This window comes from Gammaproteobacteria bacterium (assembly GCA_016200485.1).
Lineage (GTDB): Bacteria > Pseudomonadota > Gammaproteobacteria > Tenderiales > Tenderiaceae > JACQEP01.
The window spans coordinates 57,107-99,381 of sequence record JACQEP010000005.1; the positions used below are offsets into that span (position 1 = coordinate 57,107).

Genomic DNA, 42,275 nt, shown 5'->3' on the forward strand with positions numbered 1-42,275 from the left:
CAGCTGGCGCGCGAGACTGATGTGGAAACGGATGGAGCCTCAGGTGCTGCTTGAGTTGCAAATGGATGCAAACGATTGGGTCGATTTACGAGAAGCGGCGAGTGAATTGTCAGGCATGATGTAAATGCCCCTATGTTCAAGACAATAAAAAAGGCGGGGATACCGCCTTTTTGGTTACGCGTTGTCGCTTTTATCGCTGCGATAGATCTGAACGACCAGAACAACCATCAGCGTCAACGCTACAGCGGCGACACCGATCACCATGTTGGTGATGAAATCGATAGTAATCATGAGTACGGTTCTCCCAAAACAAACGCTCGGCTCACTTTATTTGAAATCGACATATTTGACAATGGCGCCGGGTTAATTAATTGTAAATTAATAGCGATGAGATACCGTAACATTTACAAGGAAATCAGGCGTGGTGTCGGAGAACAGATTTTCACCAACGCCGAGATCGAGCGAGGTGGATCGGCCAGTATAGATCGTCCCTCCCACCGTGAGCTGTAGGGAACTGGCGCTGAGTTGTGCGAGTTCGCTTTTGTAGAAAGGGGTGTGGCCGTCAAGTTGTGCCTTGAGGTCGATGGAGGCCAGTGCATGCCAATTGAGGCCAAGGCCGCCAAAAGCCACCCAATGGCGTTGTTGCGTGGGCAGGATGTCGCTGTCACTGAGTGCTAACAGGCCGAGCTGGCCATAGGTCGTGATGCGTTGGGCACTGAGGTTGCGATCGATGCCATTCACGCTGAGGGCAATATCAGTGCTGCCGCTGCCCATTAGTCGTTGGCTGTTCCCCGTTGGAAGTTTCAGGCTACCACGGAGGGTGACTTCACGGCGCTGGTCAGAGGCTTGATAGAGTCCGCTGGCCGCAAAGAGGCGAATATCGCCGAGCCCTTCACGATTGGTGCGGATAGCGACCAACTCCTGGCCCTGTCGGCGGTAACTGTAGTCCAGGACATTGCTCGGTGTTTTGTTGCGCTCGGTGTTACTGAGACCGAAGGTGCGATGCCAACCTTCGATGAAATTATCGAGCATGCCATTGTGGTGGGCAACGATCGGGACTTCGATGCCGATTTCTCGCTGATCGCCGAGCCCGCGACGAAATGTCAAGCCCAGACGATAGGATTCGCCATCGAGCGAAATTGATTCATTGGCGCTGTCGTTCAGTATTGAATTATTGGCAAGGTCGAAGATCAGCTGGGTATGAAGGTGCTGCGATGGTGTAATTGTGGCCGGTTCCATTGGCGGCAGGCCGTAAATTTGAATAAATGGATTTTGGTTGCGAATGGCAAAGGGCGTGGGTTGATCAGTGAGGAGATTGCCGTAAGCAGTATTCAAGATACCCGTCAGGCAAAACAGGATCAGGGCACGGACCATTATGGCTCCTTTACCATTGGAGTAATCCCACGACTCCTATATTATTGTGTATCGACTTATCGGCGACACCTCTCTCGGGGCTCACGGTCGGAAAGACATCCAGACTCGACTGCTTACCAAAGGTGCGTAAGACGCTTTTATTAACGGCGCCCAAAGGGTCGATCAGGAATAAGGCTACACTGTCAGTCCACGTTTTTTCGCCGGTGGCGTCGATTTTGTTTAGGATTTTTTGCCGGCCAATCATGAAGTATTCGCCCAGCACGGCGCCGCCGACAGGGGTAAATATCAAATCTTGAACCGAGGCGGGTTCGAAGATGGCTTCGATACCATATTCGTAGAGCGTGGACATGGCGGTGGCGTAACCCAACGACTGTTCGCGGCTAAAACCGCGATTACGGGCACGAGTATAGTAAACGGCGCCAAAGTAAGGGTGACCGATGTAGTTGACTTCCCAGCGATCATGGTCGCGGCGAAGACTATTGACATTATCATTCCATTTGCGAAATGGGTTGCCATTCTTCTGCTGGGTACTCCATTTGGAAACGCTCTCGGGGCTAAAATAAAGAACGGTCACCACACCCACTTGGTAGAGCAGGAATAATTTTGTGTCCAGCCAGAGGCCAGCTGAGTCGCTTTGTTCGGGAATCGACAGGACCATGCCGTTGGAGAGAATGCGGTTATTGTCAGGCAATGACTTAAGGCCAGTGACTTTGGGGGTGCCAGGCGGGAGCTCGGCGGATGCTGCGGTATCATCATTCAGGGCGACGGCTGTTTCGAGCGGCATTGAATGCGCGGCCCAGTCATAGTCCAGGCAAGAAGCAGGCAGTGGGGCTAGGCAGAGTGCCAACCCTAGGAATATCCATCTATTCATCGAAAAATTATTTTAAGTGGTCATGGCGATAGGGTATTAGGATACCTGATTCGACAGATGAAGTCGCCGCCCCAGTAGGGGCACGGCGCGCCGTGCCCCAAATTCCCCGCACAGGTGCCCGTGCATACCCGCGGTGGGGTGGAGCCACTCGAGCAAAAGGCGGCTGCCACCCACTGGCTGCAGCTACTTCGATTTCTTGTTGCCGATCACATCGAAGAACAGACCCCAGATGGCGTTGAAGCGGGCGACGCCAAAGATCAGCTGGCTGACGGGCATGGGTTTTACCGGGCGTACCTCTTTGAGGCGTGGCAGGAAGATGATGGCGATCAGCAAACGGCAGCTGGAGGAAATCAGAAATACGCCATAGAAGGCGCTGATCCAGGTGACGTGGTGGCCGGCGATTTCAAAATCCGTAGGCAATTGGGTGGCGAGGTAGCCGCCGAGCAGGGCGCCGAGAAAGATGCCGATATTGGCCAGGGTATTGTGCAAGGCCATCAAGGTGACCCGTTTCTGTGCGGGCAAGGCGTCATAGATGAAATTGCTGGCGCTGAGACTGAAGCCGGCCCAAACCAAACCGCCCATTGCCTGTAGCAGCATCATGTACCAGTGTTCGGTGGAAAGGGTCCACAGCGCGGGGAAAAATGGAATCAAGGCACCGGTGCTGACCAGGATCAGGCGATTACCCAGCGCGTCGGCAATCCGGCCCCACCAATTCAGAGTCAGGAATTGCGCCAGTACCACCATCGCAGCATTCATAGTGAATTGAAAATAGCTGAATTGCAGATCACGCAACATATACACCGTGAAAAACGGCGAGGCGATGGCCGTGGAAAATTGCATCAGCGCATAAAAGAGTGAGAATACAGCAAACGGTGAGTTTACGAATTGCCGGCCCCAGATGCGCCAGCTCGGAATCTCCAATGCTGCCACATGGCCCGGTGGATCGTATAATTGCTTGAGGTGGTACACCGAGACAAAGCGCGCGCACATCGCAATTAAAAATACGGTGACAAAACCCACGAGCGCCAGACCGTAGTGATCGAAAAAGTGGAGGATCAGACCGGCACACACCAGCGCGATGAAGGAGGTGATGCTGGCCAGGCGGGTGCGATAACCAAAATAGCGCCCTCTGCGGCGTCGATGCACAAGTTCTCCCATCAGGCTGCTCCATTGTGGCGTCGCCAGATTGAGGCCGAAATAGTAAATCACGACGCAAGCGATCATCAGTGGTATGGCATAGTCGGGAAAGACGATGGGGAGCAGAATCAGCGGTAACCAACTATAGGCCTGAAGGCTGGCGCCAAACAGGATAATGCGCAGTCGCTGACCGAATTTATGTCCCAGGCTGGCCGAAACCAATTGCGCGATGGAGGCCGTCAGATGTGGCAACGCAGCAAGCAAGCCGATTTGCCCAGGCGTGGCTTTTAACAGTAGGGCAAAGGCAGACAAATAGGCTTCGCCCGCGCCCGACATTACCGAATACGCCACCCCATCCTTAATGGAATGGCGTAGCGAACGATCGATCTCGGGGCGCCGCGAATACGGGCGCGATCGGGCGCGTTTTGTGAAAAACCACTGCACGGGCGCCGGGCTCCGGTTATATGTTGCGATGAGGTGTCATATAGTAGGATCGGCGCAGGATTTTACTCCATTAGCTAGAGGAGAGGGCATTGGGCCGATATTTTTTTGGTGAACCCCGTGGTTAAGATCACGCATGGCTATTAATGTCCCTTTTCTTGTATTGGTAATTGTGTTCCTGTTAATTGCTGCCCGGCGTATCGGTCAGTTACACGTGCCGATGTGGCTGGCGATGACCCTGGGTGCGGTAACTATGCTGGTGACTGGCAGCATCGGACCTCGTGCTGCACTGGCAGCGATCGATCTCGATGTCATGGTGTTTCTGTGCGGGATGTTTGTGGTCGGCGAGGCAATGGTGGGCAGCGGTTATCTCTACGTCCTGGCAGATCGCTGGCTATGCCGGGTGCAACGGGTTGATACGTTAATACTGACACTGTTGTTCGGCGTGGGCTTAATGTCGGCGATTTTAATGAATGATACGCTGGCCATCATTGGCACCCCGCTGGCGATCAAATTGGCGCGGGAACATCGGCTCGATCCCAAATTGTTACTGTTGACGCTTGCATTTGCGGTGACCATCGGTAGCGTCATGAGCCCGATCGGTAATCCGCAGAATCTGTTGATTGCGATACAAGGCGGAATGCCGGAGCCATTTACCCGATTCCTCGGCGCGTTGGCGATCCCGACACTGATCAACCTGCTGTTGTGTTATGCCGTGCTACGTTGGCGCTGGCGCGAGCAATTCCGGCCGCATCCGCTGGTTCACGCCGAGGCGACGTTGATCGATCCCGCACTGGCGCGTTGGGTCAGACTGTCGCTGTGGATTATCATGATATTAATTGTGATCAAGATTAGTCTGGTGATGGCCGGGAGTGAAGGATTCCGCCTGAGCTGGATTGCCATTGGCGGCGCCCTGCCGTTGTTGATGCTGAGTTCACGGCGAGGTGAGTTGTTACGTAAGACGGATTGGCGAACCCTGATTTTCTTTGCCGCAATGTTTGTCTTAATGAACGCCGTCTGGCAAACAGGTTTCTTCCAGCAATTTATCTCAGCTCAGAACACGGATCTCACGGCAATTCCGGCGGTGCTGGGGTTCAGCATGATCGGCAGCCAACTGATCTCGAACGTCCCTTGGGTAGCGTTGTATTTGCCGCTGTTGCATGAATTGGGAGCTAATGAAGCAGCGCTGATGGCGCTGGCCGCAGGCAGTACGATCGCCGGCAATCTCTTGATCCTGGGGGCTGCCAGTAATGTCATCATGGTCCAGCATGCGGAGCGGCAGGGAGTGAGTGTCTCGTTCCTTGATTTTGCGCGTCTTGGCGTGATTTTGGCGCCGTCGAATGCCCTGGTTTATTGGGTCTATCTGGAATGGTGGTATTAAGGCCAAAGGCTCATTTGTATGAAGACGGCTAGATTCTGGTAAAATCGCCCCCAATAACCGGCCTGGGTGGTTCCATGGCCGGTATTAATCGCGGGATAGTGAGATAAATAAATGAAAAGAGTCGAGAGAGGTCTGGAAATTTTTATTTTTGGCAGCCGCTGGTTATTGGCACCATTCTATATCGGCATGGTGATTTCCATCGCCTTGTTGCTGGTGTTATTTGTGGAAGAGATGATTCATCTGTTCCCGATAGTTTTTACAGGTGGCGTGCCGAGTGGCGTCATCGTCGCTATCCTCTCCTTGATTGACATTGTTTTTGTCGCCAATTTGCTGATCATCATTATTTTCGCGGGCTATGAAAATTTTGTTTCCAAAATTCATACAGGAGATCATGAGGATCGTCCCGACTGGATGGGGCATGTCGATTTCTCCGATCTAAAGCTTAAACTCATTGGCTCAATTGTTGCGATTTCCGGGATCGAGCTGCTCAAGACGTTTATGAACATTCGTGATTTCACTAACGAACAGATGGCCTGGAAAGTGGGTATCCATTTGGTGTTTGTGTTCTCGGGGGTGATGTTTGCCTTGACAGATCGACTGACCGGCAAGCATGGTCCAAAAGCGAAGGATAATGAAGAGAAGAATGACGATCACCACTGATCTCGGAAACGTACGGTGACACAAAAAAGCCAACCTTAAGGTTGGCTTTTTTATTGCCGTTAAATTAAAGAACCACTGGAACGCGATATTTTAATATAACCTTTTATTCTGTGCATGATATGGTAGATTTACATTTAAAGGTGTTTATTACAGGAGCAATGTGGAATGAGTAAACAATCCAGTCAGGAAGGAATCGCTTTGCGTTATACGCAGGCTTTTCACTGCATTGGTCCTGAGTGTCCGGATACTTGTTGCAAGAGTTGGAAAATACCGCTCGAAAAAGAAGCACTCAAAAAGTGGCAAAAAATTCTGTCCGAAGACGAGTTGGCGCAAACGGTGGAGAAATATAGTGACAATAAGAACCCCGCCTTTGTGGCTAAAATCAAGCTTAGCGCAGATGGAAACTGTCAGCTTTTGAATAATAGGGGTCTCTGTTCAATTCATGAGAAGTATGGGGAGGAGTACTTGCCTCATATATGCAAAACCTATCCAAGGGCATTACGGAGTGTCCGGGGGCATTATGAATTATCGATGTCTATGGCGTGTCCTGAAGTCGCCAGGCTTGGATTGTTGAATTCTACGGCCACAGATTTGGTAAGTTTTGACGCTGGTGATTTGATTAAGCATGGTTTTGCATCCTCGCAAAGAAGCACAAAAGAGGCGCCAATATATTTTAAGAGTTTAGATTCAGTGCGGGATATCATGCTGTATATTTTCAGTATGAGGGAGATTACAGTTCAGCAAAGATTATTTGTCGCGGCCTGGTTCTCACAAAAAATATCGGTCTTTATCAATATAAATTCCAAGAAGTTTAACGAAGAAGAATTGTTGCATCAGCTGGAAGAGCTTTCTAGTCCGGGAGTTTTGCCTGAGCTGTGTGCCCAGTTTCAGGGCTTTCCGGAGTCATGTGAATTTGCATTGCCAATCGTTCGCGGCATATTGTTTCAGCGGTTGCATACAAAAGATACTATTGGGGCTCTAATGGGTGAGGTAATGGGGACCTATGGGTTCGAATATTCTCGTTATGATGAAGATGGCCGGCATTATATTGAGATGAAGTCGACGCAAGGTTCTGCAGAGGAGCGGTTTGCGGAGATTGTGCCAGTATATTTATCGCGAAGGAACCGAGTGCAGCAGAAATATGGGCAGAAAATTGATATCTATCTTGAAAATTATTGTCGCCAATATCTGGTTCTCAATTTGTTTGTTGATTTTGAATCTCCATATGCGCAAATGAAGGATTTGGTGGTTCGTTTGGCAGTCATAAGGTTTTTATTTTATAGCCACCCTGGCCTTGACAGGTTATTAGATAATGAGAATGTTCAACCTGGGGATTTCGAGATTCTTGACAAGGTTATCGTCGATGTTGTTTACAAGTTTTCCCGTGGTATCGAGCATGCTTATGGATTCCTGCAAAAAATTTATGATGAATTAGAACAGCTGGAAATGAATGAATTACATCATTATGTATTGTTAATGAAAATGTAATTAAATTCGTTGTTGTGCGATGCGCTATAAATCGCCGCCGCCTTTTTTCATCGCCTTGCCGTCGGCAGCACGTTTGCGGCGAACTTCTTTGGGGTCGGCGATCAGATGGCGATAGATCTCAATGCGGTCCCCGTCGTGCAGTCCACTATCAAGTTTGCTCAGCTTGCCGAAGACTCCTACCTTGTGAGTATCAAGATCAATCTCCGGAAATTTCTCCAGCACCCCGGAGGCGCGGATGGCGTGCTCGATCGTCGAGGAAGGGTCGACATGCAATGGAATAATGACCTGTGTGTCCGGGCGGGCGTAAGCGATTTCGATTTTGATGCGGTTAGCGTTTTCCATAAACATCCACAGCGCGTTTGCAAAAGGCATCGACCAAAGAATTGGCGATCTGATTAAAGACCGGGCCAAAGGTCAGGCCCAGCAGTTTACTTGAGAATTCAAATTCCAGCACCAATGAAACCTTGCAGGCGCCATCGCCCAGGGGATCGAATTTCCAGAAGCCCTCCAGATGATGGAAGGGACCCTTCTCCAGCCGCATCTCAATCATCTTGTTATGCTGGAGACGGTTGAGGGTGGTAAAAGCCTTCTGAATCCCGCCCTTGGCCAGCTCAAGCGACCCGCGCACTTCATCGTCATTACGGCTCAACACCGTGCTCGACTTACACCAGGGCAAAAAATCCTGATAGGCCGCGATATCGTCGACCAAGGCATACATTTCGGCGGCGGAGTAGGGAACCAGGGCGCTACGATTGATGGTGGGCATATCCAGACCTGTCATGATGCTTGGCCCGCTATTGTCCGCAATGATGGGGGCGATCTCAACTGTATTTAGACCTGACAATGTCGGAACACCCCCCTATAATTGGCCGCTATGGCCAAGAACTCGAAAAAAGACGGAAAAGACAGCAGCGGCACCATCGCCCTCAATAAAAAGGCCCGCCACGACTACTTTATCGAAGACACCTACGAGGCCGGCATGTCGCTGGAGGGGTGGGAGATCAAGTCGATCCGGGCTGGGCGTGTCCAGTTGAGCGATAGCTATGTGCTGATCAAAAACGCCGAGGCGTTCCTCCTGGGTTCTTTGATCACGCCCTTGCAAACGGCCTCCACCCACATCCACCCCGATCCGACCCGGACCCGCAAGCTGCTGCTCAACCGGCGCGAGATCGCCCATCTGATCGGCGCCGCCGACCGCGAGGGTTACACCATTGTCCCGCTGGCCATGTACTGGAAACACAATCGGGTCAAGCTCGAAATCGGTCTCGCCAAGGGTAAGCAAAGTCACGATAAACGTGCCACTGAGCGTGATCGTGACTGGAAACGCGAGAAAGGCCGGATTTTGAAACACGGCTGATTCTGTGCTGGCCGGGAACTTCCCCATGGCTTAGAATGTCTATTGTAGTAACACCAAGGGGGCGACATGGCTTCGACGTGGATCGCGAAACCTAAGGTGCATGCCGAGGTGCAGGTTACCTCGTAAAACCATCTGCAAACTTATAGTTGCCAACGAAGACAACTACGCACTCGCTGCTTAAAACCCAGTAGGGTGCCCTCGGCCTAAGTCTGTGCTTGTGCACTTAGCAACCGGGGTCGACTCACACAAGATCGCGATGAGGCATGTTCGGGGCCGATTCGTTAAAACCTAAACTGGACTCGCTGTCGGTTTTCCCTGCCCGTTGGGTAGCCGCCAGTTAAATTAATTAACGTGGATAAGCATGTAGAGCCGAGGGCGGAGGATTTGCGGACGCGGGTTCGATTCCCGCCGCCTCCACCAATACCAAGCCGCTGATCGTAAGGTCAGCGGCTTTTTTATTGGAGGTGCTCGCCGATTCAGGGCAGGAGCAGATGTTAAATAATAGACGCCGGGATCGCCTGTATATTATCCTTCACGGGAATAACATCGCCTGACATGCAGATCAGAGCCCCTGTCCCTATGTTTTTTTTCAAATGATCCAGCACACTGAAATGACGCACGGCATCCTTCGACGGGATAGAGGTTTTTTTGATTTCGACCGGATGTATTGTCTGATCGACAATAACCAGTAGATCAATCTCTTTCTTGTCCTTGTCGCGATAATAATGGAGAGGAGCCTGTTTGCCATTGTGCCACCAGGACTTCAGGATTTCCGCGACAACATAAGTTTCAAAGATCGCCCCCGACATGGCGCCGGCTTCGAGCGTCTCCGGACTTGACCATGCGGTAAGATAGCTGCACAGCCCGGTGTCGAGAAAATATAGCTTGGGGGTTTTGATCAGTCTTTTGGTTAGGTTGGAGTGATAGGGTTCGAGCAGATAAACGATACCCGATGCCTGAAGGATTGAAAGCCAGCTTTTTGCTGTCGGCGGCGATACGTCGCAATCCCTCGCCATTTCAGACAGATTGAGTAGCTGTCCAGTCCGTGCGGCTGCGGCCCGTAGAAATTTGAGGAAGGCCAACCCATCGCCCACCTGCGCCAGATCGCGCTGCAAATACGTTTGCACATAGGAGCTGTAAAACAAATCGCGGTCCATCTTTTTATCCAGGGCGATTGCGGGAAACGAACCCCGCCAGATGGCGCGGTAGATATCTCTGAGATCAAGAACCGTCGCTTTTTTTAGCCGTTTCTCACTCTCCTCTCGTGTCGGAACAAATGGCGTGGCCACCTTGGCCAGATTCTGCCGCTCAAGCTGCGAAAGGCCCAGCAGATTGAGTATCCCGACCCTGCCGGCAAGGGATTCTGAAACACCACGCATCAGATGAAATTGCTGTGAACCGGTCAACCAATACTTTCCCGGCTGCTTGTCATGATCCACATCCATCTTGATATAGGGCAGCAGTTGCGGCGCATATTGGATCTCATCGATCAACACAGGTGGCTTGAATCGCTCGAGAAAAAGCCTGGGTTCTTCACGCGCCAACGCGGCCGATACTGGGTCATCCAGGGTGACGTAGGTACGGCCCTTGCCGGCAAGATGGCGCAAGAGGCTGGTTTTGCCGACCTGCCGCGGTCCCGTTATCAGTCGCACCGGAAACTGACGACTGGCGCCGGCAATGTATCCTTCGAGAGTACGTTTTATATACATGATATCGTCCAATTAAAAGTTCCAATTTACATTGGACGATATTTATCGATAAGTCAAGGGTACAGAGGAGCGCGGAGATATCGTAATAACAGCTACCAGGGTCTTGCATCACAGCAAGATCAGCCCGCATCACCTCATAATCTCATAAGCGCTGCTGTGTCTACCCTTGAATACTGCCGTTTCCACCAACTCGACCAGCAGGAAGCTTGCGCGCTTCTTGGAAGTGCGCCGTTGCTACTTCTTCGGCTTCCATTCTCTCGCCAGTTTCTGCGCTTCGGCGACTTGTGTCGGCGTCATTTTTTCCGCCAGATGATCGCGATTTTTGGCGGCGAAATTGATGCCGTTGGCGGAGGCGATGTTGAACCACATGTGCGCACGGATCACATCTAGAGGAACGCCTTGGCCCTGGTTGTACATGGTGGCCAGGTTGTATTGGGCTCTTACATAGCCTTGTTCAGCGGCTTTGAGATACCATTTGGCGGCTTCAGAATAGTCTTGTAAGACGCCTTGGCCGTTGTAATACATCATGGCGAGATTGTATTGCGAGATCGGGTTATTGCCTTGTTCCCCGGCCTTGCGATACCACTTGGCGGCTTCGGCGTAATCCTGCGCAACGCCTTGACCATTTTGGTACAACACGCCCAAATTGTGCTGTGAAGTGGCGTTGCCTTGTTCGGCGGCTTTGCGATACCACTTGGCGGCTTCGGCGTAATCTTGTGTGACGCCTTTGCCAAGGTCATACATCATGGCAAGGTTAAATTGTGCCGCGAGATTGCCTTGTTCGGCGGCTTTGCGATGCCATTTTGCCGCTTCAGCAGCATCCTGTGGTACACCGCGCCCGAGGTCGTACATGAGGGCTAAGCTATTTTGAGCTTTATCGAAGCCCTGGTCAGCAGATTTACGAAACCATTTAATGGCTTCGGCATCGTTTTGGGCGTTAGCCTGGCTATTAAAATACAGCTGGGCCAGATTGTATTGCGCGATGGCGTGGCCTTGCTCGGCGGCCTTGCGATACCACTTGGCGGCCTCGGCGTAGCTTTGAGTCATGCCTAAGCCAAGTTCATTCATCATCCCAAGTTCGAATTGTGCGAGATCGTAGTCTTGATCTGCGGCTTTGCTGTACCACTTTATAGCTTCGGTATAATTCTGAGGTACGCCCCGACCATGGCTCAGTAGTAATCCTAACTGATACTGAGCCATGACATTGCCTTGCTCGGCGGCTTTGCCATACCACTTGGCGGCTTCAGCGAAATCCTGGGTGATGCCTTGGCCATTGGCATAGCTCAAGGCTAAATTGAGCTGGGCCATGACATGGCCTTGTTCAGCGGCCTTGCGCTGCCATTTTGCCGCTTCGGAAAAATCCTGTTTGACGCCCTGGCCGTTACCGTAGAGAAATGCCAAGCTGTGTTGTGCGGCGGCATTGCCTTGCTCGGCGGCTTTGCGATACCACTTGGCGGCTTCTGTGTAGTCCTGGGCAACGCCTTGTCCCAGGTTGTGCATGACGGCGAGATTGAATTGGGCCAGCGGATTGCCTTGCTCGGCGGCTTTGCGATACCACTTGGCGGCTTCAGCATAGCTTTGCGCGACGCCTTGCCCCTGGTTGTACATGACGGCCAGGTTGTATTGGGCAAAGGGGCTGCCTTGTTCGGCGGCTTTACGATGCCATTTAGCGGCCATGTCGTAGTCCTTGTCTACGCCTTTACCAAAGAGATACAAGTTTCCGAGGACGACCTGGCAGCCGATGTGGCCTTTCTCTGCTGCGGCCTGGCAGATGTTGAATGCCGATGTGTAATCTTTATTGTTGTAGGCGGTGATGGCTTTGGGGAATAAATCGTCTGCGGCATAGGCGTGGCTTATACCGAGGCTGAGACAAATGATGACTGCAAGTCTGCGCATTCGATGTTTCCTAATCACCAGGAAATTCCTTGTAAAGTATAACATCCTAATCCGTATGTAAAACGGAGGGCAAATCACATATCCCTATATCGGCAGCCAAAGGGTGCTGAATGAGCGCTGCTGAGTTTAAGACACGATCCATGTCGATGACAGAGGCTAGGTAGCGGGTCCGGTGTCGATGCGACTGAGCTGGTCATTATCAAAGTAAAGAATCAGGTGTTTTCGGTCAGCGGGCGTCTCGGCATTATTGAGGGTGAAGATGTAATCCCACCGATTCGGATGAAAAGGATCGGTCAGCAGTGGGGAACCCATGATAAAGCGCACCTGGCGGCTGGTCATGCCGATTTTCAGCTGCGCCAACATTTCGGGTTTGACAACATTCCCTTGTTGGATTTCTGGTTTATGGATAGCGCATCCCATGGCCAGGGTTGCGCAAACCACAAGAATAATGAGAAGCTTTTGCATTACCGATCCGATCAACTTTAATTCTGGTAGCCGAAGATGTTACAGAATTCCGGCGGACATGTCAGCGGGCGGGCAGAAAGGACTGAGGCAAAACGTGCAAACAAGCGATTTAAAAAAACTGGGGCTGAAGGCGACGGTACCACGGCTCAAGATCCTGGAGATTCTTGAGACCAACAAAGAAGCGCACATGAGCGCCGAGGATGTTTATAAGGCATTGCTCGATAGCAATGAAGACATTGGATTGGCGACAGTATACCGGGTATTGACCCAATTCGAGACCGCGGGGTTAGTGTCGCGGCATCATTTTGAAGGCGGCCATTCAGTTTTTGAATTGAATCATGGAGATCACCACGACCACATCATGTGTGTTGCCTGTGGCCGGGTGGATGAGTTTGTCGATGAGGCGATCGAACAGCGGCAAAAGGCGATCGCCACCAAGGCCGGCTACAAGATTACCGACCACTGCCTCTATCTTTATGGCATTTGCGCCGAGTGTCAGAAACAACCGAAGTAGGGGCGATTCATGAATCGCCCGTATATGTTTCATTGCGTCAGGCTGTGAGTGATTAACCCGATCATGGCGCAGCCCACGATGACTTCAATGACGCCACGTTTGTAGCGGAACAAGGCCACGAATGCCGCCAGGGCGATTAATGCCGCACTCCACTCGAAATGGCCGTCAAATCCCGTTGGCCACAATACGTGATAGCCGAAAAACAGTGCGAGATTCAGGATTACGCCGACCACCGCGGCGGTGATCGCGGTCAGCGGCGCCGTGAATCCGAGTTGGTTGTGCGTGGATTCCACCAACGGTCCACCCGCGAGGATGAACAGGAACGAGGGCAGAAAGGTAAACCAAGTGACTACGGTCGCGGCCACCGCCCCCGCGATAAACAGGTTCTCCGCACCAAATAAGGCTTGGCCGTAGCCGCCCACAAAGCCGACGAAGGCGACCACCATGATCAGCGGGCCGGGCGTGGTTTCACCCAGCGCCAGGCCGTCAATCATTTGTGTGGGCGTCAACCAGCCATAGTGACCGACCGCGCCCTGATAGACGTAGGGCAGCACCGCATAGGCGCCGCCGAAAGTTACCAGCGCTGCCGTGGTGAAAAACCAGCCCATTTGGGTGAGCGTGCCGTGCCAGCCGTAAAGCATGTTTAGCAACAACATTGGCGCGAGCCATAGCAGTGCCCCAGCGGCGATCACCCCCGCTAACCGGGACCAGGCAAAGCGAGTGTGTTCCGGTGCGGGCGTGTCGTCGTCGATCAGCGCAGGGCCAAAGGATTTTTTCGCCTGACCATGACCACCGCCGGTCTTGAATATGTGCGGCGCCATCCGACCACCGGCATATCCGATCAAGCCGGCACCGAGCACGATCGCGGGGAAGGGGACATTGAGCGCAAAGATGGCGACGAAGGCCGCTGCGGCGATACCCCACAGCACATTGTTCTTCAAGGCGCGCGTGCCGATGCGGTGTGCCGCTTGCACAACGATGGCGGTGACGGCAGGCTTGATGCCATAGAACAATCCAGCCACCAGCGGCGTATTGCCGAATGCGACATAGATCCACGATAAAGCGATCAGGATGAACAGCGAGGGCAGAACGAACAATGTTCCAGCGACAATGCCGCCCCAGGTGCGGTGCAGCAGCCAGCCAATGTAGATCGCGAGCTGCTGCGCCTCCGGTCCGGGCAGCAACATGCAGTAATTGAGGGCATGAAGAAAACGCCGTTCCGAAATCCAGCGCCGCCGCTCGACGAGTTCCTGGTGCATGATGGCGATTTGCCCGGCCGGGCCGCCGAAGCTGATGAAGCCGAGTTTGAGCCAGAAGCGAAAGGCTTGCCAGAAGCTGACCGTCAACGGCGGTTGTGGTTTATCGTCTGGCATGGACGGAGTGGTGTGAGTCATGCCAGCGCCGTCGCGCGGCTGATCATCTCTTCTGCATGTGCACGGCTTTGAGTCGTGATTTCCTGTCCACCCAGCATACGGGCGATTTCTTCCTGGCGCTGTTTTGGCGTTAACACCGTAATCTGGGTGGCGGTCGAATCTTTACCGATCTTTTTGCTGACCTGCAAATGGTGATGACCGAGCGCGGCGACTTGCGGCAGATGTGTCACACACAGTACTTGATGGCGTTGCCCCAAGGTACGCAACTGACGGCCCACCGTTTCTGCCACGCCACCACCGATACCGGTATCTACTTCATCGAAAATCAGTGTCGGGATGTGTTGGCCTTCGGTGAGCAACACTTGAATCGCCAGCGCGATGCGCGAGAGTTCGCCGCCGGAGGCTACTTTGGCCAAGGGTCGTGGCGGCTGGCCGGGATTGGCGCTGACTTCAAAGGCGATCTGCTCCTGACCCTGCGGATGCGGTGTATTTTCGGTGCGTGCTGTGAGCGCGATCTGAAAATTACTGGCCGGCATGCCGAGTTGCCGAATCATGTCCGTGACGGCCTTGCTGAGTTCTTTGGCCGCTTTGTTGCGCTGCTGCGTAAGTTTTTTGGCAGCCGCCAGATATTCGGCGGCGAGGGCTTGCAGTTCTTTGTCCAGCGCTTCAAGCCGAATTTCAGCTTGGTCGAGTTCGCTAAGTTCAGTCTGATATTGAGTGAGCAATGCCGGTAAGCGTGCCGGTTCGATCCTGTGTTTGCGGGCAAGATCATGAATCACGCCCAGGCGTTGTTCTATCCATGTCAGTCGCGAGGGATCGAGTTCAATGCGATCAAGATAACTGCGCAGCTCACTGCTGCTTTCCTGAATCTGGATGCTGGCGTCATCAAGCATCTGACAGACTGCGCCAAGCTTGGGGTCCAGTACGCGTAACGGCTCCAGTTCGTTGAGGGCGCGATTAATCAGCGTGAGCAGGTTCTGGTCATCGCTTTCGCTGAGTAATTCGATGGCGCGTGAACAGCGTTCAAGTATAGCGCCGCCATTGGCCAACCGCTTGTGTTCGGCATCGAGTTCAGTGAGTTCATTTTCTGCCAGATTTAATGTTTCCAGTTCGTTGACATGGAAACGCAGCAGTTCAAGCCGGGCATCACGATCACGGGCCGCCTGACGTAGCTGTTCCAGTTGTTTTGCCGTGTTTTTCCAGCGTTGAGCAATGTTAGAGATGGTGCTGAGTAAGGTTTGATTCTTGGCGTAATCATCGAGTAATTGCCGTTGCACATCGGTGCGCAATAACGATTGATGTTGATGCTGGCCGTGAATATCCACCAGCATTTCGCCTGCTTCTTGCAGCAGTTGCGCGGGCGCCGGACGGCCATTGATAAATCCCTTGGAGCGGCCTTCGGCGGTGATTACGCGCCGCAATACACACTCACCATCGGCATCCAGTTCATGTTCGTTTAGCCATTCCTGAACCTGCGGTAAATGCTGCACATCAAATACGGCGCTGATTTCAGCCTTTTCCTGGCCATGACGGACCGCAGCGCTGTCGGCGCGGTCACCGAGCACCAGGCTTAGCGCATCGACGAGTATCGATTTGCCGGCACCGGTTTCACCGGTGAGCACGGTCATGCCGTTGCTCAAGTCAAGTTCGAGCGTATCAATAATGGCGTAATTGCGGATTTGAATCTGAGACAGCATGGCTAAACTCTCAACCCCAACGTAATTTGGCGCGTAGAATTTGAAAATGATCGTGGCCTTCCGGGTGAATCAAGCGCACCGGTTTGTCTTTCTTTTTGATCTTGATGCGGTCGCCGTCTTGCAAACCGAAATTCAGTTGGCCATCGAGCGTGACGCGGACGTGATTTTGATGACCTTGTTTGACGGCCACTTCAATCAAACTATCGCTGGAGATCACCAGCGGGCGATTGCTCAAGGTGTGCGGGCACACCGGCACCAGGACGATGGCATCCAGTGACGGATACAGGATCGGTCCACCGCTGGAGAGGGCGTAGGCGGTGGAGCCGGTGGGCGTCGACACGATCAGGCCGTCAGAGCGCTGGCTGTGGACCAACTGATCGTTGACGTACGTTTCGAATTCGATCATCCGCACCGAATTCCATTTGTGGACCACAACATCGTTGAAGGCATTGCCTTCGTTGACTACAGCGTCGTTGCGCACGACTTGTGATTCGAGCAGAAAGCGCGTGTCTTCGTCAAAATGTCCGGCCAGGATTTCGTCCATCCGGGCCAGCATTTCGTCTGGTGAAATATCCACCAGGAAACCCAGGCGGCCCAGATTGATGCCCACCAGCGGAATGCCATGATCGGCCAAAGCGCGTGCAGCATGGAGCAGGGTGCCATCGCCACCGACCACAATGGCCAGATCGCAGTGCTGGCCTAACGTGGCCAACTCTACGGTTTGTGGCGCAGGCGTGATGTGCAAAGAATCGGCGATGGTTTTCTCAAGCAATATCTTTTTTTGCCTGGAACCCAGAAATTGCACGAGCGTGGTGATAGTCTGACTGACGCTCGGATCAGAGAATTTGCCGACGATACCAATAGTATTAAACATGACCAATCACTTCACTACAGTTGTGGTGGTGGCGAATCGCCATCATTGTGCCATTTTGTCCCCCGGCTGTCTTGACAGTTTGGGGGGGAGGTTGATAGTTTAACTTAGCACTCTTATGTATTGAGTGCTAAGTATTTTTCAAAGGTTCCAGGGGTGGAGAGCGAAATGGGTATTGAACTCGGTGAGCGTTCGCAACGTCTGCTCAGAATCTTGATCGAGAGTTATATTCGTGAAGGGCAGCCCGTAGGTTCCCGTACCCTGGCGCGCGATTCGCGGCTGGACGTCAGTCCGGCCACCGTGCGCAATATCATGGCTGACCTTGAAGACATGGGCTTGATCGTCTCGCCTCATACTTCGGCCGGTCGCATGCCTACCGCCAAAGGCTACCGCTTGTTTGTCGACAGCCTGCTGACGGTGCAGCCGCTGAGCCAGAATGAGGTCAAGCGTCTGCAATATCAGCTCGGCAACATCGGCGATATCGACAATCTGGTCAGCAAGGCCTCGGAGTTGTTGTCGGAAGTGACGCACATGGCGGGGGTGGTGATGGTGCCCAGCCCCGCGGCCTTGTCGCTGACCCACATTGAATTCATGTCGCTTTCCAATCGGCGGGTACTGGCGATTCTGGTGTTGAATAATGCCGAGGTGCGCAATGTCATCATTGATACCCAGCGCGAACATACCAAATCAGAGCTGGAACAGGCGAGTAATTATCTAAATGCTGCTTTTGCCGGGCGTGGTCTGGCCAAGGTGCGCGAAAAATTGCTGGGTGAGATGCGCCAAACCAAGACCGATATGGATAGCATCATGCAGGCCGCGATTGAGATGGCGGATAAAGTTTTTCTTGCCGATGAATCGCCCAAGGCCGATTACGTGGTGGCTGGACAGACCAATTTGATGGGATTCCAGGACTGGTCGCAGGTTGAACGCCTGCGGCACCTGTTTGACGCCTTTAATGAGAAGCGCGACATCCTTTATTTGCTGGATGGCTGTCTGGGTACCGATGGGGTCAAGATCTTTATCGGTGAGGAATCGGGGTACAAGATTCTGGATGAATGCAGCGTCGTGACGGCGCCCTACGAAGTGGAGGGGCAACGGGTCGGGGTGTTGGGCGTGATCGGCCCGACGCGAATGGCCTATGAGCGGGTGATCCCGATTGTGGACGCGACCGCGAAATTATTGGGTCATGCCTTGAATCGGGGTTAGTTAGCCCTATATTCCTAATATCCAGCACAAAGGCGCTATAAATCCAAAATCCAGCGCGGAGGCGCAGAGACGCGGAGAAAAGCTAAAAATTCCGTTCGGGGAAGAAGTTGTTGGTACGGCGTAGATAACTGATAAAGCGCCCGTTTTCAATGTTACCTCTGCGTCTCCGCGTTGGATTTTTCGGGTCTTAGGTGAATAGTTACGTGGCGGAAATGGTTTGTTATCATGGCGCCCTTAACCTCCGTCAGTGTTTACTTTTTACTGTAACAAGGCGATACAAATGACTGATTATCAAAAGGAAACAAAAGAAGTGCAGGCCGAAGATGCTATTCTAGACGATGCCGAAGTCAATGCCGGGGGAGATGAAGCCAAGCCCACTTATGAGCAATTGTTGCTGACATTACAGGATGCCCAGGCCAAGGCGGATGAGCACTGGAACCAATTGCTGTTTACCAAGGCAGAGATGGAGAACACTCGCCGCCGCATCGAGCGCGAAGCGGACAATGCCCGAAAATATGCCCTTGAAAAGTTCGTCAATGAACTGTTGCCGGTCAAGGACGGTCTGGATCTAGGTTTTGCCGCGGCGGGTGAGCCAGGCGCCGATCTGGCCCAAGTCCGCGAAGGTTTGGCGCTGACCATGAACATGATGGGGATCGCGCTGGAAAAATTCGGTGTCAAAGAAATCAATCCCCAGGGGGAAAAGTTTAATCCAGAGCGGCATCAGGCGATGTCGATGCAGATCGTGCCCAATGCGGCCCCCAACACGGTGGTGGCGGTATACCAGAAGGGTTACACCCTCAACGATCGCTTGGTACGGCCAGCGATGGTGGTCGTGGCAGGCCCCGGATCGGGTGTGCAGGCGGGAACAGAACCGCCGGCCACATCCCCGTTCGATGAAATGGCTTGAAACGGCAAAAATTGCCCCCATCTGTACGAACAGGTACTTACACATTTTCTTAAAGAATTAGTTACGGAGACTGAATCATGGCGAAGATTATCGGGATCGACCTGGGAACCACCAACTCCTGTGTCGCAATCATGGAAGGCGGCAAGCCCCGGGTCATTGAAAACGCGGAAGGTGATCGTACTACGCCCTCGATCGTGGCCTACGCCGATGACGGTGAGGTGCTGGTTGGACAATCGGCCAAGCGCCAGGCCGTCACCAATCCTAAAAACACCTTATACGCGATTAAGCGTCTGATTGGCCGCCGCTTCACCGACGCTGAAGTGCAGAAGGACATCAAGATGGTGCCTTACGCTATCGTCAAGGCCGACAACGGCGATGCCTGGGTGGATGTAAACGGCCGCAAGATGGCGCCGCCGGAAATTTCTGCCCGTGTGCTGATGAAAATGAAAAAGACCGCTGAGGATTATCTCGGTGAGCCGGTGACCGAGGCAGTCATCACCGTGCCTGCCTATTTCAATGATTCACAGCGTCAAGCGACCAAAGATGCCGGCCGCATTGCCGGTCTGGAAGTGAAGCGTATTATCAATGAACCCACCGCTGCCGCGCTGGCATTTGGTATGGACAAGAGCGGTGGCGATCGCAAGATTGCTGTTTATGACTTGGGTGGTGGTACTTTTGATATTTCGATCATCGAAATCGCCGATGTGGGAGGCGAACAACAGTTCGAAGTATTGTCCACCAACGGTGACACTTTCCTCGGCGGCGAAGATTTCGACATGCGCCTGATCGATTATCTGGCGGATGAATTCAAGAAAGAGCAGGGCATCGATCTGCGCGGCGATCCGCTGGCGATGCAGCGTCTGAAAGAAGCAGCGGAAAAGTCCAAGATCGAATTGTCATCCAGTCAGCAGACGGATGTGAATCTGCCATATATCACGGCCGATCAGAAAGGTCCGAAGCATTTGAATATCAAGATCACCCGCGCCAAGCTGGAATCGCTGGTGTCTGAGTTGATTGAGAAAACGATTTTACCCTGCAAGCAGGCGTTGCAAGATGCCGGTTTGTCGGTGACCCAGATCGACGACGTGATTCTGGTCGGTGGTCAAACCCGCATGCCGAAGGTGCAGGAGGCAGTGAAGAACTTCTTCGGTAAAGAACCGCGCAAGGATGTGAATCCTGATGAAGCCGTCGCTGTCGGTGCGGCAATTCAAGGCGGTGTCTTGGGCGGTCAGGTCAAAGACGTGTTGTTGCTTGACGTCACGCCGCTGTCGCTGGGGATTGAAACCATGGGCGGTGTCATGACCAAGCTCATTGAGCGCAATACCACGATCCCGACCAAGGCCGCGCAGGTGTTTTCGACGGCTGAAGATCGGCAGACGGCAGTCACCGTGCATGTATTGCAGGGCGAACGTGAGCGTGCAATGAATAACAAATCGCTGGGTCGTTTCGATCTGAGCGATATTCCGCCCGCGCCGCGCGGTGTACCGCAGATTGAAGTCAGTTTTGACATCGATGCCAACGGTATCTTGCACGTCTCGGCCAAAGACAAAGCCACCGGCAAGCAGCAGTCGATCCAGATCAAGGCCTCTTCCGGTCTGAACGATACCGAGATCGAACGCATGGTGCGTGATGCCGAGGCGCACAAGGAAGAAGATCGCAAGTTCCATGAATTGGTGCAGACCCGCAATCAGGCCGACAACCTGATTCATGCGACCACCAAATCGTTGACCGATTTGGGCGATCAGGTGCAGGCAGATGAAAAGAAGCAGATCGAAGAGGCTATCGAGGCGCTCAAGCAAGTGCTGAAGGACGAAAACAAGGACGAGATCGAAGCCAAGATCGCTGCTCTGGGTGCGGTTTCTGACAAGCTGGCTGAGCGCGTATATGCTCAACAAGCAGCTGCCGGTCAGGCGCAAGCCGGCCATGCTGCGCAAGGCGAAGCACAACCCAAGGCCAAAGAAGGCGTGGTTGATGCCGAGTTTGAAGAAGTGAAGGATGACAAGCGGGCTTAACGCTTGGTGTTTGAACGTTTGAATTACAAAGACGGGCAGTGGCCCGTCTTTGTTTTGTTGGCAGGTGATTGAAAACTCCCTCTCCCTCTGGGAGAGGTATCTGCATATCTTGCTATGCTGTAGAACGAAGTGTTCCTTCTCCCTCAGGGAGAAGGATAGGATGAGGGGGGGTATAATGTAGGGGCGATTCATGAATCGCCCCTACGAACCCCTCACCCCAACCCTCTCCCTGAGGGAGAGGGGGTAGACATTTTTCAATGTATTGTTGGGGATTTGTGGTTGCTACTGGTGATTGAATAACATGGCCAAACGAGATTTTTACGAAATTCTGGGTGTTGCACGTAATGCCAGTGAAGCCGACATTAAAAAGGCTTACCGGCGCGCGGCGCAAAAACATCATCCTGACCGTAATCCTGACGACAAAACGGCAGAAGAAAAATTCAAAGAGGCCAAGGAAGCTTACGAAGTGCTTTCCGATGCCCGCAAGCGCGCAGCCTATGATCAATTCGGTCATGCCGGTATCGATCCTTCTGCAGCGGCGGGTGGCGCAGGTGCTGGTTTCGGCGGCGGGGCCAACTTCAGTGACATCTTTGGCGATGTCTTCGGCGATATTTTTGGTGGTGCACGCAACGGCGGTGGCGGTAATCGCGTGTTTCGCGGCGCTGACCTGCGTTATAACCTGGAATTGAGTCTTGAAGATGCGGTGCGCGGCACAACTGTAAAGGTGCGTGTGCCGACGCAAGTCAAATGCCGCGCCTGTGAAGGCAGCGGTGCCAAGAAGGGAAGCAGTCCCGTTTCGTGTACCACGTGCGGCGGCCGTGGTCAGGTGCGGATTCAGCAGGGTTTCTTCTCGTTGCAGCAGGCTTGCCCGCAATGTCATGGTTCCGGGTCAATCATCAAGGACCCGTGTGCAACTTGTCATGGCGAAGGCCGGGTTCATGAGCAAAAAACACTGTCGGTGAAGATCCCGGCCGGGGTTGATAATGGCGATCGTATCCGCTTGAGTGGTGAAGGCGAAGCCGGTGAAAACGGTGGTCCGCCGGGCGATCTCTATGTTCAGATCAAGGTCAAACCACATCCAATCTTTACCCGTGAGGATGCCGATTTGCACTGTGAAGTACCTATTGGCTTCACTACTGCCGCTTTGGGTGGGGAATTGGAAGTGCCGACGCTGGTTGGGCGTGTGAGTCTAAAAATCCCGGCGGAGACGCAAACCGGGCAAACGTTCCGCTTACGCGGCAAAGGCGTGAAATCAGTGCACAGTGATATGACTGGCGATATGCTGTGCAAAGTCGTGGTCGAAACGCCGGTCAGTCTCAATCGCCGTCAGAAAGAATTGCTGGAAGAATTTCAGAAGGCGATGTCGGAAAACGATGGCAAACACAGCCCGCGCACCCGCACTTGGTTCGATGGTGTGAAAAAGTTTTTTGACGAAATGAAGCCTTGATTTCTGATTTTTATCCCCTCCTCCTGTTAGGAGGAGGGGTGGCGCGTAGCGACGGGGTGGTGGTTTATGAAAGGTGCAATGGTGTGTGATTTCTCAAGCACACCACCCCGCCCTTTGGGCACCCCTCCTCATTTTCATGAGGAGGGGAACGTAATTGTAGCTACCGAATATATTTCGCGTTTATTTGCGGATAAATGCTGTTTAGAGAACGGAGAAAAAATCCATGACCAGAATTGCAATTGCCGGTGCCGCTGGCCGCATGGGGCGGAGCCTGATCGCGGCCTGTCACGAATACCCCGGTCTTAAAGTAACCGTTGCCACCGAACGTGATGGCAGTAGTGTCGTCGGTACTGATGCTGGCGAGCTGGCCGGGATTGGTAGATTGGGGGTAACGGTGACCTCCGATCTGGTCGCGGCCAAAGGTCAATTTGACGTACTGATCGACTTCACCGCGCCACAAGTGACCATGGCGCATATAGACCTCTGCCGTTCGGCGCATAAGGCAATCGTCATCGGCACCACAGGGCTCAACGACGAACAAAAATCGCGGCTGACAGCGGCGGGCAAGGAAATGCCGATTGTCTTCGCGCCGAACATGAGCGTGGGCGTGAATCTAAGCCTGAAGTTACTCGATCTGGCGGCCCGCGTCCTCGGTGACGAGGTCGATATCGAAATCGTCGAAGCGCACCATCGCCACAAGGTCGATGCCCCCTCCGGCACCGCCTTGCGGATGGGTGAAGTCGTGGCCCAGGCCCTGGGGCGCGACCTCAAGCAATGTGCTGTTTATGGCCGCGAGGGCCATACTGGCGAACGTGATCGTAAGACCATCGGTTTCGCCACAGTGCGGGCGGGGGATATTGTGGGCGAGCATACGGTGATGTTCGTCGGCATGGGTGAGCGGATCGAAATTACCCATAAAGCCAGTAGCCGCATGACTTTTGCCAACGGCGCTGCCCGGGCAGCGGCCTGGCTGGCCAGTCAAAAAGCCGGGGTCTATGATATGCAGGATGTGCTGGGTCTTAAGACAACAGGGTAAAGGGCAAAGATAAAAGGGAATGTGCCGGCCATTGGCCGGCGCCGGATTTTTGGAGCAAACTTTAATGTGCGTTGTTGTGGACGGGACGGCGCCTTCTCATCGTCTTTTATCTTGTATCTTTCCCCTTTCCCCTGCTTTTCATAGACATCGCGGCGCCGGTCGAGTAAAATTTCGCGGATTCAGATTAAGGTCTTGGATCGATTGCAGCGGGATGGTTCTCAGGAGCTTATCCCGCTTTTTGCACGCGCGTAGGAGGTAGATTTTGAAGCATACAGCCCTACTGGTCTTGGAAGACGGCACCGCTTTTTATGGCGACTCCATCGGTGCAACGGGGCAAACCGTGGGCGAGGTCGTGTTCAACACCTCGATCACCGGTTATCAGGAAATTTTGACTGACCCCTCGTATTGCCGCCAGATCGTCACCCTGACCTATCCCCATATCGGCAATACCGGCGCCAACGAAGAAGATGAAGAGGCTTCGAGCGTGGCCGCCAGCGGTTTGGTGATCCGCGATTTGCCGTTGCGTCCCTCCAGCTGGCGCAGCCGGGAATCTCTGGACGCCTATTTGCGTCGCCGCAACGTGGTGGGCATCGCCGGGATAGACACCCGCAAGCTGACCCGTATCCTGCGGGAGAAGGGCGCCCAAAACGGTTGCATCGTCGCCGGTGACAAACTCGACGCAGACGCCGCGCTGCAGACTGCCCGTGCCTTTCCCGGTTTGAAGGGCATGGATCTGGCCAAGGTTGTCACCACGAGTCGTCCTTACGACTGGGCGCAAGGCAGTTGGACGCTGGAAGGTGGCCTGCCGCCTGCAGTGAAAAATTCGGCTTATCACGTGGTCGCCTATGATTATGGCGTCAAGCGCAATATATTGCGGATGCTGGTGGATCGCGGCTGCCGCCTGACGGTGGTTCCAGCGCAGACCAGCGCCGACGAAGTATTGAAGCTCAAGCCGGACGGTGTGTTTCTCTCCAATGGTCCGGGTGATCCGGAACCTTGTGATTATGCGATCACGGCGATTCAGCAGTTTTTGAAAACCGGCATTCCGGTATTCGGCATCTGTCTCGGTCATCAATTGCTGGGGCTGGCGAGCGGTGCCAAGACGGTGAAGATGAAATTTGGTCATCACGGCGGCAATCACCCGGTGATCGATATCGACAGCAAACAGGTGATGATCACCAGTCAGAATCACGGCTTCGCGGTTGAAGAGTCGACATTGCCGAAGACGCTGCGTGCCACTCATCGTTCCTTGTTTGATGGTTCTCTCCAGGGACTTGAGCGTACCGATGTTCCGGCCTTCAGCTTTCAGGGGCATCCCGAAGCGAGCCCTGGTCCACACGATGCAGCAGGATTATTCGATCATTTTATTGAACTGATGCAGTCCGCGAATGAACGCAAATAAACGCTAATAAAAACGAATAGATTTGTATGCGGCTTACGGCGCTTTCAGAACAGGTTATAGGTTGTGCGTTTGAAGTGAGTAATAGGCTGGGTGCGGGATTTCTTGAGGCGGTTTACGAAAATGCCTTGTGCCATGAATTGACATATAAGGGTGTTCCCTTTGTACGGCAAAAGCCATTGGAAGTCAGATATCGCGGTAAGATAGTAGGCAATTACGTCGCCGATATTGTCGTTGGAAACAGATTATTGTTGGAGCTGAAGGCGCTTTCGAAATTGTCGCCTGAGCATGATGCCCAAGTGATGAACTATCTGAATGCATCTGGGTTGAAAGTGGGGCTGTTATTGAACTTTGGTACGCCAAAGCTGGGTATCCGCCGTATCGTATGGGAATACAATGAGTGTGAACGAATATGATTTTATTCGCGTCCATTCGCGTTCATTTGCGGACTGATTGAGTTAGAAAATGCCAAAACGTACAGACATCGAAAGTATCCTGATTATCGGCGCCGGCCCGATCGTGATTGGCCAGGCCTGTGAATTCGATTATTCCGGCGCTCAAGCGTGTAAAGCGCTGCGTGAAGAGGGTTATCGCATTATCCTGGTGAACTCCAATCCGGCCACCATCATGACCGATCCGAACATGGCCGATGCGACGTACATCGAGCCGATCAACTGGCAGACGGTCGCCAAGATCATCGACAAAGAACGCCCCGATGCACTGCTGCCCACCATGGGCGGGCAGACGGCGTTGAACTGCGCTCTGGATCTGGCGCGTGAAGGCGTGCTGGAGAAATTCGGCGTTGAACTGATTGGCGCCAGCCGCGACGCGATTGATAAGGCCGAAGACCGTGATCGTTTCCGCAAGGCAATGCATAAAATAGGCTTGAGCACGCCGCGTTCGGCGATTGCGCATAGTCTGGAAGAGGCCGTGCAAGTGCAGGCTCAGATCGGTTTCCCGACCATCATCCGTCCTTCGTTTACCATGGGTGGCAGCGGCGGCGGGATTGCCTACAACAAAGAAGAATTTCTTGAGATTTGCGAGCGTGGTCTTGATCTATCGCCGACCAAAGAGTTGTTGATCGAAGAATCCGTGCTCGGTTGGAAAGAATATGAGATGGAAGTCGTGCGTGACCGCAACGACAACTGCATCATCGTCTGTTCCATCGAGAATCTCGATCCCATGGGCGTGCACACCGGCGACTCGATCACTGTTGCGCCCGCACAGACGCTCACCGACAAGGAATATCAGATCATGCGTAACGCCTCGCTGGCGGTGTTGCGTGAAATTGGTGTTGAAACCGGTGGTTCCAATGTGCAGTTCGCCATCAATCCCGAAGATGGCCGCATGATCGTGATTGAAATGAATCCGCGTGTGTCGCGTTCATCGGCGCTGGCCTCCAAAGCCACTGGTTTCCCAATCGCCAAAGTCGCTGCCAAGCTGGCAGTGGGCTACACGCTGGACGAACTGAAGAACGAAATCACGGGCGGTGCGACACCGGCATCGTTCGAGCCAAGTATCGATTATGTCGTCACCAAGGTGCCGCGTTTTACCTTTGAAAAATTCCCGCAGGCCAAACCGGTACTCGGCACGCAGATGAAATCGGTGGGTGAGGTGATGGCCATCGGCAGCACCTTCCAGGAATCGCTGCAAAAGGCATTGCGCGGTCTGGAAACGGGCGTTGATGGTCTGGATGAAAAAATCGTTGATGGCAGCGCAGAAGAAATTACTGCCAAGTTGCGCCAGGAATTACGCACGCCAGGTCCGGATCGGATTTGGTATGTCGCTGATGCCTTCCGCCATGGTTGGACAGTTGAGCAGGTGTTCGAGAGCAGCTGGATCGATATCTGGTTCCTGGATCAGATCGAAGAATTGATCAAGCTTGAATCTGAAGTTCGCACCCAGGGTAAGGCGGCGCTGGATAAGGATCGGTTGCGTTATCTGAAGCGCAAAGGATTCGCTGATCGTCGGCTGGCGAAGTTGCTGGGCGTGAAAGAGCAGGACGTTCGCCAACTGCGCCATTCATTGAATGTGCGCCCCGTATACAAGCGTGTTGATTCTTGTGCCGGTGAATTTTCAACCGCGACTGCGTATATGTATTCCACGTATGCCGATGAGTGTGAAGCGGCGCCGAGCAAGCGTGAGAAGATCATCGTCCTCGGTGGCGGCCCCAACCGTATCGGCCAAGGGATTGAATTCGATTATTGTTGCGTGCATGCCGCGCTGGCGCTGCGTGAGGATGGTTATGAAACCATCATGGTTAACTGTAATCCGGAAACCGTATCCACCGATTACGACACCTCCGATCGTCTTTATTTCGAGCCGTTGACCTTGGAAGATGTGCTCGAAATCATTCAGCTTGAACAGCCGAAGGGTGTGATCGTGCAATATGGCGGTCAGACGCCGCTCAAGTTGGCGCGTGCCCTGGAAGCCGCAGGTGCCCCGATCATCGGTACGACACCAGATTCCATCGATTTGGCTGAAGACCGCGAACGTTTCCAAAAAATGCTGCATAAGCTTGGTTTGTTGCAACCACCGAATTGTACTGCTCGTAATGTTGAGCAAGCGCTAGAGGCCGCGCGTGAACTTGGATTCCCACTGGTGGTGCGCCCGTCTTACGTTCTGGGTGGCCGGGCGATGGAAATCGTCTACAGTGAGGAAGGTCTGCTCAATTACGTGCGTAATGCGGTGCAGGTTTCCAATGAATCACCGATACTGCTGGATCGTTTTCTGGATGATGCCATCGAGCTTGATATTGATGCTATTTGTGACGGCAAAGATGTCGTGATCGGCGGCGTGATGGAGCATATCGAGCAGGCCGGCGTCCACTCCGGAGATTCGGCATGTTCACTGCCGCCGTACAGCATCTCTGCCGATCTTCTGGATCAGGTACGCGAGCAAGTGAAACTGATGGCTCGCGAATTGAAAGTTATCGGTTTGATGAACACACAGCTTGCAATTCAGGGCGGCAAGATCTATGTCATTGAAGTGAATCCGCGCGCCTCGCGTACCGTGCCGTTTGTGTCCAAGGCTATCGGCCGGCCGCTGGCCAAGATTGCAGCGCGCTGCATGGCGGGGCAGTTGCTCTCGGCGCAGGGTATTACTGAGGAACTGGTGCCGAAATATTTCAGCGTCAAGGAATCGGTATTCCCCTTTGCCAAATTCCCGGGCGTGGACCCGATTCTCGGTCCTGAGATGAAGTCGACCGGTGAGGTGATGGGGATCGGCCGCAATTTTGCCGAGGCCTTTGCTAAATCGCAATTCGCCGCCGGAGTGACATTGCCGATCAGTGGTAAGGCCTTTGTCAGTGTGCGTGATGCCGACAAGCCAAAAATCGCCGCTGTGGTGCGTGATCTGGTTGAGCTTGGCTTTGAGATATTGACCACGGGTGGTACCGGGCAGGTGCTGGATGCCGCCGGCATTGCTTGTCAGCGTGTATACAAGTTTGGTGAAGGACGGCCCAACATCGTTGACATGATCAAGAACGACGAAATCAATTTTATTGTGAATACCACGGAAGGACGTCAGGCGATTGCGGATTCCTACACCATTCGCCGCGAAGCATTGCAACGCAAGGTTGCGTATAGCACCACAGTAGCCGGTGCTCGGGCAACGTGTATGGCGATGAAGCAAAAAGTGGAATATGGCGTCAATCGTCTGCAAGATTTGCATAAGGAGTTATCAGCATGAGCACGATCCCTATGACTTCGCATGGCGCGGAGCGTCTGCGCCAGGAATTACAGCGGCTGAAGAGTGAAGATCGGCCACGGATTATCCAGGCGATTGCTGAGGCGCGAGCGCACGGTGATCTGAAAGAAAACGCCGAATATCATGCCGCCAAGGAGCAGCAAGGCTTTGTCGAGGGGCGCATTTCGGATCTGGAATCACAGCTTTCTATGGCCCAGGTGATCGATGTCAGCAAGCTTAAGGTTCAGGATAGGGTGGTGTTCGGCGCCACGGTCGATCTTGAGGATGTTGGATCTGCACAAAAGGTCACTTACCAAATCGTGGGTGATCTCGAAGCGGATATTCAGCAGCATCGTATCTCGGTCAGCTCGCCGATTTCACGCGCGTTGATTGGCAAGGAAGTGGGTGATGTGGTCACTGTGCGCGCACCGGGCGGTGATCGCGAATACGAAATCCTCGCCGTTCGTTACGAATAACAACTCCGATGTCCGATAAGCTATTCCAAAGCGTCGACCGACTGCTGATCACCGCCTGGGTTGGCGGTTTGTGGGCGGTTGGTTATCTGGCCGCCCCCGTGTTGTTTCATGCCTTGGATGACCGGCATCTGGCCGGTGAGTTGGCTGGACACATGTTCTTTATCATGAACATTGTTGGTTTTGTGTGTGCGCCGATTCTGGCGGCGATCACGATCCGGGAAGCAGGCAGCACATGGCGCAGCGCTCGCCGTTTATGGGTGTTGGTGGGGATGCTGATGATCGTTGCAATCAGTGCCTTTGTTTTGCAACCCATGATGCAGGAACTCAAAGCAATCGGCATTGTGCCAGGCACCGATACCGCTGCCCAGTTTGGCCGTTTGCACGGAGTTTCTTCAATCCTGTATTTAGTGCTTAGTTTGGCGGGTGCGTATTTGGTGATTTCGGCTGCGCAAAAAGCATCGGACGCAAGTAAGCAGGCTTGATGGGATCGCGGGCGTCCCGCCCGCCTTGTGTTCTTGATCGGCGGTTTTTGCGGGCAAGATGCCCGCGATCCTGGGTTTTACCGCCCCAGCATGATTTTTTGTTTCTGCGGATTGCGGCGGAAGATGGTTGCAATATGGCCAATGCGTTGCACCAGCTCGCATTTAGTGCGCTCGCAAAATTCAGCGATCATGGCATCACGACGGTCACGGTCGACAGCACTGACCCTAACCTTGATCAGTTCATGAAAGGTCAGCGCGGCATTGATTTCTTCACAGACGTTATCAGTCAGGCCGTTGGTCCCAATCATGACCACGGGTTTAAGAGTATGGCTGAGGGCGCGTAACTGGCGTTTTTGGGTATCGGAAAGCGGCATAGGTTTAGTATCTTGAGTTGGATGAGTCAGAAAAATCGAAAACAGCCAGCAAGTTTATCACGGCGGGGCCGTGGTTTCACTGTTACCGCGAGCCCCTTTAATGGCGTCAAGCTGGACTTGGCCATCGTGATGGTGATTGGCGGCTTGGTATGGCTGATCCATGATCGACTGGTCAGTGCCCCTTTGGGGCAATTGGTGTTATTGGCCAGCTATGGCCTAGGAGCAATGTGCTGGATTATTTACAAAACGCGGCGCGTGATGCGATCACTGCCGGTGGCTGGGCGACAAGACAATGGCGCGTAGTAAAAGCAGTCATCGCTGGTTGAAAGAACATGAGGACGACGTCTATGTCCGACGTGCCAGGCAGGAAGGCTATCGCTCGCGGGCGGTTTATAAGCTGCTTGAGATCAATGAAAAGGACAAGCTGATACGTCCTGGAATGGTGATTGTCGACCTGGGGGCCGCCCCCGGCGGCTGGTCGCAGGTGGCGGCGCGGCTGGTGGGCGAGCGCGGCAAGGTGATCGCGCTTGATATTTTGCCAATGGAGCCGTTAGCCAATTTAGAGTTCATCGAAGGCGATTTTCGCGAGCAAGAGGTCTTGGACCGCCTGCTGGCGCTCATCGGTGACCGGCGGGTGGACCTTGTAATCTCGGATATGGCCCCCAATATCACTGGTATGGGGGAAGTCGATCAACCTCGGACGATGTATCTGGCTGAATTGGCATTGGAATTTGCACAACAGGTATTGCGGCCAGGGGGTGATTTTCTGACCAAGTTGTTTCAGGGCGAGGGGTTTGATGATTACGTGCGGGCATTACGCCAGCATTTCACCACAGTGATCACCCGCAAACCCAAGGCGTCACGTCCCCGCAGCCGAGAGGTGTATCTGCTGGCGAGAAAGTTTAAGATGTAGTAAGTTCATGATATTGCGGCAACCTAATAGAGTCCGGCTGATTTTCCAGCGGCTTTAATAAGGAAATAGTAGAGATTAGAGGGTACTTACCTTGAATCGACATCGGCGACCATGTCGTATTCTGATTTTATCGCTCGTGTCAAACAGGGCGAAGTATCGAAGGTCATGATCGAAGGCCGGAACGTTCAGGGAGTGATGAGCTCCGGTGAACGTTTCACGACTTATAGCCCCGGTGATAACGGTCTGATCGGGGACCTGCTCAATAACGGTGTGCAGATCAATGCACGGCCACAGGAACAACAGAGCGTGATGATGCAAATCTTCATCTCCTGGTTCCCGATGTTGTTGCTGATCGGTGTCTGGATCTTCTTTATGCGCCAGATGCAAGGCGGTGGCGGTGGCCGCGGTGCGATGTCGTTCGGTAAGAGTCGAGCCAAGTTGCTGAGCGAAGATCAAGTCAAAGTCACTTTCGCCGATGTTGCCGGTGTTGAAGAAGCCAAGGAAGAAGTCAGCGAGCTGGTTGAATTTCTGCGCGATCCGGGCAAATTCCAGAAGCTGGGTGGCAAAATCCCGCGCGGCGTATTGATGGTCGGTTCACCCGGTACTGGTAAAACATTGCTCGCTAAAGCGATCGCCGGTGAAGCCAAAGTGCCGTTTTTCTCGATCTCCGGTTCGGATTTCGTGGAGATGTTTGTCGGTGTTGGTGCTTCGCGCGTGCGCGACATGTTCGAGCAGGCGAAGAAGCATGCACCGTGCATTATTTTCATCGATGAAATCGATGCGGTGGGTCGTCATCGTGGCGCCGGTTTGGGCGGTGGTCATGACGAACGCGAACAGACCTTGAATCAATTGTTGGTGGAAATGGATGGTTTCGAAGGTAATGAAGGTGTGATTGTCATTGCCGCCACTAACCGTCCGGATGTGCTTGATCCCGCCTTGTTGCGCCCAGGCCGTTTCGACCGTCAAGTGGTCGTGCCGTTGCCGGATGTGCGTGGCCGGGAACAAATCCTGCGTGTACACATGCGCAAGGTGCCGCTGGGTGACGATGTCAAACCAAGTTTGATCGCCCGTGGCACGCCCGGATTCTCCGGCGCCGATCTGGCCAACCTGGTCAACGAAGCCGCGTTGTTCGCAGCGCGGGCCAACAAGCGTTTGGTCAGCATGGAAGAGTTCGAAAAGGCCAAGGACAAGATCATGATGGGCGCCGAGCGCAAGTCCATGGTCATGAACGAAGAGGAAAAGCGTTTGACCGCTTATCATGAAGCAGGGCATGCGATTGTCGGCCGCATGGTGCCCTCGCACGATCCGGTCTACAAAGTCAGCATCATTCCGCGCGGCCGCGCCCTCGGCGTGACCATGTTCCTGCCTGAAGAGGATCGTTACAGTTACAGTAAAGAGCGGCTCGAAAGTCAGATCAGCAGCCTGTTCGGTGGTCGTCTGGCCGAAGAACTGATCTTCGGTTTCGACAAGGTGACTACTGGCGCTTCCAACGATATTCAGCGCGTCACCGAGATCGCTCGCAACATGGTCACCAAATGGGGCCTGTCAGAGCGTCTGGGACCGTTGACGTATAGCGAAGATGAAGGCGAAGTGTTTCTCGGTCGTTCGGTAACCCAACACAAAGCCGTATCCGATGAAACGTCGCATGTGATTGATGAAGAAGTGCGGGTGATTGTCGATCGCAATTACGAGCGGTCACGCCGAATATTGACCGAACATATGGACAAGCTGCATGCCATGGCCGATGCGCTGATGAAGTATGAAACCATCGACAGCGATCAGATCGATGACATCATGTCGGGTCGTCCACCGCGCGTGCCGCAAGACTGGATCGATCACGAGCCGCATGGCGGCAGTGGCGTGAAACCGGCGGATGATGCCTCCAAGCCGAAAGAAGGCGGCATCGGCAACCCCGCTGGTTCGCACTGAAGATAATATAGTGTACTGAATTAACGCCCCGCTCCCGTGCGGGGCGTTTTGTTTTGGGCAAATGATAGAAAATATAGTGTCGGAAAACTTTACACTTTGTATATGCATATAAAATGTATATTTTATAGTGCGCACGTAACCTATTGATGAATCAAGCCGCGCACATCATTGGCACGTTAATTGCCTTACAGAGTAGGGAAGAGAAAAACAATAACTAATTAAAGAGATCGACAATGCAGGACGCCAACAACCGCCAGGACACTGGCCTCACGTGTCTGGTCATGCTGGCGCGGTTTCATGGCATCGCCGCCGACCCCGGTCAATTACAACACCAGTTCGGCCGTTCCGGCGAAGTCTGTGGTGCCAGCGAATTGTTACGCGGCGCCAAATTCCTCGGCCTCAAGGCAAAGCAAGTCACTTCCGATAGTTCCCGGCTCGACCGCATTCAGTTTCCCGCCATCGCCCAACACCATGATGGCCACTGGTTCATCCTCGGCGGCATCAAGACCGAAGGCGATGACACCAAGGTCCTGGTCCAGGATCCGCTTGAATCTCGTCCCTTGATCTATACACGCGCCGAATTCGAAACCCTCTGGTCCGGCGCGCTGATCCTCGTCACCCAACGCGCGGGTTTACTGGGCCTGGATCAGCGCTTCGATTTCAAATGGTTCATCCCCGCCATCCTCAAATATCGCAAACTGTTTGGCGAAGTATTACTCGCCTCATTCTTTCTGCAACTGATCGCGCTGGTCACGCCCTTATTCTTCCAGGTCGTCATCGACAAAGTCCTGGTCCACAAAGGCCTCACTACGCTTGATGTGCTCGCCTTTGGCCTGATCGTCGTCTCCTTATTTGAAGTGGTGCTCACCGGTCTGCGGACTTACCTGTTCTCGCACACCACCCAGCGCATCGACGTCGGCCTCGGCGCCAAGTTGTTCAATCATTTGCTCGCGTTACCGATCAGCTATTTCGAAGCACGCAGAGTAGGCGACACGGTCGCCCGTGTCCGCGAACTGGAAAACATCCGCAACTTTCTCACCGGCTCCGCCCTGACGCTGGTGATCGACCTCTTCTTCACCGTCGTCTTCATTGCCGTCATGTATTACTACAGCCCGACCCTGACCTGGGTCGTGCTCGCCGCCATCCCGTTATATATCATCTTGTCCGTCATCGTCACCCCGATGCTACGAAACAGAGTCGAGGAAAAATTCAACCGCGGCGCCGAAAATCAAGCCTTCCTCGTCGAAAGCGTCAGCGGCATCCAGACCATCAAAGCCATGGCCGTCGAACCACAACTGCAACGCAAATGGGAAGAACAACTCGCCGGTTACGTCAATGCCAGCTTCAAGACCAGCACCCTCGGTAACCTCGCCAGCCAGATTGCGTCCTTCATCAACAAACTCGTCATCGTTGCCACGCTGTGGTTTGGCGCCAGACTCGTGATCGACGGCGAACTCAGCGTCGGCCAGCTTGTTGCCTTCAACATGCTCGCCGCCCGCGTCAGCGGCCCGATCTTACGTTTGGTTCAATTGTGGCAAGATTTTCAACAAGCCGGTGTCTCCGTCGAACGCCTCGGTGATGTGCTCAACGCCCCACGCGAACCCAGCCACAACCCCAACCGCGCCAGTCTGCCGCAAATGTTAGGTCGCATCACCTTTGATCAGGTGACCTTCCGTTATCAGCCCGATCGCCCCGAAGTGCTCAAGCGTATCAACCTCGACGTCAACCCCGGCCAAGTCATCGGCATCGTCGGTCGCTCCGGTTCCGGTAAAAGCACGCTCACCAAACTCATTCAACGGCTGTATGTCCCCGAAAGCGGAAGAGTGCTGGTCGACGGCGTCGACCTCGCCATGATCGATCCCACCTGGCTCAGAAGACAAGTCGGCGTCGTGTTGCAGGAAAATGTCCTCTTCAACCGCAGCGTGCGCGACAACATCGCCCTCGCCGATCCCGGCCTGCCGCTGGATTTTGTCATCCACGCCGCCAAACTCGCTGGCGCCCATGACTTCATTCTCGAGCTGGCGCATGGCTATGACACTATCATCGGTGAACACGGCAGCAACCTCTCCGGTGGCCAGCGGCAACGTATCGCCATCGCCCGCGCCCTCATCACCAACCCCAAGATCCTCATCTTCGACGAAGCCACCAGCGCCCTCGACTACGAATCAGAACGCATCATCCAGGACAACATGCAGCGCATCTGCAAAGACCGCACCGTGTTCATCATCGCCCACCGCCTCAGCGCCGTGCGCCAGGCCGACCGCATCATCGTCGTCGACAAAGGCGAGATTGTGGAAGAGGGGAATCATACGCAGCTCATCAACCTGCATGGTCACTATGCCAAGCTGTATCAATATCAGTTGGGCGATGTGTTTAAAACAGGCGAAAGATAAAAGATGAAAGAGGAAAGGAAAAACACCTCATTCCGCGAGCAAGGGAGGCGCAAAAGTTGTGCCCCTCTCCCACGAGTGGGAGAGGGGCAGGGGAGAGGGAGAATGCTGAACAACGTCAAAAACTTGCGCAGCAACCAGACTGAGGCCGAGCAACGGTTGTGGCATCACCTGCGCGCGTACCGTTTCATGGGCCTAAAATTTAAGCGACAAAAACCCATGGGATCCTACATTGTAGATTTTGTATGTTTGACGCACAAATTGATTATTGAAATTGATGGTAGCCAACATGCCGAGCAAACAGACTATGATCACCATCGGGACGCGTGGTTGAAAAGTCAGGGATATACGGTGCTGCGTTTTTGGAACAATGAAGTCATGCAGCAGTTGGAGAGTGTATTGGAACGGCTACAACTTGCCCTCTCCCCCGCCCCTCTCCCGCTGGCGGGAGAGGGGAATAAGGATTAGGGATAAAAGGTAACGTGATTCATCGCAACAGCAGGGAGTGTCAGCCGTATTACGGCGCAAGCCAGAAGATTGTTGCCAACGATAACTCAATCTTTTCCCTTCTCCCACTTGTGGGAGAGGGTGGCCCGAAGGGCCGGGAGAGAGAACAATGGATGAACACTAGATACAAAATTTGAATATTGAATAAATTTAAACAAACAATGCAAAGGAGAACGCCATGACCAATACAACAACTGAAGCGCAAATCCAAAATCCAACGCAAATCGCCGACCAACTGGCAGACACGCTATGGAGCCTCACCGAAAACTGGAATGATCACGCCAAACAGGTGATCGGTCTGCCGCTGATGCGCGCCATCGACCAAATCGGTCTGCAACTCGCCCTCACTCAAGGCCGCACCACCATCAAACAACACCTGCAACACATCGCCAATGCCCGCAAGGGTTTAGCACCGATGGATTACTACCTGCAACGCGCCGCCAAGCGTGGTTTGATCGAGCCGACGCAAATCGAAGCACTGCGTGCCCAGATGATCACTCTCGCACAATGTCTCGATCAACATTCCAAAGGCATTGTGCAAGCCACTAATAAAAAAGTTGCCGAACAAAAACAACGGCAAGAAGAAAAGGCCAAGGCGGAGCAGAAAAGGTCTTCGATTGAATTTGAGGCTGAAAGCTCCATCGCGCATTGAAGTATATACAAAAATATAATCCCCTCTCCCTCAGGGAGAGGGCTAGGGTGAGGGGTGTAATAAGGATGCAAGGCAGAAATGTGCGAGGTAGAGCAACGCAGGAGCACTTCCCGAGGATGATGGGATTAAAAACATGAAAGCGCTTGCTCAGGCTCTGCGCCGTCAAGCCACCGATGCCGAGCGAATGTTATGGCAGCGTTTGCGTTCACGTAATATGGCGGGATTCAAATTTCGACGCCAGGTAGTGATTGAACCGTACGTTGTCGATTTTGTATGTTTCGAAGCCAAATTGATTATAGAAGCCGATGGTGGGCAGCATGGTTTGGTGGCAGACAAAGATGCGAGGCGTACTCGCGAACTTGAAAGAATGGGGTATCGAGTAAAGCGATTCTGGAACCATGAGATTTTGAATGAGATAGAGGTCGTGCTGGGGCAAATATATTGTTGTTTAAACACCCCTCACCCCAACCCTCTCCCTGAGGGAGAGGGAGTTGTGTAGACAGCTATTTCCTAAAGATTTTTTGCAGTTGACTGGTGAAGAGAGTTTTTGAATGACTGATTAGTAGTTTGTTGAAATCACCCTCTCCCTCAAAGAGGGACAGGTGAAGTGATAAGCGTAGGTGAAAAAATAATGCCCTCTCCCCCAGGGAGAGAGCTAGGGTGAGGGGATCAATGCACTCATCCTAACTTTTTCCCTGAGGGAAAAGAACCAGAATCACTTTTTCAACAAGCTATTAATAATTAACTGAACGAACAAACTGAAACTAAACAAGCTGAACTGACGCAACTAACATGACAACAAACCGCAACCCCGACGAACTCCAATTCCTCCCCGCCGCGCTGGAGATCCAGGAAACGCCGCCGTCACCCATCGGCCGCGCCATCAGCGGGAGCATCGTCGTCTTGTTTTTGCTCGCCGTCATCTGGGCCTGCCTCGGCAAGATCGACATCGTCGCCGTCGCCCAAGGCAAGGTTGTCCCCAGCGACCGCACCAAAGTCATCCAACCGCTGGAGATCGGCACCGTCAGCGCCATTCATGTCAAAGAAGGGCAGCGTGTAAAAAAAGGCGATTTGCTGATCGAACTCGATGCCACCGGCACCCAAGCCGACGCCACCCGGCTCGGCAACGAATACGGCACCGCCCAGGCCGAACTCGCCCGCGCCAGTGCCCTGGTCAACGCCATGCAAACCAACCGCACACCGGTTGCCCATTGGCCAAAATCAACCACTACCGACGTCCTCGCACCGCAGCAACAACTGCTCGCCAGCCAATGGCAACAATATCAATCCCGGCTCAGCGCGCTGGACAGCGAACACAGTCGCCGCCAGTCCGAACTCGCCGGCACCGAAGAACAAATCAAAAAACTCGAAGCCACCTTACCGCTCGTCACCGAACGCACCGAATCGCTCAAGACCCTCGCCGACAAACAACTCGTCGCCCGGCATGACTATTTACAGCTCGAACAACAACGCATCGAACAAAGCCAAGACCTCCAAACCCAAAAACAACACCGCCAGGAGCTGATCGCCAACCTCGCCCAGCTCAAGGAACAACGCAAGGCCGAAGCCGCCGACGCCCTCAACAAAGCCCTCGCCGATCTCGCCGACGCCAAACGTCGTGGCCAGGGCCTAAACCAGGAAACCATCAAAGCCGATCAACGCAACCAGCTACTCAGCCTTACCGCCCCGGTCGATGGTGTCGTGCAACAACTCGCCGTCCACACCGTCGGCGGCGTCGTCACCCCCGCCCAACAACTCATGGTCATCGTCCCCAACGAAAACAGCATCGAAGTCGAAGCCGTCATCGACAACAAAGACATCGGCTTCGTCCACGAAGGCCAGCAAGCCGAAGTTAAAGTCGACGCCTTCCCCTTCACCAAATACGGCACCCTCAACGCCGAACTGATCGACGTCTCCGACGACGCCGTGCAAGACGAGAAACGCGGCCTCCTGTTCACCGCCAGAGTCTTGCTCGAAAAGAACACCATGCGCATCGAAGACAAACTCATCCACCTCAGCCCCGGCATGGCGGTGACGGTGGAGGTGAAGACCGGGAAGAGAAGATTGATTGAATACATCCTCAGCCCACTGATGCAGCATGTGGATGAGAGTGGGCGGGAGCGATAATCATGGTTCGTAGACTAGTCAGCAATTCTATGCAAGGAGAGCGATGTGAATAATCAATATTTTCGACGAATGACCAATACTGCGATTGCAATGCTGTTGACGGTGGGCATCAGTCTCAATGCCGAAGCGGGGTGGTTTGGGCTGGGGGGGGGATAGCTGGAAAGAAGAGGTACTCCTACACGATGGACAAAAGATCATCGTCAAACGCTCACAAACTTATGGTGGGCAGCACGAAATTGGCCAGTCAGAACCGATTAAGGAGCACACGATTTCTTTCATATTACCGAACTCGAACAAGGCCATCACGTGGACGAGCGAATATGGTGAAGATATCGGGCGTACCAACTTCAATCTATTGGCGCTACATATTCTCAACGGTACGCCGTACATCGTCGCGGATCCAAATTTATGTTTGTCATACAATAAATGGGGAAGGCCGAATCCGCCATATGTATTTTTCAAATATGATGACAAGGAATGGAAGCGCATTCAGATATCAGAATTTCCCGCTGAATTCAAATCGTTCAACGTTGTGATCAATCTAAATGCTCAGCATGTAAAAGAAATGGTTCACAAAGGTATGATTGATACAGAAACCATACAGAAGTGGAACAACGACCTTCTACGAAATTATCCCCAATACAAAACCATCCTGCGTGAGCCATATGCTGGGGCGGAGGGCGGGTGTATCAAAACTGACTACTATGGAAAAGCCGGATGGCTAAGCCCCGATTGGTTTACTGACCAACCGTCGCTTGATGCTTGTTTGAAATTTTGTGATCACAAGAAAATTGGTGATGAAATTTGCCCATGCAATTCAGTGTTCAAGGGAGCGAAATAATTATGACGACTATAATAGATTATGCTTTGATGGCGGGTGCTTCGTATATTTCTACTCGGCCTGATGTCAATAAATTTCCTATTCCACAAGGTTGGAATCTAACTAAACACGAAAACCCTCAGGATGGAAGCGGCTTTGAGGCCGCCTCATTCATCAACGGTCCAGATATTGCGCACAGCTCTGAAATCGTCATCTCCTATGCAGGCACAGGGCCAGGTGCCGCTGATTGGGTGTATGGCGACATCCCATTGGCTAACGGTAATCTATCCGGCCAGCTGCGACAGGCAGCGGATTACTATCTTGCAGTCAAGGCCCAAAATCCTGGGGCAACCATCACCTTTACTGGGCACAGCCTCGGTGGTGGGCTGGCGGCTTTAATGGCAGTTATGTTCGGCGAAAGTGCCTACACGTTTGACCAGGCCCCGTTCCGCAGGTCTGCGCTCACGTATACAGCTGTGGATGGCCTAACGGGGGAGCTGATAACGCATTCGGCCGCGCAGGATCTTCTGGCTTATTTGCGAAGTGAAACCACAAACGGCCAACCGATCTACAGCGACGCGCAGTTACAGGGCCTTACCAACTTTGTAAATGCATCTGTCATAGACTCTGGGATTGTTCAGAACGAGAGCAATGTTATTGATATTAACGTGCAAGATGAAATACTGAGTTATTTGCCCTATGACCGCATCGGCTCACAAACTGATATTTCTCAGCAGTACAACAATGACATAATCGCCATTCCATTAGAGGCACAAGTCAACCTCCACTCACAAACTCTGCTGACTGCGTTTTTGCAAAGCATAAAGACCGCCGCACCAGACCAAACACTGAATCAGGTCACTTTTAAGCTAGGTGATTTGTTAAAGATGGTTTTTGATTCAAATTTGTATTATTTCAATACGACAACGCTTGATGAGAACTTTATTGAGCGCTTGGTTCGTCATGAGGCTGGAAATGCGCCATTGCCCGGTGGTGGAACAGTTGCTCCCGACGCCATGGTCACCCGCTTTACTGCCGATATGTGGAAAATCGCCCAAGACGGCGGCCTCACAAAGTCCGACAGCAATCTCACCGATGCCTTGATCGCCTTTGCGATGGAGAAATATTACACCGAAGAGGCGGGGCGTCCCGGCGTTGGGCAAAACCTTTTCGATGGCGTCAGCGGCGGCATCCACTTCGACACCGCGGAGGTAGTCGGTATCGGTCACTCCATCACCGAGTCCAAAGGCTACCAACAATACTTCAAAAATTATTTATCCCAAACCGTCACACCGGATTGGACGATATCGCCTTTTACCACCGAGGAGCTTGCGGCGATCAACGCGACACTTCCAAGCATGAGCGACTGGTACATCCAGGCCGGTAAATCCGCCATGATTACTAATGCCGGTGACCCATCTGCATTCATGCTTGGCGGAACCGGCAACGACGTCTTGACCGGCAGCCGCCAAAACGACCTGTTGGTCGGAAGCATCGGCAACGACACCCTCACCGGCGGCGCAGGCAACGACACACTGATCGGCGGCGCCGGCAACGACACTTACGTCTACAACAGCGGTGAAGGCTTCGATGTCATCGCCGACAGCGACGGCAGCGGCAAGATCATTTTCAACAGTGCAATCCTGACTGGCGGCGAGAAAATTGCGCTATTGCCCGGGAATGACTGCTGGATGGAAAACGAAATTTCATTGAAAAAGGCGGCGTGAAATGATCGGATTATCTATTTTATTGGCGGTTGTTCTTTACGTTTGGCTCGCACGGTTCGTTGCAAGACGCATAGCAAACCGGGCTGCGAAATACACGGTGATTGCCATCTTCATCTTGATTCCAACATGGGATGTTATCCCCGGCAAGCTTTATTTTAACCACCTGTGTGAAAACGAAGCGGGGCTGAAAATCTACAAAACGGTGGAGGGGGTTGAGGGATATCGTGGTTATCCGAATACGTCGGGGCTGGTCTGGCAAGCGCTGGGGGACTATGGCTACAGATTCGTAGAAATAGGTGATGGAAACCAGCTTTACCGATACACACTGGATTCGAGTGGACAAGTCATTAAACAAGAAATTTCGGAATCCATGGCAAGGTACGGTGTTGACGCAGAAATCAAGCCATTGTTATGGAACGTCAGAAAAGTCGAAGAGTATGTTTTTGATCAGCGCACGAAGGAACGGCTCGCGTTAAGAACAACATTTTCTGCTCACGGCAATTGGTTACAAGTAATTTTTGGTCCATACCTGGGCGGCGCTGCTTCTTGCCAAAATCCCCTGCCGACATCCAAAGATTTGCTTTTGAACACCCTAAAACCGACCAAATTCACTAACTAACGAAACTGGAGACGACCATGGCTACCATCAATCAATATTTCGAATTTTCCCTGCTAGCACAAGCAAGTTACGCGAATTTGGCACCCAATGTGTATCCGGCTCCGGAACTGCAAAATACGGCAGACTTCGCCCAGCAGCAAGCGAATACCTTCGCCCTCGGCTACACCGTCCTCTCCCAGCGCACCGATGCCAACGGCTTCTCCGCCACGCTGTTCCAGAACAACGTAACGGGCGAAAAAATTCTCGCCATTCGTGGCACAAACGATCTATTTGACGGTCTCACCGACATTGTTGACATCGCTTTTCTGGGAACAACCGCGCTCCAATTACA

The 42,275-nt window shown here is 53.1% G+C and carries 39 protein-coding genes and 1 other RNA gene; 28 read left to right on the forward strand and 12 right to left on the reverse strand.

The annotated features are described in order from the left end of the window. Positions 1–378 precede the first annotated feature (378 nt). The 3 genes from HY272_02645 to HY272_02655 all read right to left on the reverse strand — a co-directional run bounded on the left by HY272_02645 (position 379) and on the right by HY272_02655 (position 3,826). The gene (locus HY272_02645; protein ID MBI3771589.1) at positions 379–1,374 is read right to left on the reverse strand and encodes a DUF3187 family protein; all 996 of its coding nucleotides are present in this window, start codon (positions 1,372–1,374) and stop codon (positions 379–381) included. A 10-nt stretch (positions 1,375–1,384) separates the two neighbouring features. Beyond that, positions 1,385–2,158, reverse strand: coding sequence for a DUF3943 domain-containing protein (locus HY272_02650; GenBank protein ID MBI3771590.1), 774 nt, complete (start codon positions 2,156–2,158; stop codon positions 1,385–1,387). Positions 2,159–2,428: 270 nt separating this feature from the next. Next, complete coding sequence (locus HY272_02655) at positions 2,429–3,826, reverse strand: MFS transporter (GenBank protein MBI3771591.1); 1,398 nt, start codon at positions 3,824–3,826, stop codon at positions 2,429–2,431. 133 nt (positions 3,827–3,959) lie between these two features. Here HY272_02655 and HY272_02660 point away from each other — a divergent pair, with 133 nt between their 5' ends. From HY272_02660 to fliB, 3 genes are all read left to right on the forward strand, one after another. Next, on the forward strand, positions 3,960–5,204 hold the full coding sequence (locus HY272_02660) for an anion transporter (protein MBI3771592.1): 1,245 nt from the start codon (positions 3,960–3,962) through the stop codon (positions 5,202–5,204). Positions 5,205–5,315: 111 nt separating this feature from the next. Beyond that, the gene (locus HY272_02665) at positions 5,316–5,864 is read left to right on the forward strand and encodes a TIGR00645 family protein (GenBank protein MBI3771593.1); all 549 of its coding nucleotides are present in this window, start codon (positions 5,316–5,318) and stop codon (positions 5,862–5,864) included. A gap of 165 nt (positions 5,865–6,029) precedes the next feature. Continuing rightward, positions 6,030–7,352 carry a flagellin lysine-N-methylase gene (fliB, locus tag HY272_02670; protein MBI3771594.1) on the forward strand — a complete coding sequence of 441 codons (1,323 nt, stop codon included), beginning with the start codon at positions 6,030–6,032 and terminating at the stop codon, positions 7,350–7,352. 24 nt (positions 7,353–7,376) lie between these two features. Here the strand turns inward: fliB and HY272_02675 are convergent, their stop codons facing one another. Together HY272_02675 and HY272_02680 are read right to left on the reverse strand one after the other, a co-directional pair. Further along, positions 7,377–7,694, reverse strand: a complete 318-nt coding sequence (locus HY272_02675) for an RnfH family protein (GenBank protein MBI3771595.1) — start codon at positions 7,692–7,694, stop codon at positions 7,377–7,379. Next, entirely contained in the window at positions 7,681–8,118 is a 438-nt protein-coding gene (locus HY272_02680) for a type II toxin-antitoxin system RatA family toxin (protein MBI3771596.1), read from the reverse strand. The genes HY272_02675 and HY272_02680 overlap by 14 nt, the downstream gene beginning before the upstream one ends. A 108-nt stretch (positions 8,119–8,226) precedes the next feature. Between HY272_02680 and smpB the strand changes: the two genes are divergently transcribed. Both smpB and ssrA read left to right on the forward strand, forming a co-directional pair. After that, a complete protein-coding gene (gene smpB, locus HY272_02685; protein MBI3771597.1) occupies positions 8,227–8,709 on the forward strand; it encodes an SsrA-binding protein SmpB in 483 nt (160 codons plus the stop codon). 57 nt (positions 8,710–8,766) lie between these two features. Next, positions 8,767–9,129, forward strand: a transfer-messenger RNA (tmRNA) gene (gene ssrA / locus HY272_02690). A 74-nt stretch (positions 9,130–9,203) separates the two neighbouring features. Here ssrA and HY272_02695 read toward each other — a convergent pair. The 3 genes from HY272_02695 to HY272_02705 all read right to left on the reverse strand — a co-directional run bounded on the left by HY272_02695 (position 9,204) and on the right by HY272_02705 (position 12,779). Beyond that, entirely contained in the window at positions 9,204–10,418 is a 1,215-nt protein-coding gene (locus HY272_02695; protein MBI3771598.1) for an ATP-binding protein, read from the reverse strand. Positions 10,419–10,652: 234 nt separating this feature from the next. Beyond that, positions 10,653–12,314, reverse strand: a complete 1,662-nt coding sequence (locus HY272_02700; protein ID MBI3771599.1) for an SEL1-like repeat protein — start codon at positions 12,312–12,314, stop codon at positions 10,653–10,655. 156 nt (positions 12,315–12,470) lie between these two features. Next, a complete protein-coding gene (locus HY272_02705) occupies positions 12,471–12,779 on the reverse strand; it encodes an outer membrane protein assembly factor BamE (GenBank protein ID MBI3771600.1) in 309 nt (102 codons plus the stop codon). 58 nt (positions 12,780–12,837) lie between these two features. On the opposite strand from HY272_02705, the gene fur reads away from it, so the two are divergent. Next, a complete protein-coding gene (gene fur / locus HY272_02710) occupies positions 12,838–13,293 on the forward strand; it encodes a ferric iron uptake transcriptional regulator (protein MBI3771601.1) in 456 nt (151 codons plus the stop codon). 29 nt (positions 13,294–13,322) lie between these two features. Here the strand turns inward: fur and chrA are convergent, their stop codons facing one another. The 3 genes from chrA to HY272_02725 are packed head-to-tail and all read right to left on the reverse strand — an operon-like array spanning position 13,323 to position 17,237. Further along, a complete protein-coding gene (gene chrA, locus HY272_02715) occupies positions 13,323–14,687 on the reverse strand; it encodes a chromate efflux transporter (protein ID MBI3771602.1) in 1,365 nt (454 codons plus the stop codon). Beyond that, a complete protein-coding gene (gene recN, locus HY272_02720) occupies positions 14,684–16,363 on the reverse strand; it encodes a DNA repair protein RecN (protein MBI3771603.1) in 1,680 nt (559 codons plus the stop codon). Before recN ends, chrA begins: the two co-directional genes overlap by 4 nt. 10 nt (positions 16,364–16,373) lie before the next feature. Continuing rightward, on the reverse strand, positions 16,374–17,237 hold the full coding sequence (locus tag HY272_02725) for an NAD(+) kinase (GenBank protein MBI3771604.1): 864 nt from the start codon (positions 17,235–17,237) through the stop codon (positions 16,374–16,376). A 165-nt stretch (positions 17,238–17,402) separates the two neighbouring features. On the opposite strand from HY272_02725, the gene hrcA reads away from it, so the two are divergent. From hrcA to HY272_02775, 10 genes are all read left to right on the forward strand, one after another. Beyond that, positions 17,403–18,440, forward strand: coding sequence for a heat-inducible transcriptional repressor HrcA (hrcA, locus tag HY272_02730; protein ID MBI3771605.1), 1,038 nt, complete (start codon positions 17,403–17,405; stop codon positions 18,438–18,440). Between the two features lie 280 nt (positions 18,441–18,720). Further along, the gene (grpE, locus tag HY272_02735) at positions 18,721–19,347 is read left to right on the forward strand and encodes a nucleotide exchange factor GrpE (protein MBI3771606.1); all 627 of its coding nucleotides are present in this window, start codon (positions 18,721–18,723) and stop codon (positions 19,345–19,347) included. Between the two features lie 77 nt (positions 19,348–19,424). Then, positions 19,425–21,359 (forward strand): molecular chaperone DnaK, encoded by a 1,935-nt coding sequence (dnaK, locus tag HY272_02740; protein ID MBI3771607.1) that lies wholly within the window; start codon positions 19,425–19,427, stop codon positions 21,357–21,359. A 301-nt stretch (positions 21,360–21,660) separates the two neighbouring features. Next, the gene (gene dnaJ / locus HY272_02745; GenBank protein MBI3771608.1) at positions 21,661–22,806 is read left to right on the forward strand and encodes a molecular chaperone DnaJ; all 1,146 of its coding nucleotides are present in this window, start codon (positions 21,661–21,663) and stop codon (positions 22,804–22,806) included. 223 nt (positions 22,807–23,029) lie between these two features. Further along, on the forward strand, positions 23,030–23,842 hold the full coding sequence (dapB, locus tag HY272_02750; protein ID MBI3771609.1) for a 4-hydroxy-tetrahydrodipicolinate reductase: 813 nt from the start codon (positions 23,030–23,032) through the stop codon (positions 23,840–23,842). A 262-nt stretch (positions 23,843–24,104) separates the two neighbouring features. Next, a complete protein-coding gene (gene carA / locus HY272_02755; GenBank protein MBI3771610.1) occupies positions 24,105–25,244 on the forward strand; it encodes a glutamine-hydrolyzing carbamoyl-phosphate synthase small subunit in 1,140 nt (379 codons plus the stop codon). Positions 25,245–25,270: 26 nt separating this feature from the next. Then, complete coding sequence (locus HY272_02760) at positions 25,271–25,657, forward strand: GxxExxY protein (GenBank protein MBI3771611.1); 387 nt, start codon at positions 25,271–25,273, stop codon at positions 25,655–25,657. A gap of 49 nt (positions 25,658–25,706) precedes the next feature. Beyond that, on the forward strand, positions 25,707–28,931 hold the full coding sequence (gene carB, locus HY272_02765) for a carbamoyl-phosphate synthase large subunit (protein ID MBI3771612.1): 3,225 nt from the start codon (positions 25,707–25,709) through the stop codon (positions 28,929–28,931). Further along, positions 28,928–29,404, forward strand: coding sequence for a transcription elongation factor GreA (gene greA / locus HY272_02770; protein ID MBI3771613.1), 477 nt, complete (start codon positions 28,928–28,930; stop codon positions 29,402–29,404). The genes carB and greA overlap by 4 nt, the downstream gene beginning before the upstream one ends. Before the next feature lie 8 nt (positions 29,405–29,412). Then, positions 29,413–29,886, forward strand: coding sequence for a DUF4149 domain-containing protein (locus HY272_02775; GenBank protein ID MBI3771614.1), 474 nt, complete (start codon positions 29,413–29,415; stop codon positions 29,884–29,886). Positions 29,887–29,963: 77 nt separating this feature from the next. Here HY272_02775 and yhbY read toward each other — a convergent pair whose 3' ends face one another. After that, positions 29,964–30,260 (reverse strand): ribosome assembly RNA-binding protein YhbY, encoded by a 297-nt coding sequence (gene yhbY, locus HY272_02780; protein ID MBI3771615.1) that lies wholly within the window; start codon positions 30,258–30,260, stop codon positions 29,964–29,966. A gap of 21 nt (positions 30,261–30,281) precedes the next feature. On the opposite strand from yhbY, the gene HY272_02785 reads away from it, so the two are divergent. The 12 genes from HY272_02785 to HY272_02840 all read left to right on the forward strand — a co-directional run. After that, on the forward strand, positions 30,282–30,563 hold the full coding sequence (locus HY272_02785) for a hypothetical protein (protein MBI3771616.1): 282 nt from the start codon (positions 30,282–30,284) through the stop codon (positions 30,561–30,563). Then, positions 30,553–31,173: a 23S rRNA (uridine(2552)-2'-O)-methyltransferase RlmE gene (rlmE, locus tag HY272_02790; GenBank protein ID MBI3771617.1), complete on the forward strand. Its 621-nt coding sequence runs from the start codon at positions 30,553–30,555 to the stop codon at positions 31,171–31,173. Before HY272_02785 ends, rlmE begins: the two co-directional genes overlap by 11 nt. A 111-nt stretch (positions 31,174–31,284) precedes the next feature. Next, positions 31,285–33,102, forward strand: a complete 1,818-nt coding sequence (gene ftsH, locus HY272_02795; GenBank protein ID MBI3771618.1) for an ATP-dependent zinc metalloprotease FtsH — start codon at positions 31,285–31,287, stop codon at positions 33,100–33,102. A gap of 233 nt (positions 33,103–33,335) precedes the next feature. Beyond that, entirely contained in the window at positions 33,336–35,495 is a 2,160-nt protein-coding gene (locus HY272_02800; protein ID MBI3771619.1) for a type I secretion system permease/ATPase, read from the forward strand. Between the two features lie 102 nt (positions 35,496–35,597). Next, entirely contained in the window at positions 35,598–35,960 is a 363-nt protein-coding gene (locus HY272_02805; GenBank protein MBI3771620.1) for an endonuclease domain-containing protein, read from the forward strand. 217 nt (positions 35,961–36,177) lie between these two features. Then, positions 36,178–36,651, forward strand: a complete 474-nt coding sequence (locus HY272_02810) for a four helix bundle protein (GenBank protein MBI3771621.1) — start codon at positions 36,178–36,180, stop codon at positions 36,649–36,651. Between the two features lie 133 nt (positions 36,652–36,784). Beyond that, positions 36,785–37,150, forward strand: a complete 366-nt coding sequence (locus HY272_02815) for an endonuclease domain-containing protein (GenBank protein MBI3771622.1) — start codon at positions 36,785–36,787, stop codon at positions 37,148–37,150. 293 nt (positions 37,151–37,443) lie between these two features. Then, complete coding sequence (locus HY272_02820) at positions 37,444–38,778, forward strand: HlyD family type I secretion periplasmic adaptor subunit (protein ID MBI3771623.1); 1,335 nt, start codon at positions 37,444–37,446, stop codon at positions 38,776–38,778. Positions 38,779–38,896: 118 nt separating this feature from the next. Then, positions 38,897–39,619, forward strand: coding sequence for a hypothetical protein (locus tag HY272_02825; protein ID MBI3771624.1), 723 nt, complete (start codon positions 38,897–38,899; stop codon positions 39,617–39,619). Continuing rightward, a complete protein-coding gene (locus tag HY272_02830) occupies positions 39,589–41,325 on the forward strand; it encodes a DUF2974 domain-containing protein (protein MBI3771625.1) in 1,737 nt (578 codons plus the stop codon). The genes HY272_02825 and HY272_02830 overlap by 31 nt, the downstream gene beginning before the upstream one ends. Position 41,326: 1 nt before the next feature. Then, positions 41,327–41,944 carry a hypothetical protein gene (locus HY272_02835; GenBank protein ID MBI3771626.1) on the forward strand — a complete coding sequence of 206 codons (618 nt, stop codon included), beginning with the start codon at positions 41,327–41,329 and terminating at the stop codon, positions 41,942–41,944. A gap of 17 nt (positions 41,945–41,961) precedes the next feature. Next, the coding region (locus HY272_02840) for a hypothetical protein (protein ID MBI3771627.1) at positions 41,962–42,275 on the forward strand (314 nt) is incomplete at its 3' end.

Bases quoted from the DNA above. Each gene is read 5' to 3' on its own strand.
- HY272_02645 (MBI3771589.1), bottom strand. From the start codon at position 1,374: ATGGTCCGTGCCCTGATCCTGTTTTGCCTGACGGGTATCTTGAATACT.
- HY272_02650 (MBI3771590.1), bottom strand. From the start codon at position 2,158: ATGCCGCTCGAAACAGCCGTCGCCCTGAATGATGATACCGCAGCATCC.
- HY272_02660 (MBI3771592.1), top strand. From the start codon at position 3,960: ATGGCTATTAATGTCCCTTTTCTTGTATTGGTAATTGTGTTCCTGTTA.
- HY272_02665 (MBI3771593.1), top strand. From the start codon at position 5,316: ATGAAAAGAGTCGAGAGAGGTCTGGAAATTTTTATTTTTGGCAGCCGC.
- fliB (MBI3771594.1), top strand. From the start codon at position 6,030: ATGAGTAAACAATCCAGTCAGGAAGGAATCGCTTTGCGTTATACGCAG.
- HY272_02675 (MBI3771595.1), bottom strand. From the start codon at position 7,694: ATGGAAAACGCTAACCGCATCAAAATCGAAATCGCTTACGCCCGCCCG.
- HY272_02680 (MBI3771596.1), bottom strand. From the start codon at position 8,118: ATGCCCACCATCAATCGTAGCGCCCTGGTTCCCTACTCCGCCGCCGAA.
- smpB (MBI3771597.1), top strand. From the start codon at position 8,227: ATGGCCAAGAACTCGAAAAAAGACGGAAAAGACAGCAGCGGCACCATC.
- HY272_02695 (MBI3771598.1), bottom strand. From the start codon at position 10,418: ATGTATATAAAACGTACTCTCGAAGGATACATTGCCGGCGCCAGTCGT.
- HY272_02700 (MBI3771599.1), bottom strand. From the start codon at position 12,314: ATGCGCAGACTTGCAGTCATCATTTGTCTCAGCCTCGGTATAAGCCAC.
- HY272_02705 (MBI3771600.1), bottom strand. From the start codon at position 12,779: ATGCAAAAGCTTCTCATTATTCTTGTGGTTTGCGCAACCCTGGCCATG.
- fur (MBI3771601.1), top strand. From the start codon at position 12,838: ATGTCAGCGGGCGGGCAGAAAGGACTGAGGCAAAACGTGCAAACAAGC.
- chrA (MBI3771602.1), bottom strand. From the start codon at position 14,687: ATGACTCACACCACTCCGTCCATGCCAGACGATAAACCACAACCGCCG.
- recN (MBI3771603.1), bottom strand. From the start codon at position 16,363: ATGCTGTCTCAGATTCAAATCCGCAATTACGCCATTATTGATACGCTC.
- HY272_02725 (MBI3771604.1), bottom strand. From the start codon at position 17,237: ATGTTTAATACTATTGGTATCGTCGGCAAATTCTCTGATCCGAGCGTC.
- hrcA (MBI3771605.1), top strand. From the start codon at position 17,403: ATGGGTATTGAACTCGGTGAGCGTTCGCAACGTCTGCTCAGAATCTTG.
- grpE (MBI3771606.1), top strand. From the start codon at position 18,721: ATGACTGATTATCAAAAGGAAACAAAAGAAGTGCAGGCCGAAGATGCT.
- dnaK (MBI3771607.1), top strand. From the start codon at position 19,425: ATGGCGAAGATTATCGGGATCGACCTGGGAACCACCAACTCCTGTGTC.
- dnaJ (MBI3771608.1), top strand. From the start codon at position 21,661: ATGGCCAAACGAGATTTTTACGAAATTCTGGGTGTTGCACGTAATGCC.
- dapB (MBI3771609.1), top strand. From the start codon at position 23,030: ATGACCAGAATTGCAATTGCCGGTGCCGCTGGCCGCATGGGGCGGAGC.
- HY272_02760 (MBI3771611.1), top strand. From the start codon at position 25,271: ATGCGGCTTACGGCGCTTTCAGAACAGGTTATAGGTTGTGCGTTTGAA.
- carB (MBI3771612.1), top strand. From the start codon at position 25,707: ATGCCAAAACGTACAGACATCGAAAGTATCCTGATTATCGGCGCCGGC.
- greA (MBI3771613.1), top strand. From the start codon at position 28,928: ATGAGCACGATCCCTATGACTTCGCATGGCGCGGAGCGTCTGCGCCAG.
- HY272_02775 (MBI3771614.1), top strand. From the start codon at position 29,413: ATGTCCGATAAGCTATTCCAAAGCGTCGACCGACTGCTGATCACCGCC.
- yhbY (MBI3771615.1), bottom strand. From the start codon at position 30,260: ATGCCGCTTTCCGATACCCAAAAACGCCAGTTACGCGCCCTCAGCCAT.
- HY272_02785 (MBI3771616.1), top strand. From the start codon at position 30,282: ATGAGTCAGAAAAATCGAAAACAGCCAGCAAGTTTATCACGGCGGGGC.
- rlmE (MBI3771617.1), top strand. From the start codon at position 30,553: ATGGCGCGTAGTAAAAGCAGTCATCGCTGGTTGAAAGAACATGAGGAC.
- ftsH (MBI3771618.1), top strand. From the start codon at position 31,285: ATGTCGTATTCTGATTTTATCGCTCGTGTCAAACAGGGCGAAGTATCG.
- HY272_02800 (MBI3771619.1), top strand. From the start codon at position 33,336: ATGCAGGACGCCAACAACCGCCAGGACACTGGCCTCACGTGTCTGGTC.
- HY272_02805 (MBI3771620.1), top strand. From the start codon at position 35,598: ATGCTGAACAACGTCAAAAACTTGCGCAGCAACCAGACTGAGGCCGAG.
- HY272_02810 (MBI3771621.1), top strand. From the start codon at position 36,178: ATGACCAATACAACAACTGAAGCGCAAATCCAAAATCCAACGCAAATC.
- HY272_02815 (MBI3771622.1), top strand. From the start codon at position 36,785: ATGAAAGCGCTTGCTCAGGCTCTGCGCCGTCAAGCCACCGATGCCGAG.
- HY272_02820 (MBI3771623.1), top strand. From the start codon at position 37,444: ATGACAACAAACCGCAACCCCGACGAACTCCAATTCCTCCCCGCCGCG.
- HY272_02825 (MBI3771624.1), top strand. From the start codon at position 38,897: ATGCCGAAGCGGGGTGGTTTGGGCTGGGGGGGGGATAGCTGGAAAGAA.
- HY272_02830 (MBI3771625.1), top strand. From the start codon at position 39,589: ATGCAATTCAGTGTTCAAGGGAGCGAAATAATTATGACGACTATAATA.
- HY272_02835 (MBI3771626.1), top strand. From the start codon at position 41,327: ATGATCGGATTATCTATTTTATTGGCGGTTGTTCTTTACGTTTGGCTC.